Genomic DNA, 57,163 nt, shown 5'->3' on the forward strand with positions numbered 1-57,163 from the left:
TTAGCGCGGTGGTCCCACCTGACCCCATGCCGAACTCAGAAGTGAAACGCCGTAGCGCCGATGGTAGTGTGGGGTCTCCCCATGTGAGAGTAGGGAACTGCCAGGCATCAAATTTAGTAGTAAGCCGGTGCATTAATCCGGTGGTTACAAGCAGTCTTCGGTGGAGCGGTAGTTCAGTCGGTTAGAATACCTGCCTGTCACGCAGGGGGTCGCGGGTTCGAGTCCCGTCCGTTCCGCCACTTATTAAGACATTAAGCCTGCCAGTGATGGCAGGCTTAATGGCAAAAAACTTTAGGGGCGTAGCTCAGTTGGTAGAGCACCGGTCTCCAAAACCGGGTGTCGCGAGTTCGAGTCTCTCCGCCCCTGCCATATAGAATCCTTTGCTTCGGCAAAGGATTTTTTTTGCCTGAAATTCGGGAAAATTTCCGCATTCTAAAATGCAGCCAGCATCTCTGCTGGCCTCATCATTAATCCATTACATTGATTTTTAATAGATCTTTTATCTGCGATTGCTTATCACTGTTTTGCAGCCAAATTGCATATAGTGGTCGCGAAAGGGTGGTGGAATCCACCACGGTATGCAATCCAGGCCTGGTGTCTGCCCAACGAACGGGTAACCAGGTGCAACCCTTCAACAGGGGAAGTTGCTGACAGGCAATCTCGGCAGAACTGGTTGTTAGCTGTGGAACATCATCAGGAGCAATCAATCCCGTCTCATGCTGTTGAAAATCTGGCCCCCATTCCAGGCGTAAATAGGTCAGGTCTGCTTTCATCATCGAAGGCTCAGAGGCATAAAGCGCCAGACCAAACTGCCCCACAATCTGGCTGCTAAATTCGTCCATCTTGGGGGCTTCAGTTGTGATCAGAAGATCAAGCTGGCGCTCATGAAGTTGCTTAACCAGCGACTGACGTTGCGCAATTCGGGCTTCAAATTGCAAATGGCCATGGGAGTGATATAGCCGGGTAAGCCACTGACTGAGCATACATTCCCACAGAGACGCGCTGGCCCCTATTGAGAATTCATTGTGCCTCGACGTATGGGCAACCTCTTTGCGTGCTGCCTGCCATGTGTTCATCAGCGTTTCGGCATACGGGAGCAGTTTCTCACCGGCGGGCGTTAAACGGATGTTGTTGCGGTGACGGGTAAAAAGATTCACACCCAGTTGATTTTCCAGCTGTCGAATACGAAAACTGACTGCTGACTGCGTCAGGTAAAGGGCTTCAGCTGCTCGCCCGAAGTGGCGCGTTCTGCTCACTTCAAGGAAAGTTTTTAGCAATTCCGTATCCACATCTTTCTCCGCAAAATAATTTGTCGTTATGATTTAAATGTTTTGTTTTACACTCTGTCAAGCGTAACTAATACTCCGCGCCATAAATAGCTCGGCCAAAGAATTAGGAGCGTGTAGGATGGCGGAAAGCTTTACGACGACTAATCGTTTTTTCGACAATAAACATTATCCGCGCGGGTTCTCTCGTCACGGCGATTTCACCATCAAAGAGGCGCAGCTGCTTGAGCGTCATGGTTATGCCTTTAACGAGCTGGATCTGGGTAAACGTGAGCCTGCAACCGAAGATGAAAAGCAGTTTGTCTCGGTGTGCCGTGGTGAGCGTGAGCCGCAGTCTGAAGCAGAACGTGTATGGATCAAGTACATGGCTCGCATTAAGCGTCCAAAACGTTTCCATACGCTGTCTGGCGGTAAACCGCAGATGGAAGGTGCAGAAGACTACACCGAGTCTGACGATTAAGAAAAAGGGGCTACGGCCCCTTTTTTATGCCAGTAACTTTTGTAGATGCAAAAGCAAACGATCGATCGCCCGATAGCTCAACGCTTCCTGCAAATGTTTCCTCTCAATGCCAGTACAGCCCTCCACGTCAGCAATGGTTCTGGCTACTTTTAACAAGCGCTGCCACGCACGTATGGAAAGCCCAAAGCGCGTCAGCGTCTCTTCCAGCCATCCCGCATCTTCAGCGTTAAGAGAACAAAACTGTCGGATCCCGGCATTATCCAGCCGTGCATTCAGTCTGTTTTGTCGAGCGTACTGCCGTGCCTGCGCCGCGATAACCCGCTCGCGTACAGTCGCTGAGCTTTCACCCTGTGTACGCGTCTGCCTTAGCAGGCCCGGCGGCGGAAGGGGGATTTCCAGTGATAAATCGAAACGATCGAGGAACGGGCCGGAAAGCTTTCCCAGATAGCGCAGCGTTTGCTCTGGCGTACAGCGGTTATGGTTTCCCTGGTAGTGACCCGTCGGGCTGGGATTCATCGCTGCGACAAGCTGAAACTGGGCGGGATAGCTTATTTTGGCTCGCGTGCGTGAGATATGTATCTCACCGGATTCAATGGGCTCCCTCAGTGCATCCAGCACGCGCCGCTCAAATTCAGGCAGCTCATCGAGGAACAGAATGCCATTGTGTGCCAGTGAGATCTCACCCGGCCCCGGAATAGACCCACCGCCGACCATTGCCGTCAGCGAAGCGCTATGATGCGGGGAACGAAAAGGACGGCGGCGCCACTGTTTATGCAACGACGTTGAACTGATAAGGCTATAGATGGCAGCGCTTTCCAGCGCTTCATGGTTATTAAGCGGCGGGAGCAACCCGCTCAGCCTGCTTGCCAGCATGGTTTTGCCCGTACCCGGCGGGCCAATCAGCAGAAGATTGTGACCACCCGCTGCCGTAATCTCCAGCGCCCGTTTCCCTTGCTCTTGTCCCATGATCTCGCTGAGGTCTTCTGGCGCATCCGCTATAGCCTCGTCACACTCTTCCGGCTCGGACAGTTCGTGCCGGCCCTCCAGCCAGGCGCACACTTCCTGGAGATGCCCTGCGATGAGGCATCCCTTTTCTGCAATAAGACTCACTTCTGATGCGTTTTCATTGGCCACAACGATTTGCCGCCCTGCACGTATTGCTTCCAGCGCTCCCGATATCGCACCGGGAACGCCTCTCAATGCGCCTGTGAGCGCGAGTTCACCCACGAACTCGTACGAGCCTAGCCTGGTCGTATTAAGTTGCTCAGAAGCCGCGAGAAGCGCAATTGCGATAGGTAAATCATATCGCCCACCCTCTTTAGGCAGGTCAGCGGGGGCAAGGTTGATGGTGATCTTCTTTGCGGGGAAGGTATAACCGCTGTTTATTATTGCACTACGAACGCGGTCCCTGGCCTCTTTGACCGTGGTTTCAGGTAACCCAACAAGCGTGAGTCCGGGGAGGCCATTACTCAAATGAACCTCTACGGAAATAAGCGGAGCCTTCACCCCGAGAGCCGCTCGCGTATAAACAACTGACAGTGACATTTGTATTACCTCCTGGTGTGACTGTGCCATTGCCCGTTTTCTCTGTTTAGCGTCTTTTGGTGTATTTACGCTGCCTGTTCAGAGATTTTGCTAGCACAGTGAAACCATTGCATAACTGTGGAAGCACCCTCGCAGAGTATAAAAACCCCCGTTTTGACGTTAAGAACGTCAGGAAAAAAATGAAAAAAATTCATTCCAAAATTTCCCTATATAAAACAATATCTTCATGAGAAATGATTCGCTGGCTAACCAAGTCCGTCATAAATAAATCTTGTGTTTGATTTAAAAACTGTGATAACTCTTTAGGTATTCCTTCGAACAAGATGCAAAAAGAACTGAAAATGACAGCCCTTCTACGAGTGATTAGCCTGGTCGTGATTAGCGTGGTGGTGATTATTATCCCACCGTGCGGGGCTGCACTTGGACGAGGAAAGGCTTAGAAATCAAGCCTTAACGAACTAAGACCCCCGCACCGAAAGGTCCGGGGGTTTTTTTATGACTAAAAAACTTAAACGAGGAGCAGAGAATGAACACTAGCATAAAATTCTGTTTCTCCAGATTTATGACGGGGAACTAACTATGAATGGGGCACAATGGGTAGTACATGCGTTGCGCGCGCAGGGAGTCGAGACAGTATTCGGTTATCCGGGTGGCGCAATTATGCCGATTTACGATGCACTGTATGACGGCGGCGTGGAACACCTCTTGTGCCGACACGAGCAGGGCGCAGCGATGGCAGCCATTGGCTATGCCCGTGCGACAGGTAAAACAGGCGTGTGCATGGCGACCTCAGGTCCGGGTGCAACGAACCTGATCACCGGCCTGGCTGATGCGCTGCTCGATTCCGTCCCCGTCGTGGCGATTACCGGTCAGGTAGCCTCTCCGTTCATTGGTACCGATGCCTTTCAGGAAGTCGACGTCCTCGGCTTATCGCTGGCCTGCACCAAGCACAGCTTCCTCGTTCAATCTCTCGAAGAGCTGCCTCGCGTGATGGCCGAAGCGTTCGAGGTCGCCAGTTCTGGCCGTCCTGGCCCGGTTCTGGTGGATATCCCGAAAGATATTCAGGTTGCACTCGGCGATCTGGAGCCGCACTTCTCTACCGTTGAAAGCAACGAAGCATTCCCGCATGCAGACGTTGAAGAGGCGCGTCAGATGATGGCGCAGGCGAAACAGCCGATGCTCTATGTCGGCGGTGGTGTAGGCATGGCGCAGGCCGTTCCTGCCCTGCGCGAATTTATCGCGGTGACGCAGATGCCCGCTACCTGCACGCTGAAAGGTCTGGGCGCAGTCGACGCGGACTACCCGTACTACCTCGGCATGCTGGGAATGCATGGCACCAAGGCGGCAAACCTGGCGGTGCAGGAGTGCGATCTGCTCATTGCCGTGGGGGCTCGTTTCGACGACCGCGTCACCGGCAAGCTCAATACCTTCGCACCGAATGCCAAAGTTATTCATATGGATATCGACCCGGCGGAGATGAACAAGCTGCGTCAGGCGCATATCGCGCTGCAGGGCGATCTCAACGCGCTGTTACCGGCATTGCAGCAGCCGCTGGATATCAATGCATGGCGTCAGCACACCGCAGACATGCGCGCCGAGCACGCCTGGCGTTACGACCATCCCGGAGAGGCCATCTACGCGCCGCTGCTCTTGAAACAGCTCTCCGACCGTAAGCCGGCAGACAGCGTGGTGACAACGGATGTGGGACAGCATCAGATGTGGTCCGCACAACACATGACCTACACCCGCCCGGAAAACTTCATCACCTCCAGCGGCTTAGGCACCATGGGGTTTGGCCTGCCGGCAGCCGTAGGCGCACAGGTAGCCCGCCCGAACGATACCGTTATCTGTATCTCCGGTGACGGCTCCTTCATGATGAACGTTCAGGAGTTGGGCACCGTGAAGCGCAAGCAGTTACCGCTGAAGATCGTCTTGCTCGATAACCAGCGTTTAGGGATGGTTCGCCAGTGGCAACAGCTGTTTTTCCAGGAGCGTTACAGCGAAACAACCCTGACCGATAACCCCGATTTCCTCACTCTGGCCAGCGCCTTCGGCATTCCTGGTCAGCACATCACCCGTAAAGACCAGGTTGAAGCGGCACTCGACACCATGCTTTCAAGCGAAGGGCCATACCTGCTTCATGTCTCAATCGACGAGCTTGAGAACGTCTGGCCGTTGGTACCGCCCGGTGCCAGTAACTCACAAATGCTGGAGAAATTATCATGATGCAACATCAGGTCGCCGTGCAGGCTCGCTTCAACCCGGAAACTTTAGAACGCGTTTTGCGCGTGGTCCGTCACCGTGGTTTTCAGATTTGCTCTATGAATATGGAAACCGCCACCGACGCGCAAAACATCAGTATCGAATTAACCGTTGCCAGCCCGCGGCCGGTCGACTTACTGTTTAGTCAGTTATCAAAGCTGGTAGACGTTGCCCATGTTGCCATCTGCCAGAGCACAACCACATCACAACAAATCCGCGCTTGAGCGTGACAGGACGAAAAAATGACGACAAAAAAAGCTGATTACATTTGGTTCAACGGTGAGATGGTTCGCTGGGAGGACGCGAAGGTCCACGTGATGTCCCACGCGCTGCACTACGGTACCTCCGTGTTTGAAGGCATCCGCTGCTACGATTCTCACAAAGGGCCAGTGGTGTTCCGCCATCGCGAACACATGCAGCGTCTGCATGACTCAGCCAAAATTTATCGTTTCCCGGTCTCTCAAAGCGTTGATGAGCTGATGGAAGCCTGCCGCGAAGTGATTCGCCAGAACAAACTGACCAGCGCCTATATTCGTCCGCTGGTCTTCGTGGGTGACGTCGGCATGGGCGTGAACCCGCCGGCCGGTTACAACACCGATGTGATCATTGCCGCGTTCCCGTGGGGCGCCTACTTGGGCGCAGAAGCACTGGATCAGGGGATCGACGCAATGGTTTCTTCCTGGAACCGCGTGGCGCCAAACACCATCCCGACCGCCGCGAAAGCGGGCGGTAACTACCTCTCCTCACTGCTGGTCGGCAGCGAAGCGCGCCGCCACGGCTATCAGGAAGGCATCGCCCTCGACGTGAACGGCTACATCTCTGAAGGTGCGGGCGAAAACCTGTTTGAAGTGAAAGACGGCATCCTCTTCACGCCGCCGTTCACCTCATCCGCGCTGCCGGGCATCACCCGTGACGCCATCATCAAGCTGGCGAAAGATCTGGGTATCGAAGTGCGCGAGCAGGTGCTGTCCCGCGAATCCCTGTATCTGGCCGATGAAGTGTTCATGTCCGGTACGGCAGCTGAAATCACGCCGGTGCGCAGTGTAGACGGTATCCAGGTGGGCGAAGGCCGCTGTGGCCCGGTCACCAAGCGCATTCAGCAAGCGTTCTTTGGCCTCTTCACCGGCGAAACAGAAGATAAATACGGCTGGTTAGATCAGGTTAATCACTAAGCATAAATTTGGGACGGCACGCACCACCGTCCCATTAAATAGTCAGACGGGAGTCAATAAAGCATGCCTAAGTATCGTTCAGCCACCACCACCCACGGCCGTAATATGGCGGGAGCCCGCGCGCTGTGGCGCGCCACCGGAATGACCGACGCCGATTTCGGCAAGCCGATTATCGCCGTGGTGAACTCCTTCACCCAGTTCGTACCGGGCCACGTGCACCTGCGCGATCTCGGCAAACTGGTTGCCGAGCAAATCGAAGCCTCAGGCGGCGTGGCGAAAGAGTTCAACACCATTGCGGTGGATGACGGTATTGCGATGGGGCACGGTGGCATGCTCTATTCACTGCCGTCGCGCGAGCTGATCGCCGACTCGGTTGAGTACATGGTTAACGCCCACTGCGCCGATGCGATGGTCTGCATCTCCAACTGCGACAAAATCACCCCGGGGATGCTGATGGCCTCCCTGCGCCTGAATATTCCGGTGATCTTCGTCTCCGGCGGCCCGATGGAAGCGGGGAAAACCAAGCTCTCCGACAAAATCATCAAGCTCGACCTGGTCGATGCGATGATCCAGGGCGCGGACCCGAAAGTCTCAGACGAGCAGAGTGACCAGGTAGAGCGCTCCGCGTGTCCGACCTGCGGCTCCTGTTCCGGGATGTTCACCGCTAACTCCATGAACTGCCTGACCGAAGCGCTGGGCCTCTCTCAGCCGGGCAACGGCTCGCTGCTGGCGACCCACGCCGACCGTAAGCAGCTGTTCCTTAATGCCGGTAAGCGCATCGTTGAGCTGACCAAACGCTACTACGAGCAGGACGACGCCAGCGCGCTGCCGCGCAGCATCGCCAGCAAAGCCGCGTTCGAGAACGCTATGACGCTGGATATCGCGATGGGTGGCTCTACCAACACCGTTCTGCACCTGCTGGCCGCCGCGCAGGAAGCCGAAATCGACTTCACCATGAGCGACATCGACAAGCTGTCCCGTAAAGTGCCGCAGCTGTGTAAAGTCGCGCCGAGTACCCAGAAGTATCATATGGAAGACGTGCACCGTGCCGGTGGCGTCATCGGTATTCTGGGTGAGCTGGATCGCGCCGGGCTGCTGAACCGTGAAGTGAAAAACGTGCTCGGCCTGACGCTGCCGGAGTCGCTGGACCAGTACGACGTGATGCTGACCAAAGACGACGCGGTGAAAAAGATGTTCCGCGCAGGCCCTGCCGGTATTCGCACCACGCAGGCGTTCTCGCAGGATTGCCGTTGGGATACCCTGGACGATGACCGTGCCGAAGGCTGCATCCGCTCGCTGGAGCATGCCTACAGCAAAGACGGCGGTCTGGCCGTGCTGTACGGTAACTTTGCGGAAAACGGCTGCATCGTGAAAACCGCGGGCGTGGACGACAGCATCCTGAAATTCACCGGTCCGGCGAAAGTGTACGAAAGCCAGGATGAAGCGGTAGACGCCATCCTCGGCGGCAAAGTGGTGGAAGGCGACGTGGTTGTCATTCGTTACGAAGGGCCGAAAGGCGGTCCGGGCATGCAGGAGATGCTCTACCCAACCACCTTCCTGAAATCCATGGGACTCGGTAAAGCCTGCGCGCTGATCACCGACGGGCGTTTCTCCGGCGGCACCTCCGGCCTCTCTATCGGCCACGTTTCCCCGGAAGCGGCAAGCGGCGGCAACATCGCCATCATCGAAGACGGTGACCTGATCGAAATCGACATCCCGAATCGTGGTATTCAGCTGAAGCTGAGCGACCAGGAGATTGCGGCCCGTCGTGAAGCGCAGGAAGCGCGCGGCGACAAAGCCTGGACGCCAAAAGATCGCCAGCGTGAAGTCTCCTTCGCCCTGCGCGCTTACGCGAGCCTTGCCACCAGTGCAGATAAAGGCGCGGTGCGCGATAAATCTAAACTTGGGGGCTAATGATGGCCGAGTCTCAACCCTTATCCGCCGCCCCCGAGGGGGCGGAATACCTGAGAGCGGTGCTACGCGCGCCAGTATATGAAGCCGTGCAGGTCACGCCCCTGCAGAAAATGGAAAAACTCTCTTCGCGCCTCGATAACGTTATCCTGGTCAAGCGCGAAGACCGCCAGCCGGTGCACAGCTTCAAGCTGCGCGGCGCCTACGCGATGATGGCCGGGCTGACCGACGAGCAGAAAGCGCGCGGCGTGATTACCGCGTCGGCGGGCAACCACGCCCAGGGCGTTGCCTTCTCCTCGGCCCGTCTGGGGCTGAAAGCGCTGATCGTGATGCCGGTCGCTACCGCAGACATCAAAGTCGACGCGGTCCGCGGTTTCGGCGGGGAAGTACTGCTCCACGGTGCCAATTTTGACGAAGCGAAAGCCAAAGCGATCGAGCTGGCGCAGCAGCAGGGTTTTACCTGGGTGCCGCCGTTCGACCACCCGATGGTGATTGCCGGGCAGGGCACGCTGGCGCTTGAACTGCTGCAGCAGGATGCGCATCTCGACCGCGTCTTCGTCCCGGTGGGCGGCGGTGGGCTGGCGGCGGGCGTGGCGGTGCTGATCAAACAGCTGATGCCGCAGATCAAAGTCATCGCCGTTGAAGCGGAAGACTCTGCCTGCCTGAAGGCGGCGCTGGATGCCGGCCATCCGGTCGACCTGCCGCGCGTCGGGCTGTTTGCCGAGGGCGTGGCGGTGAAGCGCATTGGCGACGAAACCTTCCGCCTGTGCCAGGAATATCTCGATGATATCGTCACGGTAGACAGCGACGCGATCTGCGCGGCGATGAAGGATCTGTTCGAGGACGTGCGTGCTGTGGCGGAACCGTCCGGCGCGCTGGCGCTGGCGGGGATGAAAAAATACATCGCGCAGCACAACATTCGCGGCGAGCGGCTGGCGCACGTGCTGTCTGGTGCGAACGTGAACTTCCACGGCTTGCGCTACGTTTCCGAGCGCTGCGAGCTGGGCGAACAGCGGGAAGCGCTGCTGGCGGTGACGATTCCGGAAGAGAAGGGCAGCTTCCTCAAGTTCTGCCAGTTGCTGGGCGGTCGTTCGGTGACGGAGTTCAACTACCGCTTTGCCGATGCCAAAGACGCCTGCATTTTTGTCGGCGTGCGTCTGAGCCGTGGCGTGGAGGAGCGCAAAGAGATCCTTAGCCTGCTGCATAACGGCGGCTACAGCGTGGTCGATCTTTCTGACGACGAGATGGCGAAGCTGCACGTGCGCTACATGGTCGGCGGGCGTCCATCGAAGCCACTCCAGGAACGCCTGTTCAGCTTCGAATTCCCGGAATCGCCGGGCGCGCTGCTCAAGTTCCTGCACACGCTGGGCACGCACTGGAACATCTCTCTGTTCCACTACCGCAGCCACGGCACCGACTACGGCCGCGTGCTGGCGGCGTTCGAACTGGGCGAGCACGAGCCGGATTTCGAAACGCGGCTGAACGAGCTGGGTTATGAGTGCCACGACGAAACCCATAACCCGGCGTTCAGGTTCTTTCTGGCGGGCTAGTGGTTCGGCAATATCTTCCAGAACGCATCAATAAGCGGCTCATGCAGCCGCTTTTTTTGTGCGCACACGCCAAGCTCGAACGGTGTTTTCTCATCGCTGCGTTCCAGAATCATCACGCGATTGCGCACTGGTTCCGGGCTGTTTTCCAGCACCACTTCCGGCAGCAGCGCTACGCCGCAGCCGAGCGCCACCATTGACACCATCGCCTCATGACCGCTGACGGTAGCGTATATCGACGGATTGCTGATTTTCTGACGGCGGAACCACAGCTCGATGCGGCGACGCACCGGCCCTTGATCGGCCATGATAAACGGCACCGTGGACCAGTCCGGTTTTTCCACTGAGACCTGGTTACGTACCGGGCAGGGCAGCGCCGGGGCAATCAGTACCACCGCCAGGTTCTCCAGCATCGAGAACGCCACTGCCCCCGGCAGGGTTTCGGGTTTCCCGGCGATGGCGAGATCCGCTTCGCCCGTCACCACTTTTTCCATGGCGTCGGCGGCGTCGCCGGTGGTGAGCTTAATCTCAACCGACGGATGGGCTGCGCGGAAGCGGTCGAGAATGGGTGGCAGATGGCTATAGGCGGCGGTCACGGAGCAGAAAATATGCAGTTCGCCGGAGAGCGATGGCCCCTGCTGATCGATGGCGTGCCGCAGCTGCTGGTACTGCAACAGCGTCTGCTGGGCAAAAATGCGCAGCTCTTCTCCCGCTTCCGTGAGGGTGACAGTACGGTTATCGCGTACGAACAGCGGCTGGCCGAGGTCTTCCTCAAGGCGTTGGATCTGGCGCGAAAGCGTGGAGGGGCTGACGTGCATCGCCCGGGCACTGCGGCCAAAATGGCGGCTTTCCGCCAGGTGCAGGAACATTTTTAGATCGCGTAAATCCACCGATTCCACTCCCTCTTTTTACATTGCAAAAATTGCAATATGACGTTGTGAATATATCAATTTCCGCAATAAATTTCCTGTTGTAATGTGGGTACATTCTCGCTGAAACGCGAACCGAACTATAAGACACACAACATCACGAGGTATCACCCATGGCTAACTACTTTAATACACTGAACTTGCGCCAGCAGCTGGCGCAGCTGGGCAAATGCCGCTTCATGGCGCGTGACGAATTTGCCGATGGCGCAAGCTACCTTCAGGGTAAAAAAGTGGTCATCGTCGGCTGTGGCGCACAGGGCCTGAACCAGGGCCTGAACATGCGTGACTCCGGTCTGGATATCTCCTACGCCCTGCGTAAAGAAGCGATTGCCGAGAAGCGCGCTTCATGGCGTAAAGCGACCGAAAACGGCTTCAAAGTGGGTACCTACGAAGAGCTGATCCCGCAGGCGGATCTGGTTGTTAACCTGACGCCAGACAAGCAGCACTCAGACGTAGTGCGCTCCGTACAGCCGCTGATGAAAGACGGCGCCGCGCTGGGCTACTCCCACGGCTTCAACATCGTTGAAGTGGGCGAGCAGATCCGTAAAGACATCACCGTAGTGATGGTGGCGCCGAAGTGCCCGGGTACGGAAGTACGCGAAGAGTACAAGCGTGGCTTCGGCGTACCGACGCTTATCGCGGTTCACCCTGAAAACGATCCGAAAGGCGAAGGTATGGCGATTGCCAAAGCGTGGGCTGCGGCGACCGGCGGCCACCGTGCGGGCGTTCTGGAATCCTCCTTCGTTGCCGAAGTGAAATCTGACCTGATGGGCGAGCAGACCATTCTGTGCGGCATGCTGCAGGCCGGTTCTCTGCTCTGCTTCGACAAGCTGGTGGAAGAAGGTACCGACCCGGCCTATGCGGAAAAACTGATTCAGTTCGGCTGGGAAACCATCACCGAAGCGCTGAAGCAAGGCGGGATTACGCTGATGATGGACCGCCTGTCCAACCCGGCCAAACTGCGCGCGTTTGCACTCTCTGAGCAGCTGAAAACCATCATGGCGCCGCTGTTCCAGAAACACATGGATGACATCATCTCCGGCGAGTTCTCTTCCGGCATGATGGCGGACTGGGCGAACGACGACAAGAAACTGCTGACCTGGCGTGAAGAGACCGGTAAAACCGCGTTCGAAACCGCGCCGCAGTATGAAGGTAAAATCGGCGAGCAGGAGTACTTCGATAAAGGCGTACTGATGATCGCGATGGTGAAAGCAGGCGTTGAGCTGGCGTTCGAAACCATGGTGGATTCTGGCATCATCGAAGAGTCTGCGTACTATGAATCTCTGCACGAGCTGCCGCTGATTGCGAACACCATCGCCCGTAAGCGTCTGTACGAAATGAACGTGGTTATCTCTGATACCGCAGAATACGGTAACTACCTGTTCTCTTACGCTTGCGTACCGCTGCTGAAAGAGTTCATGACCACCCTGCAGACGGGCGATCTGGGCAAAGCGATTGCGGAAGGTGCGGTAGACAACGCGCAGCTGCGTGACGTAAACGAAGCCATTCGCAGCCACCAGATCGAGAAAGTGGGCCACAAACTGCGTGGCTACATGACCGATATGAAACGTATCGCGGTAGCAGGTTAACACCAGGTGCGGGCTGATGCCCTCACCCCGACCCTCTCCCACGGGGAGAGGGTGCAAACATTAAAGGCCTTCTCTAAGAGAAGGCCTTGCTGTTTATTTCCGATACAGCACTTTAATGATGTGATAACCGAACTGGGTATGCAGCGGACCGGTTGGCTCCAGCACCGGGCAGGAGAAAACCACTTTATCGAACGCCGGAACCATCTGACCCTGACGGAATTCACCTAAATCGCCGCCACGCTTGCCTGACGGACAAATAGAGTGCTTCTTCGCCAGCTTGCCGAAGTCGGCACCGTTTTTAATCTGCTCCAGAAGATCCAGAGCCAGTTTCTCTTCTTTAACAAGGATATGCAGTGCTGCTGCTGTTTTTGCCATGATCGTGCCTTGAGTGGTATGGATTAGGCTCGCTATACTACCACGCTGTTATTCTCCCCTCCTGACTTTCATTGAGCGATCATTTATGCGTTTAAACCCCGGACAACAACAAGCCGTCGAATTTGTCACCGGACCGTGTCTGGTACTGGCGGGCGCAGGATCCGGTAAAACGCGCGTCATCACCAACAAGATTGCGCACCTGATCCGCGGCTGCGGCTACCAGGCGCGCCACATTGCGGCGGTCACCTTTACCAATAAAGCGGCGCGCGAGATGAAAGAGCGCGTCGGCCAGACACTGGGGCGCAAAGAGGCGCGCGGGCTAATGATCTCAACCTTCCACACGCTGGGGCTGGATATCATCAAACGCGAGTATGCGGCGCTGGGAATGAAGTCTAATTTCTCGCTTTTTGACGATACCGACCAGGTGGCGTTGCTTAAAGAGCTTACTGAGGGGCTGATCGAAGATGATAAGGTGCTGTTGCAGCAGCTGATCTCGACGATCTCGAACTGGAAAAACGATCTGATGACCCCGGCCCAGGCCGCGGCGATCGCTAAAGGCGAACGGGATCGGATCTTCGCCCACTGCTACGGTCTGTACGATGCACATATGAAAGCGTGCAACGTGCTGGACTTTGATGACCTTATCCTGCTGCCCACGCTGCTGCTGCAGCGCAATGAAGAAGTGCGCGAGCGCTGGCAGAATAAAATCCGCTATCTGCTGGTGGATGAATATCAGGACACCAACACCAGCCAGTACGAGCTGGTGAAGCTGCTGGTGGGGCAGCGCGCGCGTTTCACCGTGGTAGGCGATGATGACCAGTCAATTTACTCCTGGCGCGGCGCGCGCCCACAAAACCTGGTGCTGCTGAGCAAAGATTTCCCCGCCCTGCAGGTGATTAAGCTGGAGCAGAACTACCGCTCCTCCGGGCGTATCCTGAAGGCAGCAAACATCCTGATTGCCAATAACCCGCACGTTTTTGAGAAGCGTCTCTTCTCCGAACTGGGCTATGGCACGGAGCTGAAAGTGCTCAGCGCCAACAATGAGGATCATGAAGCGGAGCGCGTGACGGGCGAACTCATCGCTCACCACTTCGTCAATAAAACCGAATATAAAGATTACGCAATCCTTTATCGCGGCAATCACCAGTCGCGCGTCTTTGAAAAGATGCTGATGCAGAACCGCATTCCGTACAAGATCTCGGGCGGCACCTCGTTCTTCTCGCGTCCAGAGATCAAAGATCTGCTGGCCTATCTGCGCGTGCTCACTAATCCGGATGATGACAGCGCGTTTTTGCGCATCGTGAATACACCGAAGCGAGAGATTGGACCGGCAACGCTGCAAAAGCTCGGCGAGTGGGCGATGACCCGCAATAAAAGCCTGTTTACCGCCAGCTTTGATATGGGCCTGAGCCAGACGCTGACGGGGCGCGGGTATGATAATTTGACCCGCTTCACTCACTGGCTTGGCGAAGTACAGCGGCTGGCAGAGCGCGAGCCTGTGGCAGCCGTACGCGATCTGATCCACGGCATCGACTATGAATCCTGGCTGTACGAAACCTCCGCCAGCCCGAAAGCCGCTGAGATGCGGATGAAAAACGTTAACCAGCTTTTCAGCTGGATGACCGAAATGCTGGAGGGCTCTGAAATCGACGAGCCGATGACCCTGACGCAGGTGGTCACTCGCTTTACCCTGCGCGATATGATGGAGCGCGGCGAGAGCGAAGAAGAGGCCGATCAGGTTCAGCTTATGACGCTACATGCGTCAAAAGGGCTTGAGTTCCCGTATGTGTATCTAGTCGGCATGGAAGAGGGACTGTTGCCGCACCAGAGCAGCATTGATGAAGATAACGTCGACGAGGAGCGCCGCCTGGCCTACGTGGGGATCACCCGTGCGCAGAAGGAGCTGACGTTCACGCTTTGTAAAGAGCGCCGCCAGTACGGTGAACTCGTCCGCCCGGAACCGAGCCGTTTCCTGCTGGAATTGCCGCAAGATGACCTGATCTGGGAACAGGAGCGCAAGGTGATTACCGCAGAAGAGCGGATGCACAAGGGGCAGGCTAACGTGGCAAACATCCGCGCCATGCTGGCAAAAGCCAAAGAGAAAGGATAATACAAGGCCGGGTAAGGCTAAGCCACCACCCGGCAATGTTCAGCGTATTACTTCACCTCGAGTACCCAGTGCACATAGCTCTGCCACTGGCACTCCTGCTCGATCATCTCTGCCCCAAGCGGGTGATTATCAATCCAGTTTTCCGGCAGCGTCAGCGTCAGCTTTTCATCATCGGCTAGCAGATTAATGGCAGGCAGCAAATCATCGCGGCGGCGGCTGGCAAACAGGATCGCCAGACGCAGCAGGCGGCACAGATGCTCGGCCACGCGCGGCGGTACGGCGTTTTGCTGATGCAAAGAGGAGAGGTCTACGGCATTGGTTTGGTTTAGCAGCAGCGTTGCCAGCAGCTTTTTCTGTGCAGGCGTGTAGCCAGGCAAATCCAGGTTGCGCACCAGATACGCTGCGTGAGCAGGTGCCTGCTTAAAATCAATGCTTAGCCCTACCTCGTGCAGCGCACAGGCGCTCAGCAATAAATCGCGGCTCAGATGATCAAGATCCCAGGCGTTAGCGACCTGGTCGGCAAAGCGTGATGCCAGTTGCGATACGCGGCCAGCCTGATCGATATCAACCAGAAAACGGCGCTGCACGTTGCGCAGAGTACGGTTGCGGATGTCCTGATCCACCGACAGATGCAGCATCCCATAGACCAGACCTTCGCGCAGCGCGCCGCCGGCCAGGGTCATACACTGGATATTCAGTTCGGTGAATATGGCAATCAGAATGGCCAGCCCGCTCGGGAAAACCAGGGCACGTTCCAGCGTCAGGCCTTCAATTTCCAGCTCTTCCAGCCGTCCGCACTGAATGGCACGCTGTTTAAGCTGCTGAAGTTTGGCAAGCGTAATTCGCTCGTCCATTCCCTGCGCCATCATGATTTCCTGCAGGGCCTGCACGGTACCTGAGGCACCCACGCAGACTTTCCAGCCGTGATAGCGCAGTTCGTCCATCACCGGGCGTAACACTTCGCGCGCGGCGTTTTCTGCCTCGTCGAAATTCTCTTTCCCCAGGTTCCGATCGGTAAAGTAGCGCTCAAGCCAGGTCACGCAGCCCATCGACAGGCTGAACAGTGACGTGGCCTGCGCGCCGGTGCCGGTGACCAGCTCGGTACTGGCACCGCCGATATCCACCACCAGGCGGCGATCGTCACCCCCGGTGGTGTGGGCAACGCCCTGGTAGATCAGGCGTGCTTCTTCTTCGCCGCTGATAACCTGAACCGGACACCCCAGAATTTCCTGCGCTTTGGCAATAAAATCTACGGCGTTAACCGCCAGTCGGAGCGTCGCTGTGGCGACGACGGTGATTTGGGCATGCGGGATATCCTGCAAACGCTCAGCAAAGAGCCGCAGACACTGCCAGCCACGTTCCATGGCTTCAGGGGAGAGGTGATTATCGCTGCTCAGGCCCGCCGCGAGGCGGACCTTGCGCTTAATGCGCGTCAGCGTTTGTATGCTTCCCGCCACCTCACGCACAACCAGCATATGAAAACTATTCGAACCGAGATCAATTGCCGCATAGAGCGAGGTGGAGCTGAGCATATTTTCTTAACCTGAACGACGACGATTACGCGGTGCGCCGCCTGAACGACGCGGACCATTGCCGGAGCGCGGGCGGGTAAGACGCTTAGGCGGCGGCAGTTCGCTTAACAGCGCTTCCGGATTGTATTTGCTCTGCGGGATAGAGTGACCGATGTAGGTCTCAATGGCTGGAAGATTCAGCGCATACTCTTCACACGCAAGGCTAATCGAGTGACCGCTTGCGCCCGCACGACCGGTACGACCGATACGGTGTACGTAGTCTTCGCAGTCGTCTGGCAGATCGTAGTTAAAGACGTGCGTCACGGCCGGAATGTGTAAACCACGTGCCGCCACGTCGGTTGCGACCAGAATATCGAGATCGCCACGGGTGAACTCTTCCAGAATACGCAGGCGTTTTTTCTGCGCCACGTCGCCGGTCAACAGGCCAACACGATGACCATCGGCAGCCAGATGGCCCCAGATGTCTTCACAGCGGTGTTTAGTGTTCGCGAAGATAATGGCGCGATCGGGCCACTCTTCTTCAATCAGCGTTTGCAGCAGACGCATTTTCTCTTCATTGGAAGGATAGAAGAGCTCTTCTTTAATGCGGTGACCCGTTTTCTGCTCAGGTTCCACTTCCACATATTCCGCATTGTTCATCTGCTCGAACGCCAGCTCGCGTACGCGATAAGAAAGGGTTGCAGAGAACAGCATGTTCAGGCGCTGGTTAGCCGGCGGCATACGGCGGAACAGCCAGCGGATGTCTTTAATGAAGCCCAGATCGTACATACGGTCAGCTTCATCGAGCACCACAACCTGGATTGCGCCGAGGTTAATGTGATTCTGTTTGGCGTAGTCGATAAGACGGCCGGTGGTACCGATCAGGATATCCACGCCGCTTTCCAGCACTTTCAGCTGCTTATCGTAGCCGTCGCCGCCATAGGCCAGGCCAAGCTTCAGGCCGGTGGCCTGCGCCAGAGGCTCAGCGTCTGCATGGATCTGTACCGCCAGTTCTCGCGTCGGGGCCATAATTAGCGCGCGCGGCTGGTTAACTTTGCGGTCTGCAATCGCTGAGTGAGAAAGTAAATAATGGAACGTTGACGTTAAGAACGCCATCGTTTTGCCGGTACCGGTTTGCGCCTGCCCTGCAACATCGCGACCGGCCAGCGTCAGCGGCAGGGCGAGAGCCTGAATGGGCGTGCAGTTATGAAACCCTTTATTTTCAAGGGCTTCAATCACCTTCGGGTGCAGGGCGAAGTCGGAAAACTTCTGTTCTGTTAAATGTGTTTTGCTCATAGTGTGGTAGAATATCAGCTTACTATTGCTTTACGAAAGCGTATCCGGTGAAATAAAGTCAACCTTTAGTTGGTTAATGCGACATCAACACGTCGTTGGTGGAGACAAAACCAACGTACCAGGCTTATTCCTGTGGAGTTATATATGAGCGATAAAATTATTCACCTGACTGACGACAGTTTTGACACGGACGTACTTAAGGCTGACGGGCTGATCCTCGTCGATTTCTGGGCTGAATGGTGTGGTCCTTGCAAAATGATCGCCCCGATTCTGGATGAGATCGCTGACGAATATCAGGGCAAACTGACGGTTGCCAAGCTGAACATCGACCAGAACCCGGGTACCGCACCAAAATACGGTATCCGTGGCATCCCGACCCTTCTGCTGTTCAAAAACGGCGAAGTGGCGGCGACCAAAGTGGGCGCGCTGTCCAAAGGTCAGCTGAAAGAGTTCCTGGACGCTAACCTGGCGTAAGGTTTCTCCGCTGTGCGTCCAGAGCCCCCGGCTAAATGATGTGGAACTCTGGACGCCCGGCTGAAGTCGTGCTAAGTTAGCTATGACTTCGTTTTAAACATATCTGTTGTTTGAATCTTGTTTTACCCGATACTTCCCGTTGTTGACATGAACAATGCGTGAAGTGGCTAAATTCCGGGCTTGTCACTCAATCCGTCTTGTCGTTTCAGTTCTGCGTTCTTTCCCTGTGACCAGACAGCGAACAGACATGAGGTGATGGCCGCTAAACAGGCATGGATGACCCTGCCATACCATTCACAACATTAAGTTCGAGAATCACCCCGAGTTTAAGAACCCACACCATTATGAATCTTACCGAATTAAAGAATACGCCGGTTTCTGAGCTGATCACTCTCGGCGAAAATATGGGGCTGGAAAACCAGGCTCGTATGCGCAAGCAGGACATCATTTTCGCCATCCTGAAGCAGCACGCTAAGAGTGGCGAAGATATCTTTGGCGACGGTGTGCTGGAGATATTGCAAGACGGATTTGGTTTCCTCCGCTCTGCAGACAGCTCCTACCTCGCCGGCCCTGACGACATCTACGTATCCCCCAGCCAAATCCGCCGTTTCAACCTCCGCACTGGTGACACCATTTCAGGTAAGATTCGTCCTCCTAAAGAGGGTGAACGCTACTTTGCGCTGTTGAAAGTCAATGAAGTTAACTTCGATAAGCCGGAAAACTCGCGTAATAAGATCCTCTTTGAGAACTTAACGCCGCTGCACGCGAACTCTCGCCTGCGCATGGAGCGTGGTAACGGTTCTACCGAAGACTTAACCGCACGTGTTCTGGATTTGGCATCGCCAATCGGTCGCGGCCAGCGCGGTCTGATTGTGGCGCCGCCGAAAGCAGGTAAAACCATGCTGCTGCAGAACATCGCGCAGAGCATCGCCTATAACCACCCAGACTGCGTGCTGATGGTGCTGCTGATTGACGAACGTCCGGAAGAAGTAACCGAGATGCAGCGTCTGGTTAAAGGTGAAGTGGTTGCTTCTACCTTCGACGAGCCAGCATCTCGCCACGTTCAGGTTGCGGAAATGGTTATCGAGAAGGCTAAACGCCTGGTTGAGCACAAGAAAGACGTGATCATCCTGCTCGACTCTATCACCCGTCTGGCGCGCGCTTACAACACCGTGGTGCCAGCTTCCGGTAAAGTGCTGACCGGTGGTGTGGATGCTAACGCCCTGCATCGTCCGAAGCGCTTCTTCGGTGCCGCACGTAACGTGGAAGAGGGCGGCAGCCTGACCATCATCGCAACGGCGCTGATCGATACCGGTTCTAAAATGGACGAAGTGATTTACGAAGAATTTAAAGGTACAGGTAACATGGAACTGCACCTTTCTCGTAAGATCGCTGAAAAACGCGTCTTCCCGGCTATCGACTACAACCGTTCCGGTACCCGTAAAGAAGAGCTGCTCACCACGCAGGAAGAGCTGCAGAAAATGTGGATCCTGCGCAAAATCATCCATCCAATGGGTGAAATTGACGCGATGGAGTTCCTCATTAACAAACTGGCGATGACCAAAACCAACGACGACTTCTTCGACATGATGAAGCGCTCGTAACGCAAATAAAGCCAGCGAACGCCACGTTTTTACGTGGCGTTTTTCTTTTATGGACTATACGCTAGTACCACCTACTCCCAATTTTGACCGGTCAGTGCGACAATAAGATAATTCGCACAGTAAAAACATTAATAGCTTGAATAATAAACAAATGGAATTGTAAGAGGTTTGCTTTATAACTTCAGGCTCGGCGCCTTGATGGTTATACTTCCTTGACTAACATTTGTTGAGAACACCCATTGTGAACCTACTTGATACGTTTACTGAACTAACCAGTATTTTCTTATTTACCACCTGCTTTTTGTTTCTGGCACGTAAGGTGGCGAAATATCTGGGCTTAGTGGATAAACCCAACTTCCGTAAACGTCATCAAGGCATGATCCCTCTGGTCGGTGGTATCTCTGTTTTTGCAGGGATCTGCTTCACTTTTGCTATTGCAGATTACTATATTCCGCATGCCAGGTTGTATCTCTCTTGCGCAGCAGTTCTTGTCGTGATCGGTGCTCTTGACGATAGATACGACATTAGCGTCAAAATACGCGCTTTCGTTCAGGCAGCTGTCGCTATTGCAATGATGGTATTCGCTAAGTTGCACTTGAGTAGCCTGGGCTATATTTTTGGCTCCTGGGAGATGGAACTCGGCCCGTTCGGCTATTTCCTGACACTTTTTGCCGTGTGGGTGGCGATTAACGCGTTCAACATGGTTGACGGTATTGATGGTTTGCTTGGAGGCCTCTCCTGCGTCTCATTTGCCGCAATTGGTTTCATTTTATGGTTCGATGGGCAATATAGCCTTGCTATGTGGTGTTTCGCCATGATTGCAGCAATCCTGCCATATATCCTGTTAAATCTCGGCGCATTGGGCCGACGCTATAAAGTCTTCATGGGGGATGCGGGTAGCACGCTTATCGGCTTTACTATCATTTGGATTTTGCTGGAAACTACTCAGGGCGATGTACATCCCATCAGTCCGGTAACAGCCTTATGGATTATCGCCATCCCGTTAATGGATATGGTTGCGATTATGTATCGCCGACTGCGTAAAGGGATGAGCCCATTCTCTGCTGACCGTCAGCACATTCATCATCTGATCATGCGAGCCGGATTCACTTCCCGGCAGGCATTTGTGCTTATTACGCTGGCGGCTGCTATTCTAGCGGGGATTGGCGTGACGGCGGAATATACGCATTTTGTACCTGAGTGGGCCATGTTGGTATTGTTCTTGCTAGCATTTTCTCTCTACGGCTACTGCATTAAGCGCGCATGGAAGGTGGCGCGTTTCATTAAACGTATTAAGCGCAGGATGCGACGTAACAGTGGCAAAAACACAACATTAACTAAGTAGAACCGGGACTATGATGACTCAACCGTTGGCGGGAGCGAAATCAGTGGTAACTGAGAATGAACTGGATATTCGGGGTTTGTTTCGCGTGTTATGGGCAGGCAAACTTTGGATTGCGGGAATCGCGCTGGGGTTCGCACTGTTGGCGCTGGCCTACACGTTCTTTGCGAAACAGGAGTGGAGCGCCACGGCAATCACGGACAGACCAACGGTTAACATGCTCGGGGGGTACTATTCCCAGCAGCAATTCCTGCGAAACCTGGATATTAAAGCCAGCCTTGCCACGCCAGACCAGGCCTCCGTTATGGATGAGGCCTACAAAGAGTTTGTGATGCAACTGGCGTCATGGGATACGCGCCGCGATTTCTGGTCCCAGACGGATTACTACAAGCAGCGTCGGGTTGATAACACTAAAGCCGATGCCGCGCTGCTGGACGATCTGATTAATAATATTCAGTATATGCCCGGCGACGCGCTGCGTAACGTCAACGACAGCGTCAAGCTGATTGCGGAAACCGCGCCGGACGCCAATAACCTGTTGCGCCAGTACGTTGCGTTTGCCAGCCAGCGTGCCGCAAGCCATCTCAATGAAGAGCTCAAAGGTGCCTGGGCAGCCCGCACTATCCAGATGAAGGCGCAGGTCAAACGTCAGGAAGAGGTGGCAAACACTATTTTTGCGCGCCGCGTCCATAACATTCAGCAGGCGCTGAAAATTGCGGAACAGCACAACATTTCCCGCACTGAGACGGATGTTCCGGCTGATGAATTACCTGATTCTGAAATGTTCCTTCTTGGTCGCCCAATGCTGCAGGCGCGTCTGGAAAATCTGCAGGCCGTTGGGCCTGATTTTGACCTCGACTACGATCAAAATCGCGCGATGCTTAATACGCTTAATGTCGGCCCCTCCCTGGATCCGCGTTTTCAGACCTATCGTTATTTGAGAACGCCTGAAGAACCTGTAAAACGCGACAGTCCGCGTCGTGCATTCCTGATGATCATGTGGGGGATTGTGGGCGCACTCGTTGGGGCTGGCGTGGCGTTAACGCGTCGTCGTACAAACTAAGAACGCCGTTTACGATGAAGGCTATGGCCTTCATCGTCTAATCGAAGAGAATCGATGTGAAAGTACTTACTGTATTTGGCACCAGGCCGGAGGCCATTAAGATGGCGCCTCTGGTTCATGCGCTGGCCAGCGATCCTGATATTGAAGCGAAGGTCTGTGTCACGGCCCAGCACCGTGAGATGCTCGATCAGGTCCTAACCCTCTTTTCCATCGCCCCGGATTACGACCTCAATATTATGAAGCCGGGACAGGGATTGACGGAAATAACCTGTCGCATACTGCAGGATCTCAAGCCTATCCTGGAGTCGTTCAAGCCTGACGTCGTGCTGGTGCACGGCGATACCACGACGACGATGGCAACAAGCCTGGCCGCGTTTTACCAGCGTATTCCCGTCGGTCATGTTGAAGCGGGCCTGCGCACCGGTAATCTTTATTCTCCGTGGCCGGAAGAGGCCAACCGTACGCTTACCGGGCATCTGGCGATGTACCACTTTGCGCCAACCGAGAACTCTCGCCAGAACCTGCTGCGTGAAAATGTCGCCGATAACAACATTTTTGTGACCGGCAATACGGTCATTGATGCGTTGATTTGGGTACGCGATCGCGTACTGGCAAACGGCGAGCTGCAGAAAGAGCTCGCTGCCCGCTATCCGTTCCTGAATAACGGCAAAAAAACCATTCTGGTCACTGGCCACCGTCGCGAAAGCTTTGGACGGGGTTTTGAGCAAATCTGTCACGCGCTGGCTGAAATCGCCGCGCAGAACGACGATGTGCAAATTGTCTATCCGGTACACCTTAATCCTAACGTCAGCGAGCCGGTCAACCGCATCCTGGGCCACGTCGAAAACGTCCTGCTGATTGAACCGCAGGACTACATGCCGTTTGTCTGGCTGATGAACCACGCCTGGCTGATCCTCACCGATTCGGGTGGGATTCAGGAAGAAGCCCCCTCTCTTGGCAAGCCGGTACTGGTGATGCGTGAAACCACTGAACGTCCGGAAGCGGTTAAAGCCGGGACGGTGCGTCTGGTCGGCACCAACGCACAGCTCATCGTCGAAGAGGTCACTCGCCTTCTGCACGACGATGAAGCGTATCAGGCGATGAGCCGGGCCCACAATCCGTATGGAGACGGGCAGGCTTGTGGCCGTATTTTGCATGCACTTAAACACAATCGGGTATCGCTATGAGTTTTACTACCATCTCTGTCATTGGCCTTGGCTATATTGGCCTGCCCACGGCGGCGGCATTCGCCTCCCGTCAAAAACAGGTTGTCGGCGTGGATATCAACGCACGGGCGGTAGAAACCATTAATCGTGGCGAAATTCATATTGTAGAGCCCGATCTTGACCGAGTCGTGAAAGAGGCGGTTGATGGCGGCTTCCTGCGCGCCAGCACGACGCCAGTGGAAGCGGATGCCTACCTGATTGCCGTTCCAACGCCCTTTAAAGGCGACCACCAGCCCGATATGGTCTATGTCGAGGCGGCGGCAAAATCCATTGCCCCCGTGCTGAAGAAAGGCGCGCTGGTGATCCTGGAATCAACCTCTCCGGTGGGTGCCACCGAGCAGATGGCGCAGTGGCTTGCAGAAGCGCGTCCTGATTTACGCTTCCCACAACAGGCTGGCGAGCAGGCGGATATCAACATCGCCTACTGCCCGGAGCGCGTGTTGCCGGGGCAGGTGATGGTCGAACTGATTAAAAACGACCGCGTCATTGGCGGCATGACGCCGGTCTGTTCCGAACGCGCCAGCGCGCTGTACAAGATTTTCCTGGAAGGCGAATGCGTAGTGACCAACTCCCGCACCGCAGAGATGTGCAAGCTGACTGAAAACAGCTTCCGTGACGTTAACATCGCCTTTGCTAACGAACTGTCGCTTATTTGCGCCGATCAGGGGATTAACGTTTGGGAGTTAATCCGCCTGGCGAATCGCCATCCGCGCGTCAACATTCTCCAGCCTGGCCCGGGGGTGGGCGGTCACTGTATTGCCGTCGACCCGTGGTTTATCGTGGCGCAGAACCCGGCGCAGGCGCGTCTGATTCGCACCGCGCGAGAAGTGAACGACAGCAAACCTCACTGGGTGCTCAACCAGGTTAAAGCGACGGTAGCGGACTGTCTGGCAGAGAGCGGCAAGCGCGCCAGCGAGCTGAAAATTGCCTGCTTTGGTCTGGCATTTAAACCCAACATTGACGATCTGCGCGAAAGCCCGGCGATGGAAATTGCCGAGATGATTACCGAATGGCATAAGGGCGAAACGCTGGTGGTTGAGCCGAATATCCATGAACTGCCGGCAAAACTGGCGGGGCACTGCACGCTGACGGCGCTCGATGACGCGCTGGCGACGGCGGACGTGCTGGTGCTGCTGGTGGATCATAAAGAGTTTAAAGCGACGTCCGGTGATGCCGTACGTCAGCAGTATGTGGTTGATACGAAAGGCGTCTGGCGTTGAGTGAACTTCATGGCGTGCTTGAATCCCTTGAGTGGGAAAGCACATTTTTTGCCCGCCCCTCGGCGATAGTCCGCTGGCGCGAGAATGCGCCCGCCCTGCAGGAAGCGGACCTCAGCGTCTGGCAGCGCGTGCAGGCTAAAATCCCGGCGGACCGTGCCGATCTGCTTGATGCGCTCCAGCAGCGTGGTTTTCAGCTGGTTGAAGGTGAGGTAGACCTTTCCATTGCCCTTACCCGGCACGATGCGTCCGGCGCGGAAATTGCAACGGAACTGGACATTCCTGTGCTGCGCCAGATGGCGGCCCGGGCGTTTGCGCAGAGCCGCTTTCGCGCGCCCTGGTATGCCCCTGACGATAGCGGACGCTTCTATGCCCAGTGGATAGAGAATGCGGTCAAAGGCACCTTTGACCACGTCTGCCTGGTTTTCCGTACAGCGGACGGTCAGATTCAGGGATTTGTCTCGCTGCGCAAGCTCAACGCGCGCGAGGCGCGTATTGGCTTATTAGCCGGGCGCGGCATGGGTGAGAAACTCATGCAGGCGGCGCTGCACTGGGCGCAGCAGCAGCAGGTTGAGACGCTGCGGGTGGCGACCCAGGTGGGCAACACCGCCGCGCTTAAACGTTATATTGCGAGTGGTGCCAACATCGACGCCACCGCCTACTGGTTATACAGGTGACAAGATGATTCCATTTAACGCACCACCCGTCGTGGGAACCGAACTCGACTATATGCAGTCTGCCATGGGCAGCGGCAAACTCTGCGGTGACGGCGGTTTTACCCGTCGCTGTCAGCAGTGGATGGAGCAGCGTTTTCGCAGCGCTAAGGTGCTGCTGACCCCGTCCTGCACGGCATCGCTGGAAATGGCGGCCCTGTTGCTGGATATCCAGCCCGGTGATGAAGTGATCATGCCGAGCTATACCTTCGTCTCCACGGCAAACGCCTTTGTCCTGCGCGGGGCGAAAATCGTCTTTGTGGATATCCGCCCGGACACCATGAACATTGATGAGACGCTGATTGAAGCTGCGATCACCGATAAAACGCGCGCGATTGTGCCGGTTCACTACGCGGGCGTGGCCTGTGAAATGGACACCATCATGGCGATCGCCAAAAAGCACAACCTGTTTGTGGTTGAAGATGCCGCGCAGGGCGTGATGTCCACCTACAAGGGGCGCGCGCTGGGCACGATCGGCCACATTGGCTGCTTCAGCTTCCACGAAACGAAAAACTACACCGCTGGCGGTGAGGGCGGTGCGACGCTGATTAACGATCGTGCCCTGGTTGAGCGTGCGGAAGTGATCCGCGAAAAAGGCACCAACCGCAGTCAGTTCTTCCGCGGTCAGGTTGATAAGTACACCTGGCGCGATATCGGCTCCAGCTATCTGATGGCGGATCTGCAGGCGGCATACCTGTGGGCGCAGCTGGAAGCGGCAGAGCGGATTAATCTCCAGCGCCTGTCCCTCTGGCAAACCTATTACGACGCGCTGGAGCCTCTGGCCAAAGCCGGGCGTATTGAGTTGCCAACCATTCCGGCCGATTGCATCCATAATGCCCATATGTTCTACATCAAGCTGCGCGATAACGACGATCGCAGCCAGCTCATCGCCTGGCTGAAAGAGGCCGAAATTATGGCGGTGTTCCACTATATCCCGCTGCACTCCAGCCCGGCCGGAGAAGCATTTGGCACGTTCGCGGGTGAAGATCGTTACACTACGAAAGAAAGTGAGCGTTTGCTTCGCTTGCCGCTGTTCTACAACCTCGCACCAGTTAACCAGCGTACGGTGATCAATACCCTTCTGAGCTATTTCAGCTGATATGTCTCTGGCAAAAGCATCGGTGTGGACCGCCGCGTCCACGCTTGTAAAAATTGGTGCCGGACTGCTGGTCGTCAAGCTGCTCGCCGTCTCATTTGGGCCCTCTGGTGTGGGGCTGGCGGGCAACTTCCGCCAGCTTGTCACCGTCCTTGGTGTGCTGGCCGGTGCCGGAATCTTCAACGGCGTGACCAAATACGTTGCTCAATATCATGATGATGCGGCCCAGCTTCGCAGGGTAGTGGGCACCGCGTCGGCGATGGTGACAGGCTTTTCGACCCTGCTGGCGATTGTGTTTCTGCTGGCGGCGGCGCCCATCAGCCAGGGATTGTTCGGGCACACCCATTACCAGGGGCTGGTCCGTCTGGTTGCGCTGGTCCAGATGGGCATTGCCTGGGCTAACCTGCTGCTGGCGCTGATGAAAGGTTTTCGCGATGCTGCCGGGAACGCGCTTGCCTTAATCCTGGGCAGCGTCATCGGCGTGATTGCCTATTACTTCTGCTATCGCCTGGGCGGCTATGAAGGCGCACTGCTGGGGCTTGCGCTGGTCCCGGCGCTGGTTGTTGTGCCTGCGGCATTTATGCTGATGCGTCGGGGTGTTATCCCTCTGAGCTACCTGAAACCACAATGGGACAAGGTGCTTGTCAGCCAGCTGGGTAAGTTTACCCTGATGGCGCTCATTACTTCCGTCACGCTGCCAGTGGCATACGTGATGATGCGAAACCTGCTGGCGGCGCATTACAGCTGGGATGAGGTGGGGATCTGGCAAGGGGTAAGCAGTATTTCCGACGCTTACCTCCAGTTTATAACGGCTTCCTTTAGCGTTTATTTGCTGCCAACCTTATCGCGCCTGACGTCCAGGCAGGATATTACCCGAGAAATTTCCCGCTCCTTGCGTTTCGTATTACCCGCTGTGGCGGCGGCCAGTTTGACCGTCTGGCTATTGCGCGATGTTGCCATCTGGCTGCTTTTCTCCGCAAAGTTTACCGCCATGCGCGATCTCTTTGCCTGGCAACTGGTGGGCGATGTGCTGAAAGTGGGGGCTTACGTTTTCGGCTATCTGGTGATTGCGAAAGCTTCGCTGCGGCTGTATATCCTGGCGGAGATTAGCCAGTTTGCGCTACTGACAGCATTTTCACACTGGCTGATACCCGCGCACGGTGCGCTGGGGGCGGCTCAGGCCTATATGGCAACCTATATCGTTTATTTCGCTGCCTGCTGCGGCGTATTTTTATTGTGGCGTAAACGCGCATGACTGCACTGATTCATATCCTGGGATCGGATATCCCACACCATAACCAGACCGTTTTGCGGTTCTTTAACGACGAGCTGGCATCAGGAAATCCTGATGCGCGCGAGTTTATGGTTGCAGGTCAGGATAATGGCCTGAGCGCGGCGTTTCCGGCGCTGACTATCGCCTTCTGGCCGGATAAAGCTTCCCTGGCGAAGGCGGTTATTGCCAAAGCCAAAGCGGATCGTGAGCAACGTTTCTTTTTCCACGGGCAGTTCAATACCGGCCTGTGGCTGGCTCTGCTCAGCGGGGGAATTAAACCCTCCCAGTGCAGCTGGCATATCTGGGGAGCCGATCTCTACGAAGTTTCCCGCGGCTGGAAGTTCCGTCTTTTCTATCCCCTGCGTCGCATGGCGCAGGGAAGGGTGGGCCGCGTTTTTGCCACCCGCGGCGATCTGAATTATTTTGCGAAGCAGCACCCGAACGTGCGCGGCGAGCTACTCTATTTCCCAACCCGTATGGACCCGGCGCTGAACACCATGGCGAATGACGCGGTTCGCGAAGGCAAGCTGACGATCCTGGTGGGGAATTCCGGCGACCGCAGTAACGAGCATGTGGCCGCGCTACGGGCGGTATACCAGCAGTTTGGCGACACGGTGAACGTGGTGGTGCCGATGGGTTATCCGGCCAACAACGACGCCTACATTGATGAGGTTCGCCAGCAGGGGCTTGCGTTATTCAGCGAAGGAAATCTGCACATTCTCAGCGAAAAGCTGGAGTTTGATGACTATCTTGCGCTGCTGCGAAAATGCGATCTGGGCTATTTCATCTTTGCCCGCCAGCAGGGTATTGGTACGCTGTGCCTGCTGATTCAGGCGGGTGTACCGTGCGTGCTCAACCGCGACAACCCGTTCTGGCAGGACATGGCCGAGCAGCATATTCCGGTGCTGTTCACCTCAGACACGCTGAATGTCGAAGTGGTGCGTGAAGCACAGCGCCAGCTCACGCTGGTGGATAAAAATAGCATCGACTTTTTCAGCCCGAATTACCTCACGCCGTGGCACCGCGCGCTGCGTATCGCTTCAGGAGACAACGCATGAGTCAGTTGCAATTCAGCGGCTTACTGGTTGTCTGGCTTCTGAGCTCCCTGTTTATCGCCACGCTCACCTGGTTTGAGTTCCGCCGCGTGCGCTTCAACTTTAACGTGTTCTTCTCGTTGCTGTTTCTGCTGACCTTCTTTTTCGGCTTCCCGCTGACCAGCATTCTGGTCTTCCGTTTTGACGTGAGCGTCGCGCCGCCGGAGATTCTCCTCCAGGCCCTGCTGGCGGCGACCTGCTTCTATGCGGTTTACTACGTCACCTATAAAACGCGTCTGCGGCCAGCGCAGGCCGCCGCCCCGCGTCGGGCGCTCTTTACCATGAACCGGGTGGAGACCCATCTGACGTGGGTGATGCTCATGACCATCGCCCTGGTCAGCGTTGGCATCTTCTTCATGCATAACGGCTTCCTGCTGTTTAAGCTCCACTCCTACAGCCAGATTTTTTCGGCCGAAGTCTCAGGCGTGGCGCTTAAGCGATTCTTCTATTTCTTCATCCCGGCGATGCTGGTGATCTTCTTCCTGCGCCAGGACAGCAAAGCGTGGCTGTTCTTCCTGGTCAGTACCGTTGCGTTCGGTATCCTGACCTACATGATTGTGGGCGGTACGCGCGCCAACATTATCATTGCTTTCGCTATCTTCCTGTTTATCGGCATTATCCGCGGCTGGATCTCGCTGTGGATGCTGGTTGCGGCAGGCGTGTTTGGCATTGTGGGGATGTTCTGGCTGGCGCTGAAGCGCTACGGGATGAACGTGGCGGGCGATGAGGCATTTTACACGTTCCTCTACCTGACGCGCGACACCTTCTCGCCGTGGGAAAATCTGGCATTGCTGCTGCAAAACTACGACAAGATTGATTTCCAGGGGCTGGCGCCGATTGTTCGCGACTTCTACGTCTTTATCCCGAGCTGGCTGTGGCCGGACCGCCCTGGTGTGGTGCTCAATACCGCGAACTATTTTACCTGGGAAGTGCTCAACAACCATTCGGGCCTGGCGATCTCGCCAACGTTGATTGGTTCCCTGGTGGTGATGGGAGGAGGCTGGTTTATCCTGCCGGGCGCGTTTGTCGTAGGGCTGATTATCAAGTGGTTCGACTGGCTCTACGTGCGTGGTAACGAAGAGACCAACCGCTACAAGGCGGCTATTTTGCACAGTTTTTGCTTTGGTGCCATTTTCAATATGATCGTTCTGGCGCGCGAGGGTCTGGACTCGTTCGTTTCACGCGTGGTTTTCTTCATGGTCGTTTTTGGCATCTGCCTGTTACTGGCCAAACTGTTGTACTGGCTGTTCGACAGCGCAGGGCTTGTGCACAAGCGCGAGCAACAGGGCAACACAACGCTGTCGCAAGTCTGAGTAGGGAAAGTAATGACTGATAAAATTTCTGCACCGCGCTATGCGCTTCGTGGCCTGCAGCTTATTGGCTGGCGCGACATGCAGCACGCGCTGGACTTTCTGTTCGCCGACGGGCAGATGAAATCCGGTACGCTGGTTGCTATCAACGCGGAAAAGATGCTGGCGGTGGAAGATAACGCCGAGGTGAAAAGCCTGATTGAAGCGGCTGAATTTAAATACGCGGACGGTATCAGCGTGGTCCGCTCTATCCGTAAAAAGTATCCTGACGCTAATGTTTCCCGCGTGGCGGGTGCCGACCTCTGGGAGCAGCTTATGGCCCGCGCAGGCGCGGAAGGTACGCCAGTCTTCCTGATTGGCGGTAAGCCTGAAGTGCTGGCCGAGACCGAAGAGAAACTGCGTCGTCAATGGAATGTGAATATCGTCGGCAGCCAGAATGGTTACTTCAAGCCTGAAGACCAGCAGGCTTTGTTTGCCCGCGTGCGCGACAGCGGGGCAAAAATCGTCACCGTGGCGATGGGGTCCCCACGCCAGGAGATCCTGATGCGCGACTGCCGTCTGGTCTGTCCGGATGCCCTCTATATGGGCGTCGGCGGCACCTACGACGTCTTTACCGGCCATGTTAAGCGTGCGCCAAAGGTCTGGCAAAATCTGGGGCTGGAGTGGCTTTACCGCCTGCTATCGCAACCGACGCGCATTAAACGACAGATTCGTCTGCTTCGTTACCTCGCCTGGCAGTATACCGGGAAAATGTAATCAGAATGCAGCGCGATATGCTATTCGCGCTGCAACTCGCCTGCAAAACTGCTGATATTCTGTGCAATGCATTCATTTTTTTAATGCATCGTTTGCCATTTGGCCGATTTTAAGAAACCATTCGCACCGTATTTTAGTACCCCTAAAAAACAACAACCGGTATTAAGCCGGGAAACAGCAAACACAATCGAGGATCTATGGCAGAGAAACAACCGGAGCTACAGCGTGGGCTGGAAGCTCGTCACATCGAACTGATAGCGCTGGGCGGCACTATCGGCGTTGGCCTGTTTATGGGCTCCGCAAGCACCCTAAAATGGGCAGGCCCTTCCGTATTACTGGCGTATATCATCGCCGGGCTGTTTGTTTTCTTCATCATGCGCTCAATGGGTGAAATGCTCTTTCTGGAGCCGGTGACCGGTTCCTTCGCCGTTTACGCACACCGTTACATGAGCCCGTTCTTTGGTTACCTGACGGCCTGGTCATACTGGTTTATGTGGATGGCGGTGGGCATCTCTGAAATCACCGCGATAGGGGTTTACGTCCAGTTCTGGTTCCCGGACATGGCCCAGTGGATACCGGCTCTCATTGCCGTGGGGCTGGTGGCCCTGGCAAACCTTGCAGCCGTGCGCCTTTACGGTGAAATCGAGTTCTGGTTTGCGATGATCAAAGTGACCACGATCATCGTGATGATTGTTATTGGTTTGGGCGTGATTTTTTATGGCTTTGGCAACGGCGGACACGCCATCGGCTTTAGCAACCTGACTGAACACGGCGGCTTCTTCGCCGGCGGCTGGAAGGGCTTCCTGACGGCGCTGTGTATCGTTGTGGCCTCGTACCAGGGTGTGGAGCTGATCGGGATTACCGCCGGTGAAGCGAAAAACCCGCAGGTCACGCTGCGTAGTGCGGTGGGCAAAGTGCTGTGGCGTATCCTGATTTTCTACGTGGGTGCGATCTTCGTCATCGTCACCATCTTCCCGTGGAACGAAATTGGGACGACGGGGAGTCCGTTCGTATTAACCTTTGCGAAGATCGGAATTACAGCAGCAGCGGGTATCATCAACTTTGTGGTTCTGACGGCAGCGCTGTCAGGCTGTAACAGCGGGATGTACAGCTGTGGCCGTATGCTCTACGCGCTTTCGAAAAATAACCAGCTGCCTGCGACAATGAGTAAAGTCTCACGTGCTGGCGTGCCGGTAGCGGGCGTAGCGGTCTCCATTGTCATCCTGCTGATTGGTTCCTGCCTGAATTACATCATTCCTAATCCACAGCGCGTGTTTGTTTACGTCTACAGCGCCAGCGTGCTGCCGGGCATGGTGCCGTGGTTTGTTATCCTCATCAGCCAACTGCGTTTCCGCCATGCGCATAAAAAAGCGATCGCCAGCCATCCGTTTCGCTCGATTCTGTTCCCGTATGCGAACTATTTGACGATGGCGTTCCTGATTTGCGTATTAATTGGAATGTACTTTAATGAAGATACCCGCATGTCGCTGTTTGTCGGGCTGATCTTCCTGGCGGCAGTGACGGCCGCGTATAAGCTTTTTGGCCTGGGTCGCCGTGCCACCACGCAGAAAGTGGAGGAATAAGCGGCAAAATGTGCAAACCATAACCAAACGCGCATTTTTTTCAAAAAAGCACTAGACAGCGGGGGCGGAGGTACGTAATATCCAGCCCCGCAACGGCGCTAAGCGCCCGTAGCTCAGCTGGATAGAGCGCTGCCCTCCGGAGGCAGAGGTCTCAGGTTCGAATCCTGTCGGGCGCGCCATTTTAGTTCCCGGCGCTAGAGCTGCGGTGGTCTGAGAAGTAGTCAGTACCGCGTGAAAGAATACAGTGGTGGCTATAGCTCAGTTGGTAGAGCCCTGGATTGTGATTCCAGTTGTCGTGGGTTCGAATCCCATTAGCCACCCCATTATTGAAAGAGTTGTGAATTGCGAAGGTGGCGGAATTGGTAGACGCGCTAGCTTCAGGTGTTAGTGTCCTTAGGATGTGGGGGTTCGAGTCCCCCCCCTCGCACCACGACTTTTTAATAAATTGAACTAAAAATTCAAAAAAGCAGTACATCGGCGAGTAGCGCAGCTTGGTAGCGCAACTGGTTTGGGACCAGTGGGTCGGAGGTTCGAATCCTCTCTCGCCGACCAATTTTGAACCCCGCTTCGGCGGGGTTTTTTGTTTTCTGCAACTTTTCTCCCCTGTAGTTATCCCCCGACAGCGCCCTGTATCACTGTCGCGATTCAGCGACATACAACCATTTGAAATTACAAGAAATAATTATTTACGGGATTTGCTGTCTCTTCCTGGCGACATATTTATGCTTTTGCCGATACGTTGTGAAGCGTCAGATGCCGCTGAACAGCATAATTTCCTTTTATCTTAAAATGTTGCGCCATGTAAAACTTCTGCGTGTAAATCTGGCACGTTACGTGCAATAATATACGCGTAGATGCTCATTCCATCTCTTATGTTCGCCTTAGTGCCTCATAAACTCAGGAATGACGCAGAGCCATTTACGGTGCTTATCGTCCACTGACAGATGTCGCTTCGGCCTCATCAGACACCATGGACATAACGTTGAGTGAAGCACCAAATATGTTGTCTTACAGACCTGTTTTAACGCCTGCTTTTATAGCAGGCGTTTTTTTATGTCTTATTCCCGATAAAAGCGCATGATGAGGGCAACCATCAGCAGAGCCGCTGACGAAACCATATAAAGCGCCTGTACTGAGCCAAACTCTGATGCCACTATCGCTGCTACTCCGGTAAAAAGAGAGGCACTGAGCGTTTGCCAGCGCCAGGCTTTACCGCTGGCTATAGCGGTTTGCGCGGCCTGAAAATTACTGAGTACGCCAAACGTACCCGCCGCAAAAAGCACGTTTGAGGCCAGATGCGCGACAAAGATCATCCCCAGCGCATACCCTATCCAGCCGGCCATAAACGGCAGCATTCCATAAGCGGCCAGAAAGATGCCGAGGCAAAGCAACAGTCGCGGCGTATGAGCCGCAAAACGCGCCAGGCTGTCTCTTTGCAGCAGCAGAGGGCCGCAAAGCTGCCCCATACTCCTCGCGAAAAGCAAAGGCAGAGCAAGGCCCGCCGCGTCCTGAGGACGGAGCTGCTGGGCCAGCGCCGGAAGAAGCGCCATCGCAGGTGACCCGACGGCGGCCAGCGCCGGCAAAATGAGCAAGCTGCGTTTCTGCCGAACGGTCAATGTCTGCCAGCGCAATGTCGCTGAAGCCCCCTTTTCTACACGGCCGGTGCGTGACGCCGAAGTAAACAGGCCTCCCGCCAGCCATAGCATGGCCAGCGACCCGAGAAAGCTGATGGCATCAATGGCCAGCAAGGCGAGCAAGGGTATCTTCTGAAAAAGCACCACGCCCAGCCCGGTACCTAATAACACCTGAGACGCAAAAATCACATTTTCCAGGCAGGTGGCGGCAGGCAGTTCCGTTTCGCTGAGTCCGCGCTTAAAGAGTAAGGTCAGCGCGGGCCAGCTCATCCCGCTGAGCAGCGCTTCGGTGGATTGCACGGCGAGTAACGCGGCAACGCTATGATAACCCACGCCAAGCAGGGGAAAGAGCAGGGCAAGTAAGCCCAGTCCTTCGGTCAATATCAGCAGGGATATCGGAGAAAAGCGTGAGCACAGCCTTTCGCCGAGCATGCTGCCGATAAACCCCGGCACCGTGGCGAACAGAAAAGCGAGGGTCAGCAGCGCTGGCGGGGCCGACCACGCTAACAGCAGACCGAAGACGACGACCTGGGTTAACCCATTTCCCAGAGAAGAGAAGATAAAAGCACAAGCAAGCAGGCGCAGCCAGCGATGGCAGCGCAGCGCTTCAATAAGCGCGTATAAAAGCGAGTTCATGGCGCTTTCCTTTCAGAAACGATTTAGTCCATGCGCAGATCGCGCATGTGCGAAAAAAAGTTAATGAAAAGATATCGTTACATTGGCGGGTTCGTTTGCGGCTGTCGGTGTAAAGAATGTAGCAGGAAAACAGTGATAAAAAAAGGAGGCCGTCTGGCCTCCTGATGAATTACTGCTGCGTTCCGTTATTTTGCAGCGTCAATAACAGCCCATCACGCCGCATGGCGGCCGCCTCTTCTGGCTTATGCTGTTTGTCGAGCGTATCGGCAAGCCACGCGTAGTCAAATGCGTCCGGACGCTGTTTCAGCGCCGCACGGAAGGCCAGGCTCGCCTCCTGCCATTCCCCGTGCTTCATCAGCGACTGGCCCAGCGTACTCCACAGCAGCGGACGGTCACCGACGGTTTTGATCTGCTGGCGCAGCACTTTCTCGACCTGCTCAGGGTTATTGGTTTTCAGGCGCGGGATCACCATGACCAGACGATCGTCGTACTGGCGCTTCAGGCCGTCGAGGAGGATCTCCTGCGCGGTGTCATGATCGTCACACTCAATAAGATGTTCCGCCATAGCCACCTGCAGAGGAACCTGCTGGCGCGTTTTCCGGCTCTGATTTTTCCACCAGGTTTTCAGACCGTCGCTGCCCAGGTCGGCGCGCGCCTGATCCATCAGGCCAATCCATGCCAGACGCTGAAGCTCATCACGATGCTCATCATCACCCACCTCGGCCTTCGCCATCGACGGAATGATGTCCAGCAGCGAACCCCACGCACCGGTACGAATATAGGCCTGCTCCGCAAGGCGCAGGACTTCCGGATGACGTGGTGCGATTTCCAGCAGACGGTCAATGCCGTGGCGCGCCGCGTGGTTCTCATTGCGCGCGAGCTGCAGGCGGACGCGGGTAATTTCCACTGGGATCGGGTCGCCAGACGCCAGTTCAGACGCGCGTTCCAGATGCTGGTTAGCGCGGGCTTCATCACCGCGCTGCTGGGCCGCTTCGGCTGCCAGAAGATAGTTCACCACTGGCTGTTCTGCGTGATCGGCGTTTTTCGACATCAGCTTTTCAACCTGCTGATAATCGCCTTCGGCCAGCTTCAGCAGCGCCTGTTCCGTTTGCTTACGGGCGCGGCGGCGCTTACGGCCTACGAACCAGCCGCGGGTATGGGCACCGGTACGGAAAATACGGCGCAGGATCCATTCAACGGCAAGCAGTACCACGACGCCGAGGATCAGAACGATCGCCAGACCCGTTACGCTGGTTTCAATGTTGTAGTTATCGGTCTGGATCAGGACGTATCCCTGATGACCCGCAAGCATCGGCCCCAGGACGATCCCGGCGATCAGCAGGATGAAGAGTAAAAGGACTTTTAGCATCATTACTCTCCCTGTGGCGCGCTTTCAGGCGCTGGCGCTGTGCCGGTCTGCTCGGCCGGAACGCCCGGCTGCGCCAGCAGGTTACGCACGCGCGTCTGCATCAGCTTCTCCAGAATCGGCTGGCTGGCCAGCTTATCCGGCACGTTCATGGTGATGTTCTGCTGGCTCAGCTTGTCGATATCTTCGAGGAAGGCGGTGGTCGTCGCATCATCGGTGTTGTAGTAGGCGCGTACCCACGTTGAGACGTTATCCAGCGCCTGTTTGTAGGTCTCTTCCTGATGGCGCGGCACGGCCTGCGCCGCGACCAGCAGGCGGGAACGGATATTTTCGCGCAGATAGATATCCTGATTCGGCGCCAGGAGCGGTACGGCGGTTTCGTCGCGGCGACGGATGGTAATGAAGCTGTCCATAAAGTTCTGCCAGCTTTTCTGCAGGTTTATGCGCCATTCGCTCAGGGAGCTGGAAAGTTCGGTACCGTCGGAATCCATCGGGGAGTCGTCGTCGTTATTATCCGCCAGCTGCAGGTTATCAATTTGATTCGAAAGCTGGTTCACCTTGAGGATAATGCCGTCGTAATCCACCTGCGAAACGGCGGAGAGGCTGGCAATATCTTCGGTAATCGCGCGACGTGCGGTAATGAGGCTTGGATCGTTCATGTCTGCCAGGCTCGCATCGGCGCTTTTCAGCAGCGCGGCGGCGGTGGTCACGTCCTGATCGCTCCACAGCTTACGCCCGGCGAGTTTTACGAGGAAATCGGCCTGCGAGAGCAGCCAGGTTTTGGCATCGGTGCCGGAAATCGTGGCGACTTTCTGCTGTACTTCACCCAGCTGTTTTGTCAGCTCTTCCTGTTTACTGTTTGCCTCGGCTAGCGCGGCGGCCTGCTGCTTAATCACCGCTTCCAGCTCGGTTTTCTGCGTTTCCTGCGCTTTTTGCAGGGAGGTAAGCTGATTCACCAGCGTATCGCTGGTGGCCGTCTGGTTAGCACTCTGTTGCTTCACCAGACCATACAGGCCAACGCCGGCTGCCAGCGCAATGGCGATGGCAATCGCGCTCAAAGCGAGGCTGGTTTTATTGCTGCCGTTTTTCTTCTCAGCGGTTTTCTCAGTCGTCTCTGGCTGTGGCATTATGTCCACAGTCTCCCTGGTCTCTTCAACCACGGCGGAGGATTTTTCGTGTTCCGTCATTATGGCTTCCCATTTGAGAGTTATTGTAATGCGCGCAGCAGCGCATCGTTGTCGGCGTTATCAGCGATCCGAATATCCTGCCAGCCCAGTTCCCGGGCGAGGTTCGCCAGACGCTCACTGACGACCAGAAGCCGACAGCGGAGTAACCAGTTTTCGCGATACCAAAGCGGTATCAGCGACCAAAGCTGTTGTAACATTTCACCGCTGGTGACCACCAGCGTATTAATTCCGCGCGCGTGCCAGCGCATGGCCTCTTCCGCGCCGTCGTAGTGTTTCCCACAGCGCTGGTAGCACTCAACAAACGTAACGTCAGCCCCGCGTTCACGCAGCGTTTCGCCCAGCAGTTCGCGGCCTCCGTTGCCGCGCAAAATAAGCGCGCGCTTTCCGGCAATAGTTTGTAATTCAGGTAATTGTAGCAAGACTTCGCTGATTTCCCGATCTAACGGATAACGAACATCCGCGCCGCTTACGGTATGAAGCGCCAGTGCCGTTGTGCGGCCAATCGCGAAATAGCGCGGAGCGACAGGCCAGGCCAGGCCCTGCTGTTGCAGCTGCGCGTGGGCAAATTCCACGGCATGCTGCGATAGCGCAAACAGCAGGTCGCCTTCCTGCAGGGTATTCATCTGGTCGGCGAGCGCAGAGAGCTCCCGACCGGGGGAGAATTCAATCAGCGGAAAACTCCAGGCCACCTGCCCCAGTGCGCGCAGACGGCTCACTAACTGCTCTCCTGCGGGAGAAGGGCGGGTGACAAGAATACTCATGCAGGGGGTTCTCCGTTATAGACCTCGGCCAGAATTTCACGCGCGCCGTTATTCAGCAGCTCTTCCGCCAGCGACACGCCAAGCTGCTCGGCATCCTGCGGCTTGCCGCGACGTTCGCCGCGCACCATCTGTGAACCATCCGGGGCGCCGACCAGCGCACGCAGCCACAGTTCACCATCGGTTAATTCAGCATAGCTGCCAATAGGCACCTGACACCCTCCTTCGAGGCGGGTATTCATCGCCCGCTCGGCTTTTACGCGGGTAGCGGTTTCGTCATGGTTCAGCGGGGCGAGCAGTTCGCGGGTGCGCGCATCGTCCAGACGGCACTCGATACCGACGGCACCCTGACCCACGGCCGGCAGCGACAGCTCTGGCGGCAACGCCACGCGAATGCGTGACTCCAGCCCCAGACGCTTCAGGCCGGCAACGGCGAGAATAATGGCATCGTAATCGCCGTTATCCAGCTTGCCCAGACGCGTGCCAACGTTGCCGCGCAGCGAGCGGATGATAAGGTCAGGACGACGCTCCGCCAGCTGACACTGACGGCGTAAACTGGACGTGCCAACCACGCTACCCGCAGGCAGCGCGTCGAGCGAGTCATAGTGGTTAGAGACAAACGCGTCACGCGGGTCTTCGCGCTCGCAGATGGTCACCAGCCCCAGCCCTTCCGGGAACTCGACGGGCACGTCCTTCATCGAATGTACGGCGATATCGGCGCGGTTCTCAAGCAATGCCAGTTCCAGCTCTTTGACAAACAAGCCCTTGCCGCCCACTTTCGCCAGGGGCGTATCCAGGATCACGTCACCGCGCGTGACCATCGGCACCAGCTCGACGCGCAATCCACTGTGGCAGGCTTCAAGGCGCTGCTTAACATAATGTGCCTGCCAGAGCGCGAGAGGGCTTTGGCGTGTGGCAATTCTCAAAACATTGTCTAACATGCTTGTTACCGTCATTATCAATCGCTAACCATCCTAACATTGTTGACTCTGGGATGGCAGTTTTACGGTTGATGAAGCGCGAGAGGGACAAGGCGGCGTATTCGTCAGCCATAGCCGTATTCAGGAATTTACACGTACAGAACGGTGCTACACTTGTATGTAGCGCATCTTTCTTTACGGTCAACCGGCAAGGTGTTAAATTGATCACGTTTTAGACCATTTTTTCGTCGGTACCACCATAATCACAAGGGCGAAAAAAGGGTAACGGTTATCTTTTTGAAATACTGCGGGCTCGCTGTTGTTCGTGTTTTGAATAGCTTACGACACCCGGAAACATCAGGCGATACGTCTTGTACCTCTATATTGAGACTCTGAAACAGAGACTGGATGCCATAAATCAACTGCGTGTGGATCGCGCGCTTGCTGCCATGGGCCCTGCTTTCCAGCAGGTATACAGTCTGCTGCCGACATTATTGCACTATCACCATCCGCTGATGCCTGGCTACCTTGATGGTAACGTTCCCCAGGGCATTTGCCTCTTCACGCCTGATGAAACCCAACAGCATTATCTGAACGAGCTGGAACTCTACCGCGGCATGCCGCCTCAGGTTTCTCCGAAAGGTGAACTGCCTATCACCGGCGTTTACTCGATGGGGAGTACCTCATCGGTAGGGCAGAGCTGTTCTTCGGACCTGGATATCTGGGTCTGCCATCAATCCTGGCTCGATAACGAAGAGCGCCAACTGCTGCAGCGTAAATGCAGCCTGCTGGAGAGCTGGGCGGCCTCGCTCGGCGTGGAAGTGAGCTTCTTCCTGATTGATGAAAACCGTTTCCGCCATAACGAAAGCGGCAGCCTGGGTGGTGAAGACTGCGGCTCGACTCAGCACATCCTGCTGCTGGATGAATTTTACCGTACTGCCGTTCGCCTCGCCGGGAAGCGTATTCTGTGGAATATGGTCCCGTGCGAAGAAGAAGAGCATTACGACGACTACGTCATGTCGCTTTACGCGCAGGGCGTACTGACGCCAAACGAATGGCTGGACCTGGGCGGCCTCAGCTCTCTGTCCGCCGAAGAGTACTTTGGCGCAAGCCTCTGGCAGCTCTACAAAAGTATCGATTCACCGTATAAAGCGGTGCTGAAAACGCTGCTGCTCGAAGCCTACTCGTGGGAATACCCTACGCCGCGCCTGCTGGCGAAAGATATCAAGCAGCGCCTGCACGACGGGGAGATTGTCTCCTACGGGCTCGATGCCTACTGCATGATGCTGGAGCGCGTTACCGAATACCTGAAAGCCATTGATGATTCCACGCGTCTTGACCTGGTGCGTCGATGTTTCTATCTCAAAGTCTGTGAAAAGCTGAGCCGCGAGCGCGCCTGCGTGGGCTGGCGTCGTGAAGTGGTCAGTCAGCTAGTGAAAGAGTGGGGATGGGACGAAGCGCGTCTGTCCATGCTCGATAACCGCGCCAACTGGAAGATCGATCAGGTGCGTGAAGCGCACAATGAACTGCTCGACGCAATGATGCAGAGCTACCGTAACCTGATCCGCTTTGCGCGCCGCAACAACCTCAGCGTGTCCGCCAGCCCTCAGGATATCGGGGTGTTAACCCGTAAGCTGTACGCCGCGTTTGAAGCGCTCCCGGGCAAAGTGACCCTGGTTAACCCGCAGATTTCGCCTGACCTGTCTGAACCAAACCTGACCTTTATTTACGTGCCGCCGGGTCGCGCAAACCGCACCGGGTGGTATCTGTACAACCGTGCGCCAAGCATGGATTCGATCATCAGCCATCAGCCGCTGGAGTATAACCGCTACCTGAACAAGCTGGTGGCGTGGGCCTGGTTTAACGGCCTGCTGACCTCGCGCACGCGCCTGTTTATCAAGGGCAACGAGGTGGTCGATTTAGCCAAGCTGCAGGAGATGGTGGCGGATGTCTCGCACCACTTCCCGCTGCGTCTGCCTGCGCCAACGCCAAAAGCGCTCTACAGCCCGTGCGAGATCCGCCATCTGGCGATCATCGTCAACCTGGAATACGACCCGACGGCGGCCTTCCGCAATCAGGTGGTTCATTTTGACTTCCGCAAGCTGGACGTGTTCAGCTTTGGCGAGCAGCAAAACTGCCTGGTGGGCAGCGTAGACCTGCTGTACCGCAACTCGTGGAACGAAGTGCGTACCCTGCACTTTAACGGCGAGCAGGCGATGATCGAAGCGCTGAAAACCATTCTCGGCAAGATGCACCAGGATGCCGCGCCGCCGGACAGCGTCGAAGTGTTCTGCTACAGCCAGCACCTGCGTGGTTTAATTCGTACCCGCGTGCAGCAGCTGGTATCTGAATGTATCGAGCTACGTCTCTCCAGCACCCGTCAGGAAACCGGGCGCTTTAAAGCGCTGCGCGTCTCCGGGCAGACCTGGGGCCTGTTCTTCGAGCGTCTGAACGTGTCGGTACAGAAGCTGGAAAACGCCATTGAGTTCTACGGCGCGATTTCACACAACAAGCTGCATGGCCTCTCAGTTCAGGTGGAAACCAACCACGTCAAGCTGCCGCAGGTGGTGGACGGCTTTGCCAGTGAAGGGATTATTCAGTTCTTCTTTGAAGAGTCTGGCGACGATGCCGGGTTCAACATCTACATTCTGGATGAGACCAACCGCGCCGAGGTGTATCACCACTGTGAAGGCAGCAAAGAGGAGCTGGTGCGCGACGTCAGCCGCTTCTACTCTTCCTCGCATGACCGCTTTACCTACGGTTCCAGCTTTATCAACTTCAACCTGCCGCAGTTCTACCAGATTGTGAACGTGGATGGGCGAGCGCAGGTGATCCCGTTCCGTACGCAGGCGATTACCCCAGCAGTACCCGCTAATCAGGATACCGCACCGCTGTTGCAGCAATATTTCTCCTGAGGCTTTTCGCCCGGTGGCGGCTACGCCTTACCGGGCAACAAAACTACCTGAAACTTACATCCTCACCCGCCTGCGCGGTCGCGGCCTGTTCAAGAAGATCCCAGAACGTTTCGCCGCTGCGGTCGCAAACCCACTCGTCACCCTTCAGATCAAAGTGATAGCCGCCCTGTTTGGCCGCCAGCCACACCTGGTGAAGTGGTTCCTGGCGGTTAATAATAATTTTGCTGCCGTTTTCGAAGCTCAGGGTCAGAATGCCGCCGTTGATTTCACAATCGATATCGCTGTCGCCGTCCCAGTCGTCGATACGTTCTTCGATGGTCATCCACAGGGTGTCGGCAAGGCGATGGAATTCACTGTCGTTCATGGTTTTGTTCCTGTTTTTCGTGATGGCGGCAGTATAACGCTAAATAATTCCCGTTGCAGGAAAGCGGCAAACTCTTGCTTTTGTGTCTTCTCCTGCGATGATAGAAACAGATTTGAACTTACGGGCAACTTTATAATGAAAAACGCTTTCCGAACGCTTGCCGTTCTCATCACGCTGTTTAGCCTGACCGGCTGCGGACTGAAGGGACCACTCTACTTCCCACCTGCGGATAAAACCGCGCCGCCGCCGACAAAACCTGTTAACAGCGGCATCGAGTCTTCCACGCCAAAGACTAACGATCGTGGCGACAACGGTGGCCCAACTCAGGTTAACCTCTGACGACAACGTTCTGTACCCGCGCAATGGAGCAAATGATGCAGTTCTCTAAAATGCATGGCCTTGGCAACGATTTTATGGTCGTCGACGCGGTAACGCAGAATGTGTTTTTCTCCCCGGAGCTGATCCGTCGACTGGCGGATCGGCACGTGGGCGTGGGGTTCGATCAGCTGCTGGTGGTTGAGCCGCCCTACGATCCCGACCTCGATTTCCACTACCGTATTTTTAACGCGGACGGTAGCGAGGTTAACCAGTGCGGCAACGGCGCGCGCTGTTTTGCCCGCTTTGTCCGCCTGAAAGGGCTGACCAACAAGCGCGATATTCGGGTCAGCACCGCTAACGGCCGCATGGTGCTCAGCGTCACTGACGACGAGCTGGTGCGCGTGAATATGGGCGAGCCTAATTTCGAGCCTTCCGCCGTGCCGTTTCGCGCAAACAAAGCGGAAAAGACCTATATTATGCGTGCGGCCGAGCAGACAGTATTGTGCGGCGTCGTTTCGATGGGTAACCCGCACTGCGTGATTCAGGTGGATGACGTGGAAACTGCGGCGGTCGAAACGCTCGGTCCGGTGCTGGAAAGCCACGAGCGGTTCCCGGAGCGCGCGAACATCGGCTTTATGCAGGTGGTGAAGCGTGAGCACATCCGCCTGCGGGTGTACGAGCGCGGCGCGGGCGAGACTCAGGCCTGCGGAAGCGGTGCCTGTGCGGCCGTCGCCGTCGGGATCTCTCAGGGGTTACTGGCAGAAGAGGTTCGCGTGGAATTACCGGGCGGTCGGCTTGATATCGCCTGGAAAGGACCGGGTCATCCACTGTATATGACGGGCCCGGCGACACATGTTTATGACGGGTTTATCCATCTATGAAACAACCAGGGGAAGAACTGCAGGAAACAGTGACGGAACTGGACGACAGCGCTGTTGTTGATTATCTGCTGAACAATCCTGAGTTTTTTATTCGCAATGCGCGCGTCGTTGAACAGATGCGCGTGCCGCATCCGGTTCGCGGGACCGTGTCGCTGGTCGAATGGCACATGGCGCGCTCGCGCAACCACATCAATCAGCTTGAAGAGAACATGACGCTGCTGATGGAGCAGGCCAGCACCAACGAAAGCCTGTTCTATCGTCTGCTGCATCTTCAGGCGCGTCTGGCGTCGGCGCACAGCCTTGACGAGTTCCTCAGCCGCTTCCACCGCTGGGCCCGGGAGTTGGGGTTGGCAGGCGCAACGATTCGTCTGTTCCCTGACCGCTGGCGCATTGGCGCACCGTCGGGATTCACCCATCTGGCGCTCAGCCGTCAGGCGTTTGAGCCGCTGCGCATTCAGCGCCTGGGCCATGCGCACCACTATCTGGGGCCGCTTAACGGGCCAGAGCTGCTGGTGGTGTTACCGGAAGCCAAAGCGATTGGCTCGGTGGCAATGTCGCTGATGGGGCGCGATGGTGACCTGGGGGTAATATTATTTACCAGCCGCGACGCGCACCACTACGAGCAGGGGCAAGCCACGCACCTGCTGCAGGAGATCGCCCTGATGCTGCCCGAGCTGCTGGAGCGCTGGATTGAACGCGTATGACGGACGGACTGCTCGCCACTGACGTCTCGCGCTTTCTGCGCTATCTGGGCGTTGAGCGTCAGCTCAGCCCTGTCACGCTGCTCAACTATCAGCGTCAGCTTGATGCCATCATGCAGATTGCCGACGAAATCGGCCTGAAAAGCTGGCAACAATGTGATGCTGCCACGGTACGCGGGTTCGTCGTGCGTAGCCGAAAAAAAAATCTCAGTCCGGCAAGCCTGGCGCTACGGCTCTCCGCGCTGCGCAGTTTCTTCGACTGGCTGGTCAGCCAGGGCGGCCTGAAAGCCAACCCGGCGAAAGGGATCGCCACGCCGAAAGCTCCGCGCCATCTGCCGAAAAATATCGACGTCGACGACGTAAACCGCCTGCTGGATATCGATCTTAACGATCCGCTCGCCGTGCGCGACCGCGCGATGCTGGAGGTGATGTACGGCGCAGGCCTGCGTCTGTCTGAACTCGTTAACCTCGACTTAAAGCATCTCGATCTCGACACCGGCGAAGTGTGGGTGATGGGCAAGGGCAGCAAAGAGCGCCGCCTGCCGATTGGCCGCAATGCGGTCTCCTGGATTGAGCACTGGCTGGATCTGCGCGGCCTGTTTGGCGCGGAAGAAGATGCGCTGTTTTTATCGAAGCTCGGCAAGCGGATCTCGGCGCGTAATGTGCAGAAGCGCTTTGCGGAGTGGGGCATTAAGCAGGGGCTGAACAGCCACGTTCACCCGCACAAGCTGCGCCACTCCTTTGCGACACACATGCTGGAATCGAGCGGCGATCTGCGCGGCGTGCAGGAACTGCTTGGCCACGCGAATCTGTCGACCACTCAAATCTACACCCACTTAGACTTCCAACACCTTGCCTCGGTGTATGACGCGGCGCATCCACGCGCCAAACGGGGGAAATAATGCGTTTTTACCGCCCACTAGGTCAGATCTCAGCCCTGACGTTTGACCTTGATGACACCCTTTATGACAACCGCGAGGTGATCCTGCGTACCGAGCAGGAGTCGCTGGCGTTTGTACAGAACTACCACCCCGCGCTGAAAGCGATGCAGAACAAGGATTTCCAGAGGCTGCGCCAGTCCCTGCGGGAGACCGAACCGGACATTTACCATGATGTGACCGAATGGCGTCGCCGTGCGGTTGAGCAGGCGATGCTCAACGCTGGCCTGAGCGCGCAGGATGCGGCCATCGGTGCTGAAGCGGCAATGGAAAACTTCGCCAAATGGCGCAGCCGTATCGACGTGCCGCAGGAGACCCACGACACGCTGGCGACGCTTGCCGAAAAGTGGCCGCTGGTGGCCATTACCAACGGTAATGCCCAGCCGGAGCTGTTTGGCCTCAGCGATTACTTTGAGTTCGTGCTGCGCGCGGGTCCGCACGGGCGCGCGAAGCCGTTCAGTGACATGTACCATCTGGCGGCAGATAAACTTAACCTGCCGCTGGGTGAGATCCTGCACGTGGGGGATGACCTGACCACGGACGTGGCCGGCGCCATCCGCTGCGGGATGCAGGCCTGCTGGATCAGGCCAGAAAATGCGGAGCTGATGACCGCAACCGACAGCCGTCTTCTGCCGCACGTGGAAATTTCGCGGTTGGCATCCCTCACGACGCTGATATAATCACCAGTAATATTGTATAAATTACCAGGGGTTTGCAGTTGTAGGCCCGGTAAGCGAAGCGCCACCGGGCGCTTTGCTGTGTTCCTGAAGACTATGTGACGGTGCCAATGGACGTTTCTTACCTGCTCGACAGCCTTAATGACAAACAGCGTGACGCGGTTGCCGCCTCGCGCACCAACCTGCTGGTTCTGGCTGGGGCGGGCAGTGGTAAGACGCGCGTGCTGGTTCACCGCATCGCCTGGCTGCAGAGCGTGGAGAACTGCTCGCCGTACTCCATCATGGCGGTCACGTTTACCAACAAGGCGGCGGCGGAGATGCGCCACCGCATCGCCCAACTGATGGGCACCAGCCAGGGCGGCATGTGGGTTGGTACCTTCCACGGCCTGGCGCACCGCCTGCTGCGCGCGCACCATATGGACGCCAATCTGCCGCAGGATTTCCAGATCCTCGACAGCGAAGATCAGCTCCGTCTGCTGAAGCGCCTGATCAAGGCGATGAATCTCGACGAGAAGCAGTGGCCGCCGCGTCAGGCGATGTGGTACATCAACGGCCAGAAGGACGAGGGGCTGCGCCCGCACCACATTCAGAGCTTCGGCAACCCGGTCGAGCAGACCTGGCAGAACGTCTACAAGGCCTACCAGGAAGCGTGCGATCGCGCCGGCCTGGTGGATTTCGCCGAGCTGCTGCTGCGCGCCCACGAGCTGTGGCTCAACAAGCCGCACATCCTGCAGCACTACCGCGAACGCTTCACCAATATCCTGGTGGACGAATTCCAGGATACCAACAACATCCAGTACGCGTGGATCCGCCTGCTGGCGGGGGATACCGGCAAGGTGATGATCGTGGGCGATGACGACCAGTCGATCTACGGCTGGCGCGGGGCGCAGGTGGAGAACATCCAGCGCTTCCTCAACGATTTCCCCGGCGCGGAAACCATTCGTCTGGAGCAGAACTACCGCTCAACCAGCAACATCCTGAGCGCGGCCAACGCCCTGATTGAGAATAATAACGGGCGTCTGGGGAAAAAGCTGTGGACCGACGGCGTCGACGGCGAACCGATTTCGATTTACTGCGCCTTCAACGAGCTCGACGAAGCCCGGTTCGTGGTGAACCGCATCAAAACCTGGCAGGACAACGGCGGCGCGCTGGAGCAGTGCGCTATTCTCTACCGCAGCAACGCCCAGTCGCGCGTGCTGGAAGAGGCGCTGCTGCAGGTGAGCATGCCTTACCGCATTTACGGCGGCATGCGCTTCTTCGAGCGTCAGGAAATCAAAGATGCGCTCTCATACCTACGCCTGATCGCTAACCGCAACGACGACGCGGCGTTTGAGCGCGTCGTCAATACGCCGACGCGCGGCATTGGCGACCGTACGCTGGACGTAGTGCGTCAGGCCTCGCGCGATCGCCAGCTGACGCTGTGGCAGGCGTGCCGCGAGCTGCTCCAGGAAAAAGCCCTCGCCGGACGTGCCGCCAGCGCATTGCAGCGCTTCCTGGAATTAATCGACGCCCTGGCGCAGGAAACCGCCGACATGCCGCTGCACGTGCAGACCGACCGGGTGATTAAAGACTCCGGCCTGCGCACCATGTACGAGCAGGAAAAAGGCGAGAAGGGCCAGACCCGTATTGAGAACTTAGAGGAACTGGTCACGGCAACGCGCCAGTTCAGCTATAACGAAGAAGACGAAGATCTGATGCCGCTGCAGGCGTTCCTCTCCCACGCCGCGCTGGAAGCGGGTGAAGGGCAGGCGGACACCTGGCAGGATGCGGTTCAGCTGATGACCCTGCACTCCGCCAAAGGTCTGGAGTTCCCGCAGGTGTTCATCGTCGGGATGGAAGAAGGAATGTTCCCGAGCCAGATGTCGCTGGATGAAGGCGGGCGTCTGGAAGAGGAACGTCGACTGGCCTACGTGGGCGTGACGCGTGCGATGCAAAAGCTAACGCTAACCTACGCGGAAACCCGCCGCCTGTACGGTAAAGAGGTCTATCACCGTCCGTCGCGCTTTATCGGCGAACTGCCGGAGGAGTGCGTGGAGGAGGTGCGTCTGCGCGCCAGCATCAGCCGCCCGGTTAGCCATCCGCGCATGGGGTCGCCGATCTCTGAAACCGACACCGGTTATAAGCTTGGCCAGCGCGTGCGCCATTCGAAGTTTGGCGAAGGCACCATTGTGAATCTGGAAGGCAGCGGCGAGCACAGCCGCCTGCAGGTCGCGTTCCAGGGGCAGGGGATTAAATGGCTGGTGGCGGCCTATGCGAAGCTGGAAACAGTCTAACATTCAGAAAAATATCATTATTTTGTAATAATCTGCTAGCCTTATACGTTGAAGGTCAATTAATGCCCTTCAGCGTTCCGTTGCGTGTTGACGCCACAGTTATAGCTGGCGTAACATGCGCGCACGATTACGCTAAGAGGACATTCGCCTTGGACACACCCAGTAGATACTGGCTCAATTCCCTGTCATCCAGGAACAACTCCTAAGGCTATCTCCTCTTGCTGATGGCCTTAGTGGTTGTCAGCGACTGCATTATTCCCGTCGCGCTGAGTCAGGCTGTTTAATGGTCTGAAACCCAATTTGTTTCTGTGTGCCCACCGAACTGTCCGATATTTTTTGCATTGGGAGTCCCGGTCATGTTGAGCGCATTTCAACTCGAAAATAACCGACTGACTCGGCTTGAAGCCGAAGAGTCACAGCCCCTCATTGATGCCGTATGGGTGGATCTGGTCGAGCCGGACGACGATGAGCGCCTTCGCGTACAATCTGAGCTGGGGCAAAGCCTGGCAACCCGCCCGGAACTGGAAGACATCGAAGCCTCCGCGCGTTTCTTTGAAGATGAAGACGGCCTGCACATTCACTCCTTCTTCTTCTTTGAAGATGCAGAAGACCACGCGGGTAACTCCACCGTGGCGTTTACCATTCGCGACGGTCGTCTGTTCACTCTGCGCGAGCGTGAGCTGCCGGCATTTCGCCTCTACCGCATGCGCGCCCGCAGCCAGGCGATGGTGGACGGTAATGCTTACGAGCTGCTGCTCGATCTGTTCGAGACCAAAATTGAACAGCTGGCGGACGAAATTGAAAACATCTACAGCGATCTGGAAAAGCTGAGCCGCGTGATCATGGAAGGCCATCAGGGCGATGAGTACGATGAAGCGTTGTCAACGCTGGCAGAGCTGGAGGATATCGGCTGGAAGGTGCGTTTGTGTCTGATGGATACCCAGCGCGCGCTGAACTTCCTGGTACGCAAGGCGCGTCTGCCGGGCGGTCAGCTGGAACAGGCGCGTGAGATCCTGCGCGATATCGAATCCCTGCTGCCGCACAACGAATCCCTGTTCCAGAAGGTGAACTTCCTGATGCAGGCGGCGATGGGCTTTATCAACATCGAGCAGAACCGCATCATTAAGATCTTCTCGGTGGTGTCCGTGGTGTTCCTGCCGCCGACGCTGGTGGCGTCCAGCTATGGGATGAACTTTGAGTTTATGCCTGAGCTGAAGTGGAGCTTTGGCTACCCGGGGGCGATTATCTTCATGATCCTCGCCGGGCTGGCGCCGTATCTCTACTTTAAGCGTCGTAACTGGCTGTAAAATCTGGCGGGTGGCGTTGCGCTTACCCGCCCTACGATCGAATTCCCTCTCCCTGTGGGAGAGGGTTAGGGTGAGGGCAACATCACAGCCCTTTGCGCGCCCTGCGCTGGGTATAAATCGCATCCGCGACAAAAATCGCCAGTGCCACCCAGATAAAGGCGAACGTCACCATCTTATCCGCACCCGGCACTTCGCCGTAAAACACCACCGCCAGCAGGAACATCAGCGTCGGGCCAATGTACTGGAAGAAGCCCAGCGTGGAGAGACGCAGGCGCGTCGCCGCACCGGTAAAGCACAGCAGCGGAATGGTGGTCACCACACCCGCCGCCATCAGCATTAGGTTCAGCGACCACGTGTTGCTGCCCATATGGCTGGTGGGGCTGTCGGCGATACCGAAGAGATAAATCGCCGCCACCGGCAGTAGCCACAGGGTTTCAAACAGCATCCCGGTTTGGGCTTCCACCGCAATCTTCTTACGCACCAGGCCGTAGAAGGCAAAGCTGAACGCCAGACCGAGGGCGATAACTGGCAGCGAGCCAAACGTCCAGAGCTGCACCAGCACGCCGCAGAAGGCCAGAATCACTGCCACCCACTGCATCCGGCGGAAGCGCTCACCGAGGAAAATCATCCCCAGCACGATGTTCACCAGCGGGTTAATAAAATAACCGAGGCTTGCTTCAAGCATGTGGTGGTTATTCACCGCCCAGATAAACAGCAGCCAGTTTCCGCCAATCAGCACCGCAGAGAGCGCCAGCAGGAGGACCTTTTTCGGGGTTTTGAGCAGCGTTTTAACACCGGACCACTGACGGCTGATGCTCATCAGCGCGATCATAAAGAAGAACGACCAGATGACGCGATGAGTGAGGATCTCATCGGCCGGTACATAGGCGATAAATTTGAAGTACGCCGGGGCGATACCCCAAATAAAATAAGCGGCAAGGGCGAGTAAAACGCCCTGCCGCGTCTGTTTAGCATCCATCGGGAAAATCCGTTACAAAAAAGTGAATCAATTTTACCCGATTTTGCCGTCTCAACCCACCATATAAGTAGCGGTTGCGCTGGCGATATACACCTGTTCTTCGTTGTGTAATTCAACACGCGCCACGGCAACTTTATTCCCCGCGCGCAGCAGGCTGCTGGTGCAGGTGAAGCGATTTCCGCGGCCCGGGCGAAGATAGTCGACGCGCAGATCGATAGTGCCCATGCGCGCCAGACGCTGGCGGAGTTCGTCTTCATTGATGGTGTCATGACGGGTCAGCGTACTGCCCACGCAGACCAGGCCTGCCGCCACATCCAGCGCGGAGGCAATCACCCCGCCGTGCAAAATACTTTGCGCCCAGTTACCCACCATCATCGGCTGGTTGTTGAAGCTTAACTGGGCAAACTCTTTCTCGTAACGCTCCAGCTCCAGTCCCAGCGCACGGTTAAACGGCATATGGTAAACAAAAATCTCGCCCACGAGTTTTAACACTTCTTCGGCGGTAAGCATGGCTGACATGAGGCATCACATCCTTATTGTTAATGAAATGTTGATTTTATGCCTCGGCAATAAGGAATTCCACTTTCAGAAACGAGGATGCAGCAGTTATCGCAGAAGTCTGTAGAATGTTCGCCTCATAACTATTCAGGTAATTTTACTCTTTGCAGGAGAACACCACCGATGCGGACGTATCTGGCCTGGTTACTGGCGGCGGTTGCGCTGCCCCTCACAGCATATGCGCAGGAAGCGACGATCAAAGAAGTCCATGATAAGCCTGCCGTTAAGGGCAGCATTATCGCCAATATGCTTCAGGAGCATGACAACCCGTTCACGCTCTACCCGTATGACACGAACTACGTGATTTATACCCAGACCAGCGATCTCAACAAAGAGGCGATAAGCTCTTATAACTGGTCTGATAATGCGCGTAAGGATGAGGTGAAGTTCCAGCTCAGCCTCGCGTTCCCGTTCTGGCGCGGTATTCTGGGGCCGAACTCGGTGCTCGGTGCCTCTTACACGCAGAAATCCTGGTGGCAGCTCTCTAACAGCGGCGAATCCTCACCGTTCCGTGAAACCAACTATGAGCCGCAGCTCTTCCTCGGCTTCGCAACGGATTATGAATTTGCTGGCTGGACGCTGCGTGACGTTGAGGTCGGTTTTAATCACGACTCTAACGGCCGGTCTGACCCTACTTCACGCAGCTGGAACCGTGCCTATACGCGCCTGATGGCGCAGAACGGCAACTGGATGGTGGAAGTGAAGCCATGGTACGTGGTCGGCAGCACGGATGATAACCCGGACATTACCAAATATATGGGCTACTACCAGCTCAAAGTCGGCTACCAGTTAGGCGACGCCGTGCTGAGCGCGAAAGGCCAGTACAACTGGAACACTGGCTACGGCGGTGCTGAAGTGGGCTTAAGCTATCCGGTGACGAAGCACGTGCGTCTCTATACCCAGGTGTATAGCGGCTATGGCGAGTCGCTGATCGACTACAACTTTAACCAGACTCGCGTTGGCGTAGGCGTAATGCTGAACGATATTCTCTAGGCTGCTCGAATGTTTTTGCGTTAAACGTTGAAGTTTCTCTCTCAGGCGCTGAAAATAGCGCCTGTTTTATTTTTCGCAAATGGGGTTAACGTGGCGCAGGCGGAAGTATTGAATCAGGAGTCGCTGGCTAAACAGGTTTTGCATGAAACCTTTGGCTACCAGCAGTTCCGCCCCGGCCAGGAAACCATCATTGAAACCGTGCTGGAAGGCCGGGACTGTCTGGTAGTAATGCCGACTGGCGGCGGTAAATCTCTCTGCTATCAGGTGCCCGCGCTGGTGCTGAACGGCCTGACGGTCGTGGTATCGCCTCTCATTTCCCTGATGAAAGACCAGGTGGACCAGCTGCTCGCCAACGGCGTGGCGGCGGCCTGTCTGAACTCGACGCAAACCCGCGAGCAGCAGCAAGAGGTCATGGCCGGGTGCCGCACCGGGCAGATTCGCCTGCTGTATATCGCGCCAGAGCGCCTGATGCTGGATAACTTCCTCGATCACCTGGCGCACTGGAACCCGGTCCTGCTGGCGGTCGATGAAGCGCACTGTATCTCCCAGTGGGGACACGATTTCCGCCCGGAATACGCCGCTCTCGGCCAGTTGCGTCAGCGCTTCCCCGAGCTGCCGTTTATGGCGCTTACCGCCACGGCAGATGACACCACGCGTCTGGATATCGTTCGCCTGCTGGGGCTGAACGACCCGTATATTCAGGTCAGCAGCTTCGACCGCCCTAACATCCGCTATATGCTGATGGAAAAGTTCAAGCCGCTGGAGCAGCTCCTGCGCTACGTGCAGGAGCAGCGCGGCAAGTCCGGCATCATCTACTGCAACAGCCGTGCTAAAGTGGAAGACACCGCCGCGCGTCTGCAAAACCGCGGCTTTAGCGCCGCTGCTTACCATGCCGGGTTAGAGAACCACATCCGCGCCGACGTGCAGGAGAAATTCCAGCGCGATGACCTGCAAATCGTCGTCGCGACGGTGGCATTTGGGATGGGCATCAACAAGCCGAACGTGCGCTTTGTGGTGCACTTCGACATCCCCCGCAATATCGAATCCTACTATCAGGAAACCGGCCGCGCCGGGCGTGACGGTCTGCCGGCGGAAGCGATGCTGTTTTACGATCCGGCCGATATGGCGTGGCTGCGCCGCTGTCTGGAAGAGAAGCCACAGGGCCAGCTCCAGGACATCGAGCGCCACAAGCTCAACGCGATGGGCGCCTTCGCTGAAGCGCAAACCTGCCGCCGTCTGGTGCTGCTCAACTACTTTGGTGAAGGGCGACAGGAGCCGTGCGGCAACTGCGATATCTGTCTCGATCCGCCGAAGCAGTACGATGGCCTGATGGACGCGCGCAAAGCGCTCTCTACCATTTACCGCGTGAATCAACGCTTCGGGATGGGCTACGTGGTAGAAGTGCTGCGCGGTGCCAATAACCAGCGTATCCGCGACATGGGCCACGACAAGCTGCCGGTTTACGGCATCGGTAAAGACCAGAGCCACGAGCACTGGGTCAGCATTATTCGTCAGCTGATCCACCTCGGCTTTGCCACGCAGAACATTGCCCAGCACTCCGCCCTGCAGCTGACCGAAGCGGCGCGTCCGGTACTGCGCGGTGATGTTGAACTCAAGCTCGCCGTGCCGCGCGTGGTCGCCCTCAAGCCGCGGGTGATGCAAAAATCGTACGGCGGCAATTACGACCGCAAGCTGTTCGCCAAACTGCGCAAGCTGCGTAAAGCCATCGCCGATGAAGAGAATATCCCGCCTTACGTGGTGTTCAACGACGCGACGCTGATCGAGATGGCCGAGCAGATGCCGCTTAGCGCCAGCGAAATGCTCAGCGTCAACGGCGTCGGCACGCGCAAGCTGGAGCGCTTTGGTAAAGAGTTTATGGCGCTCATCCGTTCCCACGTTGATGGTGATGATGAGGAGTAGTCAGCCGGGCGAAAAAGTGCCAGGATGATGACTCACTAAATTATTTCCCCGCGAGCTAATTATGTTAATGCTATTTCTCACCGTGGCGTTAGTGCACATCGTTGCGCTGATGAGCCCCGGCCCTGACTTTTTCTTCGTGTCGCAAACGGCCGTCAGCCGCTCCCGCAAAGAAGCGATGATGGGCGTGCTCGGTATCACCATGGGCGTTATGGTCTGGGCGGCGGTCGCGCTGCTCGGTCTGAACCTGATCCTGGCGAAGATGGCCTGGCTGCATAACATCATTATGGTTGGCGGCGGGCTGTACCTGTGCTGGATGGGCTACCAGATGCTGCGCGGGGCGCTGAAGAAAGAAGAGCAAAAACCGCAAGAACCAAAAGTAGAGCTGGCAACGGGCGGACGCAGCTTTGTAAAAGGGCTGCTGACCAACCTGGCGAACCCGAAAGCGATTATCTATTTCGGCTCCGTGTTCTCGTTGTTTGTCGGCGACAGCGTCGGCGCGGGCGCACGCTGGGGCATCTTCCTGCTGATCGTCGTTGAAACCTTTGCCTGGTTTACCATTGTGGCCAGCCTGTTCGCCTTACCGGCGATGCGCCGCGGCTACCAGCGTATCGCGAAGTGGATCGACGGCTTCGCCGGCGCGCTGTTCGCCGGCTTCGGCATTCATCTCATCATTTCTCGCTAAGCATGACGCGCTGACGCGAGCAGCGCGCCAACCAGCATAAACAGCGAGCCAAAAACTTTATTCAGGGCCTTCATCTGCTTAGGCCCTTTAATCCACGCCGCAATTCGCTGCGCCAGCGTCGCGTAACCAATCATCACGATGATATCGACAATAATCGTGGTCGCACCCAGCACCACGTACTGCATCACCTGGGGCTGATGCGGCACGATAAACTGCGGAAACAGGGCGGCGAGGAAAACGATGCTCTTCGGGTTGGTCAGGTTAACGAACACCGCGCGCTTAAACAGATGGCCGCGGTTTTGCGTCTGAGCGAGCGTATTCAGGTTGATGGAGCCTGCCGCGCGCCACTGTTGGATACCGAGCCAAATCAGATACGCCGCCCCGGCCCATTTCAGCACTTCAAAGGCCAGCACGGAGCGGGAGAACAGGGTCCCCAGACCAATCCCGACCAGCACAATATGAATGCCCAGCCCGGTCTGCAAACCGGCAATCGACGCCGCCGCACCGCGATAGCCGTGGTTGATGGAGGTGGTCATGGTGTTAATGGCGCCAGAGCCGGGTGAAAGGCTGAGGATTACGGATGTCAGCAGATAGGCGAACCACCACTCGAAGGTCATTTGAAACTCCCGAACCGTCTATTTTTATGCCACAATACGCTATTGTTGAGTCATTTTGTGACCAGTGACGAAAAAAAACGATATTCCCTGGATTACGTGAGTGGAAACCCAATGTTTCAGCAGAAAAAGGACTGGGAAACACGAGAAAACGCATTTGCTGCTTTCTCAATGGGGCCGCTGACCGATTTCTGGCGGCAGCGCGAGGAAGACGAGTTTACCGGCGTCGGGGGCATCCCGGTGCGCTTCGTTCGTTTCCGCAATGAAAAAAATGACCGGGTGATCGTGGTCTGCCCTGGGCGTATCGAAAGCTACGTTAAATATGCCGAACTGGCCTACGATCTGGTCCATATGGGTTTTGATGTGCTGATCATCGACCACCGTGGGCAGGGGCTGTCCGGGCGTATGCTGCCCGACACGCACCGTGGGCACGTGGATCGCTTCAGCGATTACGTCGACGATTTTGCCGCATTCTGGCAGCAGGAATTGCAGCCCGGCCCCTGGCGCAAGCGGTATATCCTTGCCCACTCCATGGGCGGTGCCATTTCGACGCTGTTTTTGCAGCGGTATGAGCACCAGTGCGACGCCATTGCGCTTACCGCGCCGATGTACGGTATCGTTATTCGCTTCCCCGACTGGATGGTGCGCCATCTACTCGACTGGGCTGAGGGCCATCAGCGCATTCGTGAAGGCTATGCCATCGGAACCGGACGCTGGCGCGCATTGCCGTTCGCCATCAACGTCTTGACCCACAGTCGGCAGCGCTATCGCCGCAACCTGCGCTTTTATGCCGATGAACCGCGCTTGCGCGTCGGCGGCCCGACCTGGCACTGGGTGCGGGAGGGTATTCTGGCTGGTGAGCAGGTGCTGGCGGGCGTAGGCGATGATGACACGCCGACGCTTCTGATTCAGGCGGAAGAAGAGCGTGTGGTGGATAACCGCATGCATGACCGCTATTGTGAACTGCGCGCTGCGGCGGGGCACCCCTGCGAAGGGGGTAAACCGCTGGTCATCAACGGCGCGTTCCATGAGATCCTTTTTGAAAAGGACGCTATGCGCTCAGTCGCGCTTAACGCCATTGTTGAATTTTTCAACAGGCATAATTGATTATTGTTTTCCACCAGAGGTTGAAATCCCTATGTACCAGGTTGTTGCATCTGATTTAGATGGCACACTGCTTTCCCCCGACCACACCCTGTCGCCTTACGCGAAAGAGACCTTAAAGCTTCTGACCGCCCGTGGTGTGAACTTTGTGTTTGCCACCGGCCGCCACCACGTGGACGTGGGGCAGATCCGCGATAACCTTGAGATCAAGTCGTACATGATCACCTCCAACGGTGCGCGCGTGCATGATACCGACGGCAACCTGATCTTTACGCACAACCTGGATCGCGATATTGCCGCCGATCTGTTCGGCGTGGTGCATAACAACCCGGCTATCGTCACTAACGTTTACCGCGACGACGAATGGTTCATGAATCGCCACCGCCCGGATGAAATGCGTTTCTTCAGGGAAGCGGTATTCAACTACTCCCTTTATGAGCCGGGTTTGCTGGATCCAGAGGGGATCAGCAAGGTGTTCTTCACCTGCGACAGCCACGAAGAGCTGCTGCCGCTGGAACAGGCGATCAACGCCCGATGGGGCGATCGCGTCAACGTGAGCTTCTCCACCGTGACCTGTCTGGAAGTAATGGCCGGGGGCGTCTCAAAAGGCCACGCGCTCGAAGCCGTCGCGAAACGACTGGGCTTTGAGCTGAAGGACTGTATCGCCTTCGGCGACGGCATGAACGACGCCGAG

Annotated in this window: 52 protein-coding genes, 6 tRNA genes and 1 rRNA gene (1 of these 59 cut by a window edge); 44 read left to right on the top strand and 15 right to left on the bottom strand. The window is 56.4% G+C overall.

Going from position 1 to position 57,163, the window contains the following annotated elements; genetic code table 11:
• The 3 genes from rrf to URZ40_RS15875 form a co-directional block, all read left to right on the top strand.
• Positions 1-106: ribosomal RNA gene (rrf, locus tag URZ40_RS15865) — 5S ribosomal RNA — on the top strand; the annotation flags it as partial.
• 56 nt (positions 107-162) lie between these two features.
• A tRNA-Asp gene (locus URZ40_RS15870) sits at positions 163-239 on the top strand.
• 54 nt (positions 240-293) lie between these two features.
• Positions 294-369 (top strand) — tRNA-Trp (locus URZ40_RS15875).
• A gap of 98 nt (positions 370-467) precedes the next feature.
• Here the strand turns inward: URZ40_RS15875 and hdfR are convergent.
• On the bottom strand, positions 468-1,289 hold the full coding sequence (gene hdfR, locus URZ40_RS15880; RefSeq protein WP_116343682.1) for an HTH-type transcriptional regulator HdfR: 822 nt from the start codon (positions 1,287-1,289) through the stop codon (positions 468-470).
• Positions 1,290-1,407: 118 nt separating this feature from the next.
• Here hdfR and URZ40_RS15885 point away from each other — a divergent pair, with 118 nt between their 5' ends.
• Positions 1,408-1,746 (top strand): DUF413 domain-containing protein, encoded by a 339-nt coding sequence (locus URZ40_RS15885; protein WP_008501577.1) that lies wholly within the window; start codon positions 1,408-1,410, stop codon positions 1,744-1,746.
• Positions 1,747-1,770: 24 nt separating this feature from the next.
• On the opposite strand, the gene URZ40_RS15890 is transcribed toward URZ40_RS15885, so the two are convergent.
• Entirely contained in the window at positions 1,771-3,291 is a 1,521-nt protein-coding gene (locus URZ40_RS15890) for a YifB family Mg chelatase-like AAA ATPase (protein WP_166712613.1), read from the bottom strand.
• A gap of 341 nt (positions 3,292-3,632) precedes the next feature.
• Here URZ40_RS15890 and ilvL point away from each other — a divergent pair, with 341 nt between their 5' ends.
• From ilvL to ilvA, 7 genes are all read left to right on the top strand, one after another.
• Positions 3,633-3,731, top strand: a complete 99-nt coding sequence (ilvL, locus tag URZ40_RS15895; RefSeq protein WP_001311244.1) for an ilv operon leader peptide — start codon at positions 3,633-3,635, stop codon at positions 3,729-3,731.
• Between the two features lie 86 nt (positions 3,732-3,817).
• On the top strand, positions 3,818-3,868 hold the full coding sequence (ilvX, locus tag URZ40_RS15900; protein ID WP_192985207.1) for a peptide IlvX: 51 nt from the start codon (positions 3,818-3,820) through the stop codon (positions 3,866-3,868).
• A 2-nt stretch (positions 3,869-3,870) separates the two neighbouring features.
• Positions 3,871-5,517, top strand: a complete 1,647-nt coding sequence (ilvG, locus tag URZ40_RS15905) for an acetolactate synthase 2 catalytic subunit (protein WP_116343684.1) — start codon at positions 3,871-3,873, stop codon at positions 5,515-5,517.
• Positions 5,514-5,777, top strand: a complete 264-nt coding sequence (ilvM, locus tag URZ40_RS15910; protein WP_003860184.1) for an acetolactate synthase 2 small subunit — start codon at positions 5,514-5,516, stop codon at positions 5,775-5,777. The genes ilvG and ilvM overlap by 4 nt, the downstream gene beginning before the upstream one ends.
• 18 nt (positions 5,778-5,795) lie before the next feature.
• On the top strand, positions 5,796-6,725 hold the full coding sequence (gene ilvE, locus URZ40_RS15915; RefSeq protein WP_003860182.1) for a branched-chain-amino-acid transaminase: 930 nt from the start codon (positions 5,796-5,798) through the stop codon (positions 6,723-6,725).
• A gap of 63 nt (positions 6,726-6,788) precedes the next feature.
• Positions 6,789-8,639, top strand: a complete 1,851-nt coding sequence (gene ilvD, locus URZ40_RS15920; RefSeq protein WP_163330950.1) for a dihydroxy-acid dehydratase — start codon at positions 6,789-6,791, stop codon at positions 8,637-8,639.
• Positions 8,640-8,641: 2 nt separating this feature from the next.
• On the top strand, positions 8,642-10,186 hold the full coding sequence (ilvA, locus tag URZ40_RS15925) for a threonine ammonia-lyase, biosynthetic (RefSeq protein ID WP_116343727.1): 1,545 nt from the start codon (positions 8,642-8,644) through the stop codon (positions 10,184-10,186).
• On the opposite strand, the gene ilvY is transcribed toward ilvA, so the two are convergent.
• Positions 10,183-11,073, bottom strand: coding sequence for an HTH-type transcriptional activator IlvY (ilvY, locus tag URZ40_RS15930; protein ID WP_116343686.1), 891 nt, complete (start codon positions 11,071-11,073; stop codon positions 10,183-10,185). The genes ilvA and ilvY overlap by 4 nt on opposite strands.
• Positions 11,074-11,225: 152 nt before the next feature.
• Here ilvY and ilvC point away from each other — a divergent pair, with 152 nt between their 5' ends.
• Positions 11,226-12,701 (top strand): ketol-acid reductoisomerase, encoded by a 1,476-nt coding sequence (gene ilvC / locus URZ40_RS15935; RefSeq protein WP_045261004.1) that lies wholly within the window; start codon positions 11,226-11,228, stop codon positions 12,699-12,701.
• A 93-nt stretch (positions 12,702-12,794) separates the two neighbouring features.
• On the opposite strand, the gene ppiC is transcribed toward ilvC, so the two are convergent.
• Complete coding sequence (gene ppiC, locus URZ40_RS15940; RefSeq protein ID WP_004886861.1) at positions 12,795-13,076, bottom strand: peptidylprolyl isomerase PpiC; 282 nt, start codon at positions 13,074-13,076, stop codon at positions 12,795-12,797.
• Between the two features lie 85 nt (positions 13,077-13,161).
• On the opposite strand from ppiC, the gene rep reads away from it, so the two are divergent.
• Positions 13,162-15,186 (top strand): DNA helicase Rep, encoded by a 2,025-nt coding sequence (gene rep, locus URZ40_RS15945; RefSeq protein WP_116343687.1) that lies wholly within the window; start codon positions 13,162-13,164, stop codon positions 15,184-15,186.
• Positions 15,187-15,233: 47 nt separating this feature from the next.
• On the opposite strand, the gene gppA is transcribed toward rep, so the two are convergent.
• Together gppA and rhlB are read right to left on the bottom strand one after the other, a co-directional pair.
• Positions 15,234-16,718, bottom strand: coding sequence for a guanosine-5'-triphosphate,3'-diphosphate diphosphatase (gppA, locus tag URZ40_RS15950; protein ID WP_116343688.1), 1,485 nt, complete (start codon positions 16,716-16,718; stop codon positions 15,234-15,236).
• A 6-nt stretch (positions 16,719-16,724) separates the two neighbouring features.
• The gene (rhlB, locus tag URZ40_RS15955) at positions 16,725-17,993 is read right to left on the bottom strand and encodes an ATP-dependent RNA helicase RhlB (RefSeq protein WP_123923183.1); all 1,269 of its coding nucleotides are present in this window, start codon (positions 17,991-17,993) and stop codon (positions 16,725-16,727) included.
• A gap of 144 nt (positions 17,994-18,137) precedes the next feature.
• Here rhlB and trxA point away from each other — a divergent pair, with 144 nt between their 5' ends.
• From trxA to URZ40_RS16040, 17 genes are all read left to right on the top strand, one after another.
• Complete coding sequence (trxA, locus tag URZ40_RS15960; protein WP_006179218.1) at positions 18,138-18,467, top strand: thioredoxin TrxA; 330 nt, start codon at positions 18,138-18,140, stop codon at positions 18,465-18,467.
• A gap of 344 nt (positions 18,468-18,811) precedes the next feature.
• Positions 18,812-20,071, top strand: coding sequence for a transcription termination factor Rho (gene rho, locus URZ40_RS15965; RefSeq protein WP_008501566.1), 1,260 nt, complete (start codon positions 18,812-18,814; stop codon positions 20,069-20,071).
• A 241-nt stretch (positions 20,072-20,312) separates the two neighbouring features.
• On the top strand, positions 20,313-21,416 hold the full coding sequence (gene wecA / locus URZ40_RS15970) for a UDP-N-acetylglucosamine--undecaprenyl-phosphate N-acetylglucosaminephosphotransferase (protein ID WP_080330358.1): 1,104 nt from the start codon (positions 20,313-20,315) through the stop codon (positions 21,414-21,416).
• A 13-nt stretch (positions 21,417-21,429) separates the two neighbouring features.
• Positions 21,430-22,476 (top strand): ECA polysaccharide chain length modulation protein, encoded by a 1,047-nt coding sequence (gene wzzE / locus URZ40_RS15975; RefSeq protein WP_316380853.1) that lies wholly within the window; start codon positions 21,430-21,432, stop codon positions 22,474-22,476.
• 56 nt (positions 22,477-22,532) lie between these two features.
• Positions 22,533-23,663 carry a non-hydrolyzing UDP-N-acetylglucosamine 2-epimerase gene (gene wecB, locus URZ40_RS15980; protein ID WP_316380855.1) on the top strand — a complete coding sequence of 377 codons (1,131 nt, stop codon included), beginning with the start codon at positions 22,533-22,535 and terminating at the stop codon, positions 23,661-23,663.
• Positions 23,660-24,922, top strand: a complete 1,263-nt coding sequence (wecC, locus tag URZ40_RS15985; protein ID WP_320720828.1) for a UDP-N-acetyl-D-mannosamine dehydrogenase — start codon at positions 23,660-23,662, stop codon at positions 24,920-24,922. Before wecB ends, wecC begins: the two co-directional genes overlap by 4 nt.
• Positions 24,919-25,596, top strand: a complete 678-nt coding sequence (rffC, locus tag URZ40_RS15990) for a dTDP-4-amino-4,6-dideoxy-D-galactose acyltransferase (RefSeq protein ID WP_316380857.1) — start codon at positions 24,919-24,921, stop codon at positions 25,594-25,596. Before wecC ends, rffC begins: the two co-directional genes overlap by 4 nt.
• 4 nt (positions 25,597-25,600) lie before the next feature.
• On the top strand, positions 25,601-26,731 hold the full coding sequence (rffA, locus tag URZ40_RS15995; RefSeq protein WP_320720829.1) for a dTDP-4-amino-4,6-dideoxygalactose transaminase: 1,131 nt from the start codon (positions 25,601-25,603) through the stop codon (positions 26,729-26,731).
• Between the two features lies 1 nt (position 26,732).
• Positions 26,733-27,983, top strand: a complete 1,251-nt coding sequence (gene wzxE, locus URZ40_RS16000; RefSeq protein WP_316380859.1) for a lipid III flippase WzxE — start codon at positions 26,733-26,735, stop codon at positions 27,981-27,983.
• A complete protein-coding gene (locus tag URZ40_RS16005; protein ID WP_316380861.1) occupies positions 27,980-29,059 on the top strand; it encodes a TDP-N-acetylfucosamine:lipid II N-acetylfucosaminyltransferase in 1,080 nt (359 codons plus the stop codon). The genes wzxE and URZ40_RS16005 overlap by 4 nt, the downstream gene beginning before the upstream one ends.
• Positions 29,056-30,408, top strand: coding sequence for an ECA oligosaccharide polymerase (gene wzyE / locus URZ40_RS16010; protein WP_320720830.1), 1,353 nt, complete (start codon positions 29,056-29,058; stop codon positions 30,406-30,408). The genes URZ40_RS16005 and wzyE overlap by 4 nt, the downstream gene beginning before the upstream one ends.
• A gap of 12 nt (positions 30,409-30,420) precedes the next feature.
• A complete protein-coding gene (gene wecG / locus URZ40_RS16015) occupies positions 30,421-31,161 on the top strand; it encodes a lipopolysaccharide N-acetylmannosaminouronosyltransferase (RefSeq protein ID WP_320720831.1) in 741 nt (246 codons plus the stop codon).
• A gap of 197 nt (positions 31,162-31,358) precedes the next feature.
• Positions 31,359-32,744, top strand: coding sequence for an amino acid permease (locus URZ40_RS16020; RefSeq protein ID WP_320720832.1), 1,386 nt, complete (start codon positions 31,359-31,361; stop codon positions 32,742-32,744).
• A gap of 102 nt (positions 32,745-32,846) precedes the next feature.
• A tRNA-Arg gene (locus URZ40_RS16025) sits at positions 32,847-32,923 on the top strand.
• 68 nt (positions 32,924-32,991) lie between these two features.
• A tRNA-His gene (locus tag URZ40_RS16030) sits at positions 32,992-33,067 on the top strand.
• A gap of 21 nt (positions 33,068-33,088) precedes the next feature.
• Positions 33,089-33,174, top strand: a tRNA-Leu gene (locus tag URZ40_RS16035).
• A gap of 45 nt (positions 33,175-33,219) precedes the next feature.
• A tRNA-Pro gene (locus URZ40_RS16040) sits at positions 33,220-33,296 on the top strand.
• Positions 33,297-33,802: 506 nt separating this feature from the next.
• Here URZ40_RS16040 and URZ40_RS16045 read toward each other — a convergent pair.
• From URZ40_RS16045 to hemC, 5 genes are all read right to left on the bottom strand, one after another.
• Positions 33,803-35,014 (bottom strand): MFS transporter, encoded by a 1,212-nt coding sequence (locus URZ40_RS16045; RefSeq protein WP_320720833.1) that lies wholly within the window; start codon positions 35,012-35,014, stop codon positions 33,803-33,805.
• A 169-nt stretch (positions 35,015-35,183) separates the two neighbouring features.
• A complete protein-coding gene (hemY, locus tag URZ40_RS16050) occupies positions 35,184-36,383 on the bottom strand; it encodes a protoheme IX biogenesis protein HemY (protein ID WP_116343728.1) in 1,200 nt (399 codons plus the stop codon).
• A gap of 2 nt (positions 36,384-36,385) precedes the next feature.
• Positions 36,386-37,567 (bottom strand): uroporphyrinogen-III C-methyltransferase, encoded by a 1,182-nt coding sequence (gene hemX, locus URZ40_RS16055; protein WP_316380867.1) that lies wholly within the window; start codon positions 37,565-37,567, stop codon positions 36,386-36,388.
• 20 nt (positions 37,568-37,587) lie between these two features.
• On the bottom strand, positions 37,588-38,328 hold the full coding sequence (hemD, locus tag URZ40_RS16060; RefSeq protein WP_163330939.1) for a uroporphyrinogen-III synthase: 741 nt from the start codon (positions 38,326-38,328) through the stop codon (positions 37,588-37,590).
• A complete protein-coding gene (gene hemC / locus URZ40_RS16065; protein ID WP_162874998.1) occupies positions 38,325-39,266 on the bottom strand; it encodes a hydroxymethylbilane synthase in 942 nt (313 codons plus the stop codon). The genes hemD and hemC overlap by 4 nt, the downstream gene beginning before the upstream one ends.
• Positions 39,267-39,616: 350 nt before the next feature.
• On the opposite strand from hemC, the gene cyaA reads away from it, so the two are divergent.
• Positions 39,617-42,160 carry a class I adenylate cyclase gene (gene cyaA / locus URZ40_RS16070; protein WP_116343703.1) on the top strand — a complete coding sequence of 848 codons (2,544 nt, stop codon included), beginning with the start codon at positions 39,617-39,619 and terminating at the stop codon, positions 42,158-42,160.
• Between the two features lie 43 nt (positions 42,161-42,203).
• On the opposite strand, the gene cyaY is transcribed toward cyaA, so the two are convergent.
• On the bottom strand, positions 42,204-42,524 hold the full coding sequence (gene cyaY, locus URZ40_RS16075) for an iron donor protein CyaY (RefSeq protein ID WP_003860816.1): 321 nt from the start codon (positions 42,522-42,524) through the stop codon (positions 42,204-42,206).
• A gap of 135 nt (positions 42,525-42,659) precedes the next feature.
• On the opposite strand from cyaY, the gene URZ40_RS16080 reads away from it, so the two are divergent.
• From URZ40_RS16080 to corA, 8 genes are all read left to right on the top strand, one after another.
• Positions 42,660-42,863: an LPS translocon maturation chaperone LptM gene (locus tag URZ40_RS16080; RefSeq protein WP_041911830.1), complete on the top strand. Its 204-nt coding sequence runs from the start codon at positions 42,660-42,662 to the stop codon at positions 42,861-42,863.
• A gap of 35 nt (positions 42,864-42,898) precedes the next feature.
• Entirely contained in the window at positions 42,899-43,723 is an 825-nt protein-coding gene (gene dapF / locus URZ40_RS16085) for a diaminopimelate epimerase (RefSeq protein ID WP_061096761.1), read from the top strand.
• A complete protein-coding gene (locus tag URZ40_RS16090) occupies positions 43,720-44,427 on the top strand; it encodes a DUF484 domain-containing protein (RefSeq protein ID WP_116343704.1) in 708 nt (235 codons plus the stop codon). The genes dapF and URZ40_RS16090 overlap by 4 nt, the downstream gene beginning before the upstream one ends.
• Entirely contained in the window at positions 44,424-45,326 is a 903-nt protein-coding gene (gene xerC / locus URZ40_RS16095) for a tyrosine recombinase XerC (protein ID WP_116343705.1), read from the top strand. Before URZ40_RS16090 ends, xerC begins: the two co-directional genes overlap by 4 nt.
• Positions 45,326-46,042 carry a 5-amino-6-(5-phospho-D-ribitylamino)uracil phosphatase YigB gene (gene yigB, locus URZ40_RS16100; protein WP_163330937.1) on the top strand — a complete coding sequence of 239 codons (717 nt, stop codon included), beginning with the start codon at positions 45,326-45,328 and terminating at the stop codon, positions 46,040-46,042. Before xerC ends, yigB begins: the two co-directional genes overlap by 1 nt.
• Before the next feature lie 107 nt (positions 46,043-46,149).
• Positions 46,150-48,312 (top strand): DNA helicase II, encoded by a 2,163-nt coding sequence (gene uvrD / locus URZ40_RS16105; protein WP_045631335.1) that lies wholly within the window; start codon positions 46,150-46,152, stop codon positions 48,310-48,312.
• A 149-nt stretch (positions 48,313-48,461) separates the two neighbouring features.
• Positions 48,462-48,518 (top strand): YsgD/CorL family protein, encoded by a 57-nt coding sequence (gene ysgD, locus URZ40_RS16110; RefSeq protein ID WP_212743980.1) that lies wholly within the window; start codon positions 48,462-48,464, stop codon positions 48,516-48,518.
• A gap of 150 nt (positions 48,519-48,668) precedes the next feature.
• Positions 48,669-49,619, top strand: coding sequence for a magnesium/cobalt transporter CorA (corA, locus tag URZ40_RS16115; protein WP_008501540.1), 951 nt, complete (start codon positions 48,669-48,671; stop codon positions 49,617-49,619).
• Positions 49,620-49,701: 82 nt separating this feature from the next.
• On the opposite strand, the gene rarD is transcribed toward corA, so the two are convergent.
• Together rarD and yigI are read right to left on the bottom strand one after the other, a co-directional pair.
• Positions 49,702-50,598, bottom strand: coding sequence for an EamA family transporter RarD (gene rarD, locus URZ40_RS16120; RefSeq protein WP_116343708.1), 897 nt, complete (start codon positions 50,596-50,598; stop codon positions 49,702-49,704).
• Positions 50,599-50,649: 51 nt separating this feature from the next.
• The gene (gene yigI / locus URZ40_RS16125; RefSeq protein ID WP_028014789.1) at positions 50,650-51,117 is read right to left on the bottom strand and encodes an acyl-CoA thioesterase YigI; all 468 of its coding nucleotides are present in this window, start codon (positions 51,115-51,117) and stop codon (positions 50,650-50,652) included.
• Positions 51,118-51,279: 162 nt separating this feature from the next.
• On the opposite strand from yigI, the gene pldA reads away from it, so the two are divergent.
• From pldA to rhtC, 3 genes are all read left to right on the top strand, one after another.
• The gene (gene pldA / locus URZ40_RS16130; RefSeq protein WP_061096767.1) at positions 51,280-52,149 is read left to right on the top strand and encodes a phospholipase A; all 870 of its coding nucleotides are present in this window, start codon (positions 51,280-51,282) and stop codon (positions 52,147-52,149) included.
• Between the two features lie 90 nt (positions 52,150-52,239).
• The gene (recQ, locus tag URZ40_RS16135) at positions 52,240-54,069 is read left to right on the top strand and encodes an ATP-dependent DNA helicase RecQ (protein ID WP_320720836.1); all 1,830 of its coding nucleotides are present in this window, start codon (positions 52,240-52,242) and stop codon (positions 54,067-54,069) included.
• A gap of 61 nt (positions 54,070-54,130) precedes the next feature.
• Positions 54,131-54,751, top strand: a complete 621-nt coding sequence (rhtC, locus tag URZ40_RS16140) for a threonine export protein RhtC (RefSeq protein ID WP_116343709.1) — start codon at positions 54,131-54,133, stop codon at positions 54,749-54,751.
• On the opposite strand, the gene rhtB is transcribed toward rhtC, so the two are convergent.
• Positions 54,748-55,368, bottom strand: coding sequence for a homoserine/homoserine lactone efflux protein (gene rhtB / locus URZ40_RS16145; protein WP_316380874.1), 621 nt, complete (start codon positions 55,366-55,368; stop codon positions 54,748-54,750). The two genes, rhtC and rhtB, sit on opposite strands and share 4 nt — an antisense overlap.
• A gap of 111 nt (positions 55,369-55,479) precedes the next feature.
• Between rhtB and pldB the strand changes: the two genes are divergently transcribed.
• Together pldB and yigL are read left to right on the top strand one after the other, a co-directional pair.
• Positions 55,480-56,472 carry a lysophospholipase L2 gene (gene pldB / locus URZ40_RS16150; protein WP_116343710.1) on the top strand — a complete coding sequence of 331 codons (993 nt, stop codon included), beginning with the start codon at positions 55,480-55,482 and terminating at the stop codon, positions 56,470-56,472.
• Positions 56,473-56,503: 31 nt separating this feature from the next.
• On the top strand, positions 56,504-57,163 hold the 5' portion of the coding sequence (yigL, locus tag URZ40_RS16155) for a sugar/pyridoxal phosphate phosphatase YigL (RefSeq protein ID WP_045336944.1). It continues 141 nt past the right edge of the window; only the first 660 of its 801 coding nucleotides appear in the window; its start codon is at positions 56,504-56,506; its stop codon lies beyond the right edge, outside the window.

The organism is Enterobacter sp. 296B2 (assembly GCF_034106185.1).
Lineage (GTDB): Bacteria > Pseudomonadota > Gammaproteobacteria > Enterobacterales > Enterobacteriaceae > Enterobacter > Enterobacter cloacae_N.

What these genes read in the sequence shown, in the direction of transcription:
- URZ40_RS16045 (WP_320720833.1), bottom strand. Translation starts at nt 35,014, where the DNA reads ATGAACTCGCTTTTATACGCGCTTATTGAAGCGCTGCGCTGCCATCGC.
- hemY (WP_116343728.1), bottom strand. Translation starts at nt 36,383, where the DNA reads ATGCTAAAAGTCCTTTTACTCTTCATCCTGCTGATCGCCGGGATCGTC.
- wecC (WP_320720828.1), top strand. Translation starts at nt 23,660, where the DNA reads ATGAGTTTTACTACCATCTCTGTCATTGGCCTTGGCTATATTGGCCTG.
- rarD (WP_116343708.1), bottom strand. Translation starts at nt 50,598, where the DNA reads ATGGATGCTAAACAGACGCGGCAGGGCGTTTTACTCGCCCTTGCCGCT.
- rep (WP_116343687.1), top strand. Translation starts at nt 13,162, where the DNA reads ATGCGTTTAAACCCCGGACAACAACAAGCCGTCGAATTTGTCACCGGA.
- rhlB (WP_123923183.1), bottom strand. Translation starts at nt 17,993, where the DNA reads ATGAGCAAAACACATTTAACAGAACAGAAGTTTTCCGACTTCGCCCTG.
- rhtC (WP_116343709.1), top strand. Translation starts at nt 54,131, where the DNA reads ATGTTAATGCTATTTCTCACCGTGGCGTTAGTGCACATCGTTGCGCTG.
- gppA (WP_116343688.1), bottom strand. Translation starts at nt 16,718, where the DNA reads ATGCTCAGCTCCACCTCGCTCTATGCGGCAATTGATCTCGGTTCGAAT.
- ilvA (WP_116343727.1), top strand. Translation starts at nt 8,642, where the DNA reads ATGGCCGAGTCTCAACCCTTATCCGCCGCCCCCGAGGGGGCGGAATAC.
- yigB (WP_163330937.1), top strand. Translation starts at nt 45,326, where the DNA reads ATGCGTTTTTACCGCCCACTAGGTCAGATCTCAGCCCTGACGTTTGAC.
- rho (WP_008501566.1), top strand. Translation starts at nt 18,812, where the DNA reads ATGAATCTTACCGAATTAAAGAATACGCCGGTTTCTGAGCTGATCACT.
- ilvL (WP_001311244.1), top strand. Translation starts at nt 3,633, where the DNA reads ATGACAGCCCTTCTACGAGTGATTAGCCTGGTCGTGATTAGCGTGGTG.
- URZ40_RS16020 (WP_320720832.1), top strand. Translation starts at nt 31,359, where the DNA reads ATGGCAGAGAAACAACCGGAGCTACAGCGTGGGCTGGAAGCTCGTCAC.
- ilvD (WP_163330950.1), top strand. Translation starts at nt 6,789, where the DNA reads ATGCCTAAGTATCGTTCAGCCACCACCACCCACGGCCGTAATATGGCG.
- URZ40_RS16090 (WP_116343704.1), top strand. Translation starts at nt 43,720, where the DNA reads ATGAAACAACCAGGGGAAGAACTGCAGGAAACAGTGACGGAACTGGAC.
- ilvM (WP_003860184.1), top strand. Translation starts at nt 5,514, where the DNA reads ATGATGCAACATCAGGTCGCCGTGCAGGCTCGCTTCAACCCGGAAACT.
- hemD (WP_163330939.1), bottom strand. Translation starts at nt 38,328, where the DNA reads ATGAGTATTCTTGTCACCCGCCCTTCTCCCGCAGGAGAGCAGTTAGTG.
- URZ40_RS15885 (WP_008501577.1), top strand. Translation starts at nt 1,408, where the DNA reads ATGGCGGAAAGCTTTACGACGACTAATCGTTTTTTCGACAATAAACAT.
- hemC (WP_162874998.1), bottom strand. Translation starts at nt 39,266, where the DNA reads ATGTTAGACAATGTTTTGAGAATTGCCACACGCCAAAGCCCTCTCGCG.
- hemX (WP_316380867.1), bottom strand. Translation starts at nt 37,567, where the DNA reads ATGACGGAACACGAAAAATCCTCCGCCGTGGTTGAAGAGACCAGGGAG.
- URZ40_RS15890 (WP_166712613.1), bottom strand. Translation starts at nt 3,291, where the DNA reads ATGTCACTGTCAGTTGTTTATACGCGAGCGGCTCTCGGGGTGAAGGCT.
- cyaY (WP_003860816.1), bottom strand. Translation starts at nt 42,524, where the DNA reads ATGAACGACAGTGAATTCCATCGCCTTGCCGACACCCTGTGGATGACC.
- pldA (WP_061096767.1), top strand. Translation starts at nt 51,280, where the DNA reads ATGCGGACGTATCTGGCCTGGTTACTGGCGGCGGTTGCGCTGCCCCTC.
- uvrD (WP_045631335.1), top strand. Translation starts at nt 46,150, where the DNA reads ATGGACGTTTCTTACCTGCTCGACAGCCTTAATGACAAACAGCGTGAC.
- rffA (WP_320720829.1), top strand. Translation starts at nt 25,601, where the DNA reads ATGATTCCATTTAACGCACCACCCGTCGTGGGAACCGAACTCGACTAT.
- wzzE (WP_316380853.1), top strand. Translation starts at nt 21,430, where the DNA reads ATGACTCAACCGTTGGCGGGAGCGAAATCAGTGGTAACTGAGAATGAA.
- trxA (WP_006179218.1), top strand. Translation starts at nt 18,138, where the DNA reads ATGAGCGATAAAATTATTCACCTGACTGACGACAGTTTTGACACGGAC.
- rhtB (WP_316380874.1), bottom strand. Translation starts at nt 55,368, where the DNA reads ATGACCTTCGAGTGGTGGTTCGCCTATCTGCTGACATCCGTAATCCTC.
- wecG (WP_320720831.1), top strand. Translation starts at nt 30,421, where the DNA reads ATGACTGATAAAATTTCTGCACCGCGCTATGCGCTTCGTGGCCTGCAG.
- ilvC (WP_045261004.1), top strand. Translation starts at nt 11,226, where the DNA reads ATGGCTAACTACTTTAATACACTGAACTTGCGCCAGCAGCTGGCGCAG.
- ilvE (WP_003860182.1), top strand. Translation starts at nt 5,796, where the DNA reads ATGACGACAAAAAAAGCTGATTACATTTGGTTCAACGGTGAGATGGTT.
- wzyE (WP_320720830.1), top strand. Translation starts at nt 29,056, where the DNA reads ATGAGTCAGTTGCAATTCAGCGGCTTACTGGTTGTCTGGCTTCTGAGC.
- ppiC (WP_004886861.1), bottom strand. Translation starts at nt 13,076, where the DNA reads ATGGCAAAAACAGCAGCAGCACTGCATATCCTTGTTAAAGAAGAGAAA.
- URZ40_RS16080 (WP_041911830.1), top strand. Translation starts at nt 42,660, where the DNA reads ATGAAAAACGCTTTCCGAACGCTTGCCGTTCTCATCACGCTGTTTAGC.
- xerC (WP_116343705.1), top strand. Translation starts at nt 44,424, where the DNA reads ATGACGGACGGACTGCTCGCCACTGACGTCTCGCGCTTTCTGCGCTAT.
- yigI (WP_028014789.1), bottom strand. Translation starts at nt 51,117, where the DNA reads ATGTCAGCCATGCTTACCGCCGAAGAAGTGTTAAAACTCGTGGGCGAG.
- URZ40_RS16005 (WP_316380861.1), top strand. Translation starts at nt 27,980, where the DNA reads ATGACTGCACTGATTCATATCCTGGGATCGGATATCCCACACCATAAC.
- dapF (WP_061096761.1), top strand. Translation starts at nt 42,899, where the DNA reads ATGCAGTTCTCTAAAATGCATGGCCTTGGCAACGATTTTATGGTCGTC.
- corA (WP_008501540.1), top strand. Translation starts at nt 48,669, where the DNA reads ATGTTGAGCGCATTTCAACTCGAAAATAACCGACTGACTCGGCTTGAA.
- ilvG (WP_116343684.1), top strand. Translation starts at nt 3,871, where the DNA reads ATGAATGGGGCACAATGGGTAGTACATGCGTTGCGCGCGCAGGGAGTC.
- pldB (WP_116343710.1), top strand. Translation starts at nt 55,480, where the DNA reads ATGTTTCAGCAGAAAAAGGACTGGGAAACACGAGAAAACGCATTTGCT.
- wzxE (WP_316380859.1), top strand. Translation starts at nt 26,733, where the DNA reads ATGTCTCTGGCAAAAGCATCGGTGTGGACCGCCGCGTCCACGCTTGTA.